Genomic DNA, 57,165 nt, shown 5'->3' on the forward strand with positions numbered 1-57,165 from the left:
TCGATCTGGGCCGGAACCAACGGCAAGCTCGACACGATCGAGGTCGGGGACGTGCTGCGGTTCGAGCGTGAGCTCCTGGACTACCTGCGTCGCAACACCTCGGTGCTCGACACTCTGCGCGAGACCAACGTCCTCGATGACGACACGGTTGCAGAGCTGGCGAAGCAGACGGACGCCTTCATCCTGGAGTTCCAGGGCGGCAAGGGCCACGCCATCGGCGCCCCCGGCCAGGAGGAGCACGCTGCCGCCGAGGCGGAGGACGTCAACCAGGAGAAGATCGTCAAGGGTCGTCGCGCGTAATCGCGTGGGGAACTGATTCATGGGCGCTCAACTCAGGGTCTACAAGCAGAAGATCTCTTCTGCTCAGACGACCAAGAAGATCACGAAGGCGATGGAACTCATCGCGGCTTCGCGCATCCAGAAGGCGATGGCACGCGTCAAGGCGTCCAGCCCCTTCGCGCGGGCCGTGACGAGGGCCGTGTCGGCCGTCGCGACGCACTCGAACGTCGATCACCCGCTCACCCGCGAGCCCGAGAACATCCGCCGCTCCGCGGTCGTGATCTTCTCGTCCGACCGCGGTCTGGCTGGAGCCTTCAACTCGCAGATCCTCCGAGAGGGTCTCGAGGTGGCCGCGCTCCTGCGGGAGCAGGGCAAGGAGCCGGTGTTCTACCTGGTCGGTCGCAAGGCTGTCGGATACTTCCAGTTCCGTCGCATCGAAGCGGCCGCGGAGTGGACGGGTGACACCGACACGCCGTCCTTCCAGACCGCGGAGGAGATCTCGCAGAAGTTGCTGCACGACTTCAACCGCGGCGCGGACGAGGGTGGCGTCGACGAGATCCACCTCGTGTACAACCGGTTCGTCAGCATGATGACGCAGTCGCCGGAATCCGTGCGTCTGCTGCCGCTGGAGATCACGGAAGCCGACGACTCGGAAGCCGGTAGCACCGTCTACCCGCTCTACGAGTTCGAGCCGGATGCCGAGACCGTTCTCGACGCGATCCTGCCGGTGTACATCCAGAGCCGAGTCTTCAACGCTCTTCTGCAGTCGTCTGCCGCCAAGCAGGCCGCGACCCAGAAGGCGATGAAGTCGGCCAGCGACAACGCCGACAAGCTCATCACCGATTACACCCGTCTGCGCAACAACGCGCGCCAGGCGGAGATCACGCAGCAGATCGCAGAGATCGTCGGCGGCGCCGATGCTCTCTCGTCGAGCAAATAGACCATCAGGAAAGAGACGAAAATGACCCTCATCGCTCCGGCTGACCAGCCGGCGACCGCGGTCGTCGGGCGCGTCGCACGCGTCAACGGTCCGGTTGTCGACATCGAGTTCCCGCACGACTCGATCCCCGACATCTACAACGCGCTGAAGACCACGATCACGATCGGCGACGAGTCGGTCGAGATCACGCTCGAGGTCGCCCAGCACCTCGGCGACGACCTCGTCCGCGCCATCGCCCTCAAGCCCACCGACGGCATCGTCCGCGGTCAGGAGGTGCGCGACACCGGCGAGGCCATCTCGGTCCCCGTCGGCGACGTCACCAAGGGCAAGGTCTTCAACGTCATCGGCGAGGTGCTCAACCTCGAGCCTGGCGAGACCATCGAGGTGACCGAGCGCTGGCCCATCCACCGCAAGGCGCCGAACTTCGACCAGCTCGAGTCGAAGACGACGATGTTCGAGACCGGCATCAAGTCGATCGACCTCCTGACCCCCTACGTGCTGGGTGGAAAGATCGGTCTCTTCGGTGGCGCGGGTGTCGGCAAGACTGTCCTCATCCAGGAGATGATCCAGCGCGTCGCGCAGGACCACGGTGGCGTGTCGGTGTTCGCCGGTGTCGGCGAGCGCACCCGTGAGGGCAACGACCTCATCCACGAGATGGAGGAGGCGGGTGTCTTCGACAAGACCGCTCTCGTCTTCGGCCAGATGGACGAGCCGCCGGGGACGCGTCTGCGCGTCGCACTCTCGGCGCTGACCATGGCGGAGTACTTCCGCGATGTGCAGAAGCAGGACGTGCTGCTCTTCATCGACAACATCTTCCGCTTCACGCAGGCCGGTTCCGAGGTGTCGACCCTGCTGGGCCGCATGCCTTCGGCCGTGGGCTACCAGCCGAACCTCGCGGATGAGATGGGCCTCCTGCAGGAGCGCATCACCTCGACGCGTGGCCATTCGATCACCTCGCTGCAGGCGATCTACGTGCCGGCCGACGACTACACCGACCCCGCTCCGGCCACCACCTTCGCGCACCTCGACGCGACGACCGAGCTCTCCCGTGAGATCGCGTCGAAGGGTCTGTACCCGGCCATCGACCCGCTGACCTCGACGTCGCGCATCATGGACCCCCGCTACTTGGGCGAGGACCACTACCGCGTCGCCACCACGGTCAAGCAGATCCTCCAGAAGAACAAGGAGCTGCAGGAGATCATCGCCATCCTCGGTGTCGACGAGCTCTCCGAGGAAGACAAGATCGTCGTGTCGCGTGCACGTCGTATCCAGCAGTTCCTCTCGCAGAACACCTACATGGCCAAGAAGTTCACGGGTGTCGAGGGTTCGACCGTGCCGCTGAAGGACACGATCGAGTCGTTCGACGCGATCACCCGCGGTGACTTCGACCACGTGGCCGAGCAGGCCTTCTTCAACGTCGGTGGCATCTCCGACGTCGAAGAGCAGTGGGCGAAGATCCAGAAGGAGAACGGCTGATCATGGCCCTGCACGTCAGCCTCGTCTCCGCGGACGCGGAGGTCTGGACGGGAGAGGCGAGCCTCGTGGTCGCAAAGACCGTCGAGGGCGAGATCGGCCTCATGTCCGGCCATGAGCCGGTTCTGGCGATCCTCGCCGAAGGCCAGGTCCGGATCACTCAGACCGATGGGTCGAAGGTGCTCGCCAACGCGCAGGACGGATTCCTCTCGATGGAGGGGAACGAACTGACGATCGTGGCAGGCAACGCCGCCCTCATCTCCTGATCAGCGATAACCACCGCGTCCGCCTCGGCACCGTCTTCGGTTCCGGGGCGGACGCGTCTGTGCCCGCGGAGGCATCATGAAGATCCTGCTCCCGCCCTCGGAGACCAAGCGCCCGGGTGGCGTTCCCACGCCGATCGATCTCGCAGGCCTCGCCCTCGCCGGCTTGTACGACAAGCGTCGGACGACGGCTGAGGCCCTGGTCGACCTCTCCCGAGACACCGCGACCGCCCAGCGCATCCTGAAGCTCAGCGACAAGCAGGTCGGCGACATCGCGGCCAACCGGGAGTTGCTCGTGGCGCCCACGATGCCCGCAGTCGATCGCTACACGGGGGTTCTGTACGACGCGCTGGACGCGAGCTCGCTGTCCGGCGTGGCGCGTCGCTGGCTGGCATCACACGTGTGGATCCATTCCGCGCCGTTCGGTCCGGTCGGCGCTCTGGACGGCATCCCCGCGTATCGGCTGGCCGCGGGCACGCCTCTGCCCGGCATCCCGCCGCTGCGGCGTCACTGGGGTGAGGCGACGAGCGCGGCGATCGCCGCGGAGGAACCCGACTTCGTGCTGGATCTGCGCAGCGAGGCATACGTCGCGCTCGGACCGGTGCCCGCCGGGGTCGAGTCCGCATACGTGCGAGTCGTGACCGAGCACGGCAAGGCGCTCAATCACTTCAACAAGAAATCGAAGGGGATGCTCGTGCGCGCCCTCGCCGAGGATCGCCCTCGCATCCGTTCGATGCGCACGCTCCGCACATGGGCCGAGGCGCGCGGAGTCGTACTGCGCGACGCGTCGGAGACAGGGACCCTGGAGCTCGTCGTCGCGGAATGACGCCCGAGGACACGGTGGGTATTTCTCCCCGCGTGTGTCGTTGCCCGCAATATCGGCACACCGATATGGTGGGTGACGCGGCGCGGCCAGCGCCCCATCTGTCCCATTTCGGAGGGGATCATGTACGACGATTACTATTACGGGCCCGGTGCCGCTGCCTTCGTTGGCATCGTGGTGCTTGTGAGCTTCCTCATCGCGATCGTGGGTTACGTCCTCGTCGCCTTCTTCCTCATGAAGATCTTCGACAAAGCAGGTGTGCAAGGCAAGTGGCGGGCGTGGGTCCCCGTCTACAACTACATGGTCTTCGCGAAGCTCGGAGACATGTCGCCCTGGGTGGTCCTGATCGCCATTGGGCTCTCGCTCATCCCGTACCTCAACTTCCTCACCGGCATCGGTCTCGCGGTGGTGATGGCCCTCGCCGCCTGGCGCATCGGTCTCAAGCTTCAGAAGGACGCTGTCTGGGTGATCCTCTGGGTGCTGCTCGGCATCGTCTGGCTCGGCATCAACGCCTTCGACAAGTCGCGCTGGAACCCGAACATCGCCCCGGCTCCGTGGGCCGGCAACGGATTCTTCGCCGATCGCACGGGGTGGGACGGCGTTCCCACCCAGCCGAGCGCTGTCGCGGGTCCTGGCTTCGGGCAGCCGCAGCAGGGCTACGGGCAGCCGCAGCAGGGTTACGGGCAGCCGCAGCAGGGCTACGCGCCGCCGCAGCAGCCTGGCTACGGTCAGCCGCAGCAGCCCGGATACACGCAGCCGCAGCAGCCCGGCTACACCCCGCCCGCTCAGCCCGGCTACACGCCTCCCGCGGCTCCGTCGAACCCCGACGTGCCCCCGGCGCCGCCGTCTGCGCCGCCAGCCGCGCCCCAGGTTCCGCCGGCACCCCCGGCTGCGCCTCCCGCGCCGCCGACGAACCCCACACAACCGCCTGCCTGATTCGCACGGCTGTGAGCGAAGAGCCCTCGACCGACGTCGGGGGCTCTTCCCGTTCCCGGGTGGGAGTCAGGCCGGGCGAGACGCGATAGCGTTGATGGATGCTCACCTCGCCGCGCCGGGTCGGCGCTTTCGGACGTCTCGCGCCCCGACGGGCCCGACCCCGGAACACCGGGGGCAGGATCACCAGCCGGGTGGAGTCCACTACGATGTGTGAGTATCCAGGGGCCGCCCGATCTCTGGGCATTTCGGAGGCGACGAGTGGCTGAGACGACGACGAAGACGCACAGCGTCACGGTTTCGCGACACCCCCTGGTGGTGTCGTGGGCCGGCGTCACCGACGTCGGGCGCCGTCGCGAGACGAACCAGGATGCCTTCTTTGCGGAGTATCCGCTCTTCATCGTCGCCGACGGCATGGGCGGGCACGCCGGGGGAGAGATCGCGAGTCAGAGCACGGTCGCGCGTCTGGAGGCCATGGTCACAGCCGGGCCGGTGCAGCGCGACGAGATCCAACATGCGTTGGAGTTGGCGGTCGGCGACATCGCCGATCATCCGGAGGCGACCGACGAGGGCACAGGGACGACGCTGACCGGTCTCTTCCTCGAACTCGACGACGAGCAGCCGCGCTGGGTGGCGCTCAACATCGGCGACTCGCGCGTCTATCTTCTGCGGGAAGACCGTCTGGTCCAGGTGACCACCGACCATTCCGTCGTGCAGGAGCTCATCGCCGCAGGCAAGATCAGTCCTGAGGAGGCCGAGGGCCACCCCTACAGCAACGTCATCACGCGAGCCGTCGGCTCGAGTGAGCTGACCCCGCCGGACTACGTGACCCTCGATGTCCGCGTGGGTGATCGGTTCGTCATCTGCTCCGACGGCCTCACGAAAGAGCTCACGGATTACGGCATCCAGCACTTCCTCCGGGAGAACGCGGATGCCGCCGCCGCCGTCGACGCCATGCTCGCGGCCGCCCTCGAGAACGGGGGCCGCGACAACGTGACCCTTGTGGTCGTCCAGGTCGACGACGACTCCTCCTCCACGGAGTCCGCGACGGCCGAATAGCGGCTGACTCCCTGTGGACAGTGCATCTCAGCGCCGCTCAGGGTGTGCACTGAGCAGATGGACTCACTGCCCATCTCCCTCCCCGCTCCGCCTGCCGCGCCGCCCGCGCAGCCCATTCCGATTCTCGCGTCGCTGATCCCGGTCGCGGCCGGTGTCGTGCTCTGGCTCGTCACCGGGTCCGTGTACTCCCTCTGCTTCGCCGCTCTCGGGCCCCTGATGATCGGCGCCTCGCTCGTCGACGGTCGACGTTCGCGGCGCAAGGCCCAGGCGAGGGCTGACGCAGGGTGGGAGGAGCAGTGGGAGCGCGCGGAGGGAGAGCTCCTCGAGCGACATGCCGAAGAACGCGCCCGGCACTGGCATCTCGAGCCCGATGTCGCAGCCGCGCTGCTCACGCCTCCGCTGCGGGCGTCGACTGCGATCGACGCGTCGACCCTTGTCGTGGTGGGCACGGGCGTTCGAGCAAGCACCGTCCGCACGTCGGGTGACGACGGAGAGCGGGCGCGGGAGTTTCGTGGGCGCTGCGCCGTCGTGGAGGATGTGCCGGTTTCTGTGCCGATAGGCGGCGGGGTCGCTTTTCGCGGCGACCAGGTGAGCACGGCCGCCACGGTGCGCGCTCTGGTCGTACAACTCTGCCTGCGCTTCGGGGTCGCGCAGCTCGCCCTCGTCGGGAGCGGTCTCGATCGGATGGGGCTGACGGCGCTGCCGCACGGACGCTCCACCAGGCGGGGTGCCTTCCGGCTCGCGCTCGCCTGCGTCGCCGACCCCCCCGCCGGCGGCAGACGCGACCATCTGGATTCTCGACCGGGAACAGGCCGTGCCCGAGGGTGTCGACGCCGTGGTCGACATCTCGGGGGCGACCCGGGCGTCCGTGCGCACGGCTGTCGGTGTCGTCGAGATCGACGTCGAATGCATTTCGCGCGAGCAGACTGCGATCGTGTGCGCGACCATGAAGACCGACGACCGATCGGACGGTGACGTTCCTGACCACGCACTCTTCGCCGACCTGCCGCAGCGCCGCGGGGACGAGGCACTCCCGGCCGCTGTAGGCCGGGATGGTCGCGGCAGCCTGCTGCTCGACATCGTCGAGGACGGGCCTCATGCGATCGTCGCCGGGACGACCGGGGCGGGCAAGAGCGAGTTGCTCGTCACGTGGGTCTGCGCGATCGCCAGTCGACACGGCCCGGACGAGGTCGTCTTCGTCCTCGCGGACTTCAAGGGCGGCACAGCGTTCGACGGTCTGCGCGATCTCCCCCAGGTCGCGGCAGTGATCACCGATCTCGACGGCGAAGGGGCGGTGCGAGGCGTCACGAGTCTCACCGCCGAGTTGCGACGCCGCGAGTCGGTGCTCGCTGCGGCCGGTGCGCGCGACATCCGTGGTGTGAGCATGCCGCGGCTCGTCATCGTCGTCGACGAGTTCGCCGCACTGCTGCAGGAGCATCAGGATCTCGCCGGCGTGTTCGTCGACATCGCAGCTCGAGGGCGTGCGCTCGGCATGCACCTCATCCTGGGCACGCAGCGCGCCGCAGGCGTCATTCGCGATGCCCTCGCCGCGAACTGCCCACTGCGGATCAGCCTCCGCGTCGGCGACGCGTCCGACAGCCGGACGGTGATCGGCACGGAGGATGCCGCCGGGCTACCCGGAGGATCTGAGTCGCGCGGACTCGCCTTCGTCCGACGACCCGGCGACGACGCTCCTGTGGCGACGCGCATCGGTCTGACCACGGCTGAAGACGTCGCCAATATCTCGGAGGCCTGGGGGAGTGCGACGCGGGCTGTCAGCCCGTGGCTCCCGCCGCTGCCGCCCATGGTGACGCTCGAGATGGTCGCCGGTGACGCGCCGAGCGGTTCGATCATCGTGGGACTGGCGGACGATCCGGCCCGCCAGAGTCAGCCCCTCGAGGTGCTGCGTCCCGGTGCCGAGCGAGGAATCGCGTTGATCGGTCAGGGCGGCTCGGGGCGCACGACCGCGCTGAGAGCCCTCGCCCACCAGCATCCGGGCGCCGTGTGGATACCGTCCGAGCCGGAAGCGGGGTGGGATGCCCTGGTCGGACTCGTCGATCATCCGACGCGTCGACCGTCCTTGATCTTGTGCGACGACATCGACGCGCAGCTCGCGGCGATGCCTGCCGAGTATGCCGCCGCCACGCTGCAGCTCTGGGAGCGCCTGCTGCGCGGCGATCGCGCCCCGACCGTGGTGATGAGCGCTACGCGGTGGGCCGGCGCTGCGGTGCGTGTGCTCGAGCTGCTGCCGCGGCGGGCGGTGCTGCAGCTCCCCAGCAGGGTGGAGCACATCGCGGCTGACGGCGGGGTGTCCGCCTACTCGCGCGAGCTGCCCCCCGGGCGCGCGAGGGTGAGTGGCCGCGAGGTTCAACTCGTGTGGGTGCCCGAACAGAAGCTCCGCTCGTCCTCGGCGCGCCGCTCGATACGGCCCTCTCACGACTGGACGCCGACGCATTCGTCGACCGCGGTGGTCACGGCCGGTGCCGCAGCGCTCGTGGACACACTGCAGCAGGCCTACCCGAGCTGCCTGGTGACCCGCATCGGTGATGTCCGCAACCACTCCGAGTCCTCCCTGCAGTGGATCGTGGTCGACGAGCCGGAGGCATGGCAGCGTGAGCGGCTGCTCTGGCAGAGGATGCGCGAGGGGGGCGAAGTGCTCGTGCGGGCGGAGAACGCGACCGAGATGAGGCACCTCGTCGGCATCCGCGACCTCCCGCCGTACGCGCGGACACACGCCGGGAGGCTGTGGTCGGTGGTGGGAGCCGAGAGGCCGCGGCGTGTGGCGATCAGTGCGCTCTGCTCGGAAGCCGCCGGATGAGGGGAACTGTCAGATGAGCGGAGGTGCCGGATGTCGACGCAGTCAGATGCGGGGCGACACGCGGATGGACCCGACGTCCGCGCCGCCTCCGAGAACACTCAGCGACAGAGCCGCGGTGAGCGTGGTCAGGTCGGCGTCGGTCAGCGCCCCCGCACGCTGCAGCAGAGTCGCAGCGACGAGCGTCGACGCCCGGGGCGATCCATCCAGCATCTTCAGGGCGACAGTGGTGTTGTCCGGCGCCACCATGACCATGACGCCCTCCGCGCCGCCCTTGGTGAAGACGCCGAGGGTCTCGATGGCGAGGGTGTCGGGGCGGCCGGGGCCCTCGATGGTCCAGGGGTGCTCTCGGACCGCGCGGACCAGCGCGCCCGCGACTCGATGCAACGCGAAGGGCGAGCGATCCGATGCACTGCCGATGCGGTGTATCGCGCGGGCCAGACCGGTGAGGGTGAGAGCATGCACGGGGGCGCCGCACCCGTCGATCGATGTATGGGCGATCTTCTCGCCGGAGAGCCGCTCGACGGTCTCACGGATGTGCACCTGCAGCGGGTGTGTGGGCTCGAGGTACCCCTTCGTCGGCCACCCCGTGGCGACGCAAGCCCGCAGCATCGCGGCGTGCTTGCCGGAGCAGTTCATGCGGATCCGCGCCTGCTGATCGTGCTCGCGCACCATCGCATCCCGCGTCGCGGTGTCGGTCGGCCAGGCGGCGGGGCACTCGAGGTCGTCCTCCGTGAGGCCACCCTCGGTCAGGATGTCCCGGACCACTCCCGCGTGGCGGTCGGTGCCGACGTGGCTCGCTGTCGACAGTGCGAGCTGTTCGCCCTCCAGGGGTGCCCCCGCGGTGATGCAGGCGACGGCCTGCAGCGGCTTCAGGCTCGATCGAGGGAGGACGAGAGCGTCCGCGTCGCCGTACCGAGCGACGACCTCACCGTCGGGCGAGAGGACCACCGCGGCACCGGCATGCCGGGACTCGATGAACCCGCTGCGCTCGACGACGGCTAGTTCCACGGAATCCTGAACGGTGAGAGTCTCGGGCACCACTCAAGGATATCGTCGCGGCATCGTCCCTCCTGCCATCCGACCACCCTGCAATCCGGCCGTTCGGGGATACGGGGTTCTGGCCAGTGGGCAGGGTCGGTGTCTGCGGCTGCTGGCAGACTGAGGGCATGGCAGAACGATCCGTGGCTCTCGGCGAGCACCGCTACGCACTCACCTCGACGTGGACCGGCAACACCGGCGCGGGGACGAGCGGGTACCGGGACTACCGACGTGATGTGACACTCGAGGTCGACGGCAAACCCGAGATCCTCGCGTCGGCCGATAAGCCGTTCCGGGGCGACACCTCGCGGTGGAACCCGGAGGACCTCCTTCTCGCCTCGCTCTCCGAATGCCACCTGCTGTCGTACCTCCACGCGTGCGTCACCGCGGGAGTCGTCGTGTTGTCCTACCGCGACACAGCCTCGGGCCTCATGCGCGAGAACGGCGCAGGCGGCGGCGCGTTCGTCGAGGTGATGCTGCGCCCCGAGGTCGTCGTCGCCGATGCGTCGATGGTCCATGCCGCCGAGCGTGCGCACGCGCAGGCGAACGAGTGGTGCTTCATCGCCAACTCGATGAACTTCCCGGTGCGGCACGAGGCCACGGTCACGGCGCAGGCGTCCTGACCGGCCACGCAGGCGTCGAGACCGATCGCACGGGCATCAACGGCGCTCGTGGGGGAGTACCTGCTTGATCTTCTCGATCGTGTTCTGAGCCGGAGCCTCGTTGTAGGCGCCGGCGAGTTCCTGGCCCGAGAGCGCATGGATCGCCGCCATGATCTCGTCCGTCGCGAGCCGACGAGCGCGTCCGCTGGTTGCCGGGCCATGCGGCGAGAGGTCGAGCGGCGCGCCGAAACGCACCGTGATCCGTTCGGAGAGCGTTGGCAGCTTTGCGCCGACGGGCATCACCTTGTCCGTGCCGATCAACCCGACGGGGACGACGGGAGCGCCGGTCTGCAGGGCGAGGAACGCGACTCCGGTCCGGCCTTTGTAGAGCCTGCCGTCCGTGGATCTGGTGCCCTCGGGGTACAGGGCGACCGCAAGCCCCTCGTCGAGCAGCTGGCGTTGCAGATCGAGCGCGTCGAGAGCGGCCTGACCCGCACCGCGGCGCACGGGAATCGCGCCGATCGACTCGAAGAACGTCTTGCTCAGCCATCCCTTCGCGCCGGTGCCCTCGAAATAGCTCGACTTCGCGAGGAAGTGCACGGGTCGGGGAGCTGCGACGGGGATCGCGATCGAGTCGATGAACGACAGGTGGTTGCTGGCGAAGATGACGGCACCGCTACGGGGAACGTTCTCGCGACCCTCGATGCGAGGACGGTAGACGACCCGCGCGAGCGGAGTGATCAGGCTGCGGCCGAGAGAGTAGGCGAAACCGGCGTGGCGGGGTTGCTCGGACTCCGCGGGCGAGGAATCGGGCTCGACGGACTGCTCTGACGTCATCAGAGCAGGTTACCTCCGCATCCATGCCCCGGCGGGAATGGAGGGCGCGACGCGCGTCTCCCAGCGCGGACAAAGGGCCATGGGGCATGATGAGGTGTCCCGCCCGCGATCCCGAGGTCTCACTGTGCGCAAGCGTCCGCTCATCGTCCTGTCCACCGTCGCCGCGGCGACCCTGCTCCTCGCGGGTTGCGCAGGCGGTGCGGAACCTGACGCCACTGCCGACCCGACGTCCGCTCCGGACGCCTCGTGCCTCGCGGATCTCCCCTCCGGCGCCGGCTCGGATGCCGTCACGGTCGAGGGATCGGGAGCCGACGCGAAGGTCACGGTTCCCTCCGGCACGGAGTTCACCGAGGCCGAGCGCACCGTGATCTCCGAGGGCGATGGCGATGAGGTGCACCCCGGCGACCTCGTGTCGCTGCGGTACCAGCTCGTCGACGCCACGACCAACGAGGTGCTCAGCACCTCCGAGCGCGGTCCCGACGGCGTGCTCGGAACCCTTCTCGCGGTGCAGCAGCCGCAGCAGATGGTCGACCCGACGCAGTCGACGGTTTTCACCGTCGCGGCCGAGTGCCTGCCGGTCGGCTCCAGCGCGGTGCTGACGCTGCCGGCGGCCCAGGAGGGGTCGAACCCCAGCGTCCTCTTCGTCGAGACGATCGAGGAACTCCCGACTGTCGCAACGGGCAGCGACCAGGAGCCCACCGAGGGATTCCCGGCCGTCGAACTCGACGACTCCGGCGCACCGACGATCACTCTGCCCGATGCGGACGCGCCCACCGAGACCGAGGTCGCGGTGCTCAAGAAGGGCGACGGCGCCGTCGTCGGCGAGGGTGACCTCGTCACCGTCCAGTACCGCGGTGTGAAGTGGTCGGACGGCACCGAGTTCGACTCGAGCTGGAGCCGCGACGCCGCACCCGCGCAGTTCCCGACCACCGGCGTCGTCACCGGCTTCAAGCTGGCGCTCGAGGGACAGACGGTCGGTTCGCAGGTCGTGGTGACGATGCCCCCGAAGGACGGCTACGGCGCATCCGAGGGCAATGCCCTGCAGAACGAGACGCTCACGTTCGTCGTCGACATCCTCGCGACCACGCCGCTCGAGCAGGTTCAGTAACCCGGGCCCGATCGACGCGGTGCCATAGGCTGGCCCCATGCGTCGCATCATCGTCCTCGGATCAACCGGTTCCATCGGCACGCAGGCGCTCGACGTCATCCGCGCCAACCCGCGGCGGTTCGAACTCGTCGGTCTGGCGGCGGGATCCAACGCCGAGCTGATGGGTGAGCAGGCCGCGAGCTTCCAGGTCGAGGACACCGCTCTCGGCGCTGCGGAGGCCGAACAGCTCGTCCGCGATGTCGAGGCCGATGTGGTCCTCAATGCGATCACAGGGTCGATCGGTCTCGGCTCCACGCTCGCGGCGCTCGAGGCCGGTCGCACGCTGGCGCTCGCGAACAAGGAGTCGCTGATCGTGGGCGGCGAGCTCGTGCTCGCCGCCGCCGCACGCGATCAGATCGTGCCGGTCGACTCCGAGCACTCTGCGATCGCCCAGGCCCTCCGCAGCGGCACGCACGACGAGGTACGGCGGCTGGTCGTCACCGCATCCGGGGGCCCGTTCCGCGGGCGTTCGCACGCGGAGATGGCGGACGTCACCCCGCAGGAGGCCCTGGCGCACCCCACGTGGGACATGGGCCGGATGGTGACGACGAACTCCGCGACCCTCGTGAACAAGGGCCTCGAGGTCATCGAGGCTCATCTGCTCTTCGACATCGCGTACGACGACATCGAAGTCGTCGTGCATCCGCAGTCGGTCGTGCACTCAATGGTCGAGTTCATCGACGGATCGACCATCGCGCAGGCTTCGCCCCCCGACATGCGGCTGCCCATCTCCCTCGGTCTCGATTGGCCGAGTCGGGTCGGAGGCGTCGGTCGGCCGATCGACTGGTCGGCGGCGACGTCATGGACGTTCGAACCGCTCGACGACGCTGCGTTCCCCGCGGTGGATCTCGCCAAGGCCGTCGGGCGAGCCGGCGCGACCTTCCCCGCCGTCTACAACGCAGCCAACGAGCAGGCCGTCACCGCGTTCCACGAAGGCCGTCTGACGTTCCTCGGTATCGTCGACACGATCTCCCGGGTCGTCGATGCGCACGAGCCGCCGCCGTCGCTCACCGTGGAATCGCTCGCGGAGGCCGAATCGTGGGCTCGACGCATGGCCGACGCACAGATCGCGCGCCACTGACCGGCGGGCATCCCCGCAGGTTCAATCCTCTGCGGGGTACGGGACCGGCCACGCCGAATCCGGCACGGGCCACCCCGCCGCTTTGAGGGCGCGTCGCGCGAGCTCGCGGGCGGAGTACGGGGTGCGGACGCCGCGGATGTCGCGGTAGTCCTGGTGGCCCGGGCCCGCCCAGAGGATTGCGTCGCCCTCGCCGACCATCGCCACTGCCGCTTCGATGGCTCGCTCCGGCGGGGAGAACTCGTGGATCTCGGCATCCGGCCGCGCGGTCCTCGCCCCGGCGACGAGCGTGGACCTGATCGAATCCGGGTCTTCGAAGCGGGGGTGGTGATCCGTCACGACGAGGATGTCGCTGCCTTCGACAGCCGTCCTGGCCATGTCGTAGCGCTTGCTCGCATCACGGTCGCCGTCGGCGCCGAACAGCATCAGGACCCTGCCCGGCGTGACGCGGCGAACGGCGGCGAGCGTCTTCTCGAACGCGTCAGGCGAGTGCCCGAAGTCGACGAAGACGGCCGGCCCGCGGTCGCCGGAGACGAGTTGCGTGCGCCCTGGTAGATGAGCGCTGATACCGCCGTCGCGGCCGAGGGCGGCGACGATCCGATCCCATTCGTACCCGCCCTCGAGCAGCATGACGATCGCCAGGGCGGCATTCGCTGCCATGTGGGGTCCGATGACCGGCACCGTCGTGGTGAGTGTGCCGGCAGGACCCGTCATCGTGAACGTGGTGCCGGAGGCGCGTTCGTCGTCGACGGACACGACCCAGTCGGCTCGGGCGGACGCTGCGGGATCCGCGGCGATGGCCGGCGTCCCGACGGTGACGACAGGGATCTCCGCGCGCTCGACGACCGTGGCGCCCGACAGCGAGTCGACGCACACGACACCGCGCACGGCGCGATCGGGACGGAAGAGCGGCAGCTTCGCCTCGAAGTACTCCTCCATGTCGGCGTAGTCGTCGAGATGGTCGTGGCTGAGGTTGGTGAACCCGGCGACGTCGAAGCGGATGCCGTCGACGCGGTGCCGTGAGAGCGCCTGGGCGCTGACCTCGACGGCGACGGCCTCGACGCGGCGTTCGCGCATCAGCGCGAGCAGGGCGTGCATCTCGGAGGCTTCGGGCGTCGTGAGGCGCGAGACGATGACCTCGCCGGCGATGTGCCGCTCGGCGGTCGACGACAGCCCCGTCACCACGCCGAGCTGGTCGAGGATGCCCTCCAGCAGATGGGAGACGCTCGTCTTGCCGTTGGTGCCCGTCGTCCCGAAGAGGAGGGGGAGCGGGTCGCCGGCACCCGTGCCGTAGACCCATGCACTCAGATCTCCGAGAATCCCGCGCGGGTCGGCGACCACGAGCACCGGGAGTCCGGTGGATGCCGCAACCTCGGCACCGCCTGCATCGGTGATGATCGCGACGGCGCCCTTCTCCGCGGCGGTCGCGGCGAACTCGGCACCGTGGCGGTTCACGCCCTGGATGGCGACGAAGGCTTCGCCGGGGCGGAGGTCGGCCGTGGCCAGTGTGATCCCCGTGAGGGACACGCCCTCGGCATCACCGTGCACCTCCTCGGCGAAGCGGGAGGCAAGTGCGGACAGCTCGCGCCGGGGCGGATTCGCGGGGCGGAGCACGGGAGGCAGGCTCGGTTGTTGTTCAATCGACATGTCGCCTCCATGATCTCACGCCTCGATCGCCCTGCCCGGATGCGGCACGGCTCGCAGGCTGCGGGGTGCGTCCCCTCCCGGATGCTCCGGGAGGGGACGCACCCGCGGATCAGGCCTTGCGGCGGTAGGCAAGCACCGCGACCACGAGGGCGGCGAGTCCTGCCACGAGCCCGGCCGAGCCCAGGACGACAGCGGTGGGGTCGGATGCCGCGACGGTGCCGCTGTCGGCATCCGCTTCGGCGTTCTGCTCATCGGCCGCGTGCTCGGAGTGCTCGCCGTCTGCGGCCGTGACCTGCACGACCGGCGCTGGAGCATCGAGGCTGTGCGAGTCCTCGCCGTCCTCCGCCAGCTGGGTCCACTCCGTGCTCCCCGTCTCGCACGTCTGCACGACCGGGAAGGCGAGGGTCTCGGGTGTGTCCTCGTCGAGGCCCACGCCGATGGTCACCGCCCCGCGGAGACCGTTGGGGACCGGGGTGACCGCCGTGTACGTCACGGCGCTGACAAGGCCGTCGTCGCCCCGTTCGACGTCGATGGTCCAGTCGCTGTCGATGGTCGGCGCGACCGATGCCAGGCCTTCGGGCATCGTGATGCGCAGAGACGTCGTCGGTGAATCGTCGCACCCGTGCGAGAACGCGAAGGTGAGCACGCCGTGGTCTCCCGCCACGAGTTCGTCGGGGCTGACGGTGACGTGCGCGCTGGCCATCGCCGGCACGGCGAGGGCGAGGATCGCGCCGGCCGCCACGCCGGCGGCGACGGTCGTGCGCCGCGCACGTCGGGGCGAGCGGGCGGCGGGGGAGGAAGGGGTGAAGAAAGAACGCATGGTGATACTCCTGATTGCTCGTGTGCGGGGCGCGACGAAGGCGCGACGACCCGCGGGAAAGGACACCTCGACGAGGAGGCGATGCGGCGATCAGGTGTGCTGGGGCGGTCCGCGGCGGGAGACCGGGAGAGGAAGAAGGTCGTCGAGCGCGACGGGTGCGAGCGATAAGGGTGCCGCGGGGCGCCGGTGCGATGCGGGTGCGGGGGTGACGTCTCGACGGAGACGCGCGAGCATCCAGGCCGCGATCAGACGGATCGCGGACTCGCCGTGCCACAGCACCGCCGTGGTGCCGACGGCCGCGAGCACGTGTGCTGCGAGCATCGCGAGGTCAGGTGCGGCGGCGGGGGTGGCGGGGCCCAGCGATCCCAGGTCGAGGTGATGCGTGTGTCCGAGCACCGGCGCGCCGGCGGTCGGCGCGCCCAGCGCCTGGAACACCGCATGGAAGGCGACCTGGCTCACCAGAACGGTGGCGGCGACGCGCGTCCGTGAGTGACGGATGCCGATCAGGCCAGCCGCGACCGGTACGAGCAGGACGGCGACGGCGAGGATGAGGAGCGGATGCGGTGCGGCACCCCCGGCCACGGTGTGCGAGACGGCGGCGAGCAGGGTGGCCACCGCCGATGCCGAAGCCGCGCGCAGAAGTCGCAGCTGGCGGGTGGTCACGGATCAACCCTAGCCGCCCGCGGAACCCACGCCGTTCGGGGCGGCGGAGGGGATGTCGGCGGATTCGTAGGCGGCGGGCAGTAGCGTGGGGGAGTGGAAGCACTGCTCTATCTGGCCGGCATCGTGTTCATGCTGATCGGCCTCGGGCTCTCGATCGGCCTGCATGAGATCGGACACCTCGTTCCGGCGAAGCTGTTCGGCGTGCGCGTCGGCCAGTACATGATCGGTTTCGGCCCGCGCATCTGGTCGAAGCGGATCGGTGAGACGGAGTACGGCTTCAAGCTTCTCCCGCTCGGCGGATTCATCTCGATGTCGGGCATGTACCCGGCATCCACAACCGCCGGACCTGCGAGGGGGATCTTCCGCTCACTCGTGCAGGATGCGCGCTCGGCCAACGACGAGACCATCGCCGAGGGCGCGGAGGACCGCGTGTTCTACCGCCTGCCGGTGTGGAAGCGGGTGATCGTCATGCTGGGCGGGCCGCTCATGAACCTCGTTCTCGCGGTGATCATCTTCACCGTGCTCGTCGCGGGCATCGGCGTGCAGCAGGGCACCACGACGATCGCCTCCGTGAACGAATGCGTCCTCCCCGCCGGTTCCACTGCGACGAAGTGCGCGCCGAGCGATCCGGCGAGCCCCGCCGCCGAGGCGGGCATCGAGCCGGGTGACGTCCTCGTCTCGATCGACGGACGCCCGGTGTCGACCTTCGCCGAGGCGACGGCGATCGTGCAGGCGGCTCCGGGTGAGACCCTCGAGCTCGTCGTCCGCCGTGACGGCGAGGACCAGACGCTGAGCATCACACCCGTCGAGGCGGAGCGGACGCTCACCGACGCGAGCGGACAGCCGCTCCTCGACGGCGATGGACAGCCGGTCGTGAAGGAGGTCGGCTTCGTCGGCATGGGCGCGCAGATGGGATTCGTGCAGCAGCCCCTCATCGCCGGTCCCGAGATGGCCGGCGACACGGCGGCTCGGGTCGGCTCGCTGATGCTCACGCTCCCGGTGAGGCTGTGGGACGTCGGCGTCTCACTCGTCACGGGCGGCGAACGCGACCCCAACGGTCCGCTGAGCGTGGTCGGGGTCGGCCGCATCGCCGGCGAGGTCGCGGCGACGGACGCGCCCATCCTGAACCGGTTCTCCGTGCTCCTCGGTCTGCTCGGCACCCTGAACGTGGCGCTCTTCGTGTTCAACCTGATCCCGCTGCTCCCGCTCGACGGCGGTCACATCGTCGTGGCGCTGTGGGACGGCATCCGTCGGGCCTGGGCCCGGCTCTTCCGTCGCCCGCCCCCGGCTCCCGTCGACGCGACGCGGCTGGTGCCGCTCACCGTGGTCGTCGCCGTCCTGCTGATCGCGATGGGCGCGCTGCTGGTCGTGGCCGACCTCTTCAACCCCGTCAAGCTCCTCGGCGGCTGATCCTGCGCCGAGGTCCGCTCAGTCGAGGGCGTGCTCGACGAGGCGGTGCAGCGTGCGGATGCCGTCGCGCGACAGGATCGACTCCAGGTGCCCCTGCACCGACGCGAAGCCCGAGCCGCGGAGTGCGTAGACATCACCGCTCTCCGGATCCGCTGAGACATCGGCATCCGCGACCAAGGTCGTGCCCGGCCGCACTCGCGCCGTGAAGGTGTTGTAGAAGCCGATCGACGCGTCCTCGCCGAACACGGGCACCGACTTCTGCAATCCCTGGTGCGGCGCAGACAGCGGGGCGAGGTCGATCCCCAGCCGATCGGCGAGGATCTGGTGGCTCAGGCACACGGCCAGGAGCGGCTTACGCGCGTCGAGGCGGCGGGCGACGATCTCGCGCATCCGCGCGATGCGGGGGCTCGTGTCATCGCGGGGATCACCCGGACCGGGGCCGGCCACGACCAGGTCCGCCGAGTCCACTTCAGCATCCATCACTGCGCTCCACGGAGCGATGGCCACGTCCAACCCGAGGTGGCGGAGCTGGTGGGCGAGCATCGTGGTGAACCGGTCTTCCGCGTCGACGACCAGCGCGGTGCGCCCGGTGAACGGACCGGTGAAGTCCTCGCCCTGCGGGTTCATCCAGAAGTCGGCGAGTCGGGCGTTGCGCGATGAGAGCAGCGCGGCGATGGTCGGGTCGTCGGCGAGTGCGCGCCGTGCACCGGGCTCGTCCGCGTCCTCCCGTGCCTCGGCGGCTGCGTCGCGATCGATCGCCCCGATGGCGCCGAGCACGCCGGCGGCCTTGCCGTGGGTCTCCGAGACCTCCCCATGCGGATCGGAATGGCGGACCAGCGTCGCGCCGACGGGCACGCTCAGGGCGCCGTCCTGCACGTACACGGTGCGGATGAGGATGGGGGCGTCGAGGTCATGACCGCCGTCAGCATTCGGAGTGAACAGCGCAGCGACCCCCGAGTAGTAACCGCGCGGCTTCGCCTCGTGCCGACGGATCACGGCGCAGGCGTTCTGCATCGGCGATCCGGTCACGGTCGGCGCGAACATGGTCTCGCGCAGGATGTCGCGCGGGTCGAGGCGGCTCGCCCCCCGCAGCATGTACTCGGTGTGGGTGAGCCGCGACATCTCCTTGAGGTGCGGGCCCGTGATGCGGCCGCCGTCCGAGCAGACGGCGCTCATCATCTTGAGTTCCTCGTCGACGACCATGAACAGCTCCTCCGTCTCCTTCGTGGAGGAGAGGAAGTCGGAGAGCGTCTCGCGCGTCGCCCCGCCCGCAGGGTGACGGAAGGTGCCGGATATCGGGTTCATGGTGACCACGCCCTCGCGCGCGACCACGTGGGCCTCCGGGCTCGCTCCGACCGCGATGCGGCCGGGGGTCACCACGGCGAAGGTCCAGTATGCGCCGCGTTCGTGGGCGAGCAGCGCGCGGAACCAGGTCAGCGCGGCGGTGCGGTCGTCGACGTCGATCTCTGCGGTGTAGTCGCGACGGATGACGAAGTTGGCGCCCTCGCCACGGCCGATCTCCTCGGCGATCACGGTCGCGACGATCTCGGCGTAGCGCTCGTCGCTGATATCGAACCCGCCGTCGCGCAGCGGCACCGCCTCGTTCGGCAGGGCAGCCAACAGCTCGGCGGTGGCGAGGTGCACGTGCTCGTCGACGACGATGCAGCGTAGCGGCGCCCCGTCGTCCTGCGCCACGAAGCCGCGCTCCCGCACCTGTCGATAGGGGACCAGGGCGAAGACCTCGCGGGGGGCGCCGTCGATCGTGAGGGGGATGTCGGCGAGCAGATCGACGTCGACGACCTGCCCGGTGAGCAGCTCGACGGTGTCGGCGCCGTCGCGCGCGATCAGCACGAACGACGCGTCCGGGTCGGCGGTGAGCTCGGCGAGGCGGGTGAGGGTCATCGGGGTCTCCTGTGCGTGGCTCCGGCTCGGCTCAACGAAAAGACCGCCCCGGAGGCGGTCTGGATTCGTGGGAACGCGAACACACCGCCTAGGAGGCGGGCCACCAGGTGACGTTCGCGAGCATAGGGGCGAAACTACCACACCGGTGCCGCGTGATCGGGCGGATGACGGCCGTGCGGCATCCAGCCCTCGTGCATCCAGGCGGCGTAGGCTGAGACCGTGCCAGCAGTCAATCTCGGGATGCCGAAGGTCCCTGAAGTCCTCGCCCCTCGCCGCAAGTCGCGCCAGATCAAGGTGGGCAAGGTGCTCGTCGGCGGCGACGCCCCCGTGAGCGTCCAGTCGATGACCACGACGAAGACCACCGACATCAACGGAACCCTGCAGCAGATCGCCGAGCTCACGGCGTCCGGATGCGAGATCGTGCGCGTCGCCGTGCCGTCGCAAGACGACGCCGACGTGCTGCACATCATCGCGAAGAAGAGCCAGATCCCGGTCATCGCCGACATCCACTTCCAGCCGAAGTACGTCTTCCAGGCGATCGATGCCGGCTGCGCCGCCGTGCGGGTGAACCCCGGCAACATCCGCAAGTTCGACGATCAGGTGGGGGCGATCGCCAAGGCGGCGAAGGCCGCGGGCGTCTCGCTGCGCATCGGCGTCAACGCCGGCTCGCTCGACGCGCGACTCCTGCAGAAGTACGGCAAGGCCACCCCGGAAGCCCTCGTCGAGAGCGCCGTGTGGGAGGCCTCACTGTTCGAGGAGCACGACTTCCACGACTTCAAGATCTCGGTCAAGCACAACGACCCGATCGTCATGGTGAAGGCGTACCGCCAGCTCGCCGAGCGGGGGGATTGGCCGCTGCATCTCGGCGTCACCGAGGCGGGTCCGGCCTTCCAGGGCACCATCAAGAGCGCCACGGCGTTCGGCATCCTGCTGGGCGAGGGTATCGGCGACACGATCCGCGTCTCGCTGTCGGCGCCGCCCGCTGAAGAGGTCAAGGTCGGCCACCAGATCCTGCAGTCGCTGAACCTGCGCGAGCGCAAGCTCGAGATCGTGTCGTGCCCGTCGTGCGGCCGCGCCCAGGTCGATGTGTACACGCTGGCCGAAGACGTGACCGAGGGACTCAAGGACATGACCGTCCCGCTGCGCGTCGCGGTGATGGGTTGTGTCGTGAACGGTCCCGGCGAGGCCCGCGAGGCCGACCTCGGTGTCGCGTCGGGCAACGGCAAGGGCCAGATCTTTGTCAAGGGCGAGGTCATCAAGACCGTGCCGGAGGCGGACATCGTCGCGACGCTCATCGAGGAGGCCAACCGGATCGCCGCAGAGATGGGCCCCGAGGCACCGCTCGGCACCGCGCAGGTCGTCACTGCCTGACATGTCCTCTACCATCGTCTCGTTCGCCGACGGCTCTGTGCGCGGCGGCGGCGTCGTCACCCGCGTCGAGTCCTCGGAGGACGGGCATGTCGTCGTGGTCGACGCGACCCCCTTCCACCCGGTCGATCACACCTGGCCGGACCAGCCGGGCGACTCCGGCGCGATCCTCGCCGGTGATCAGCGAGCCGACGTCGTCGAAGCGGTGATGGCCGCGGTCAGCGACGACGGCGTATTCGCGGTCGGTGCCGACATCCCTGTGAAGCGGGGCGTCGAGGGCTGGACGTGGCTCGTCGCACACATGCTCGAAAGCGAAGCGCCGGCGTGGCTCGTTCCCGGCGCAGAGGTCGAGCTCGTCGTCGACGAGGCGCGTCGTGCGGCGCTGAGCCGCGGACACACCGCTTGCCACCTCGCGTCGCTCGCGCTCGATCTCGCACTGGTCGACCTCTGGCGGAAGGACCCGGGTGCCGACGCACTCGGGAACCCGGACTTCGAGGGCCGGGCGAATCAGACCAGCCGCATCCGCGAGGACGGCTCCGTCGACGAGTACCGCCTCGGCAAGAGCCTGCGTCGTGCCGGTTTCGACACCGAGACCTTCGCGGCGACCCTCGTCGAGCGCGAGTCGCAGATCAACTCGCAGCTCGCTTCCTGGGTGGCATCAGGTGCCACCAGTCGCATCGATACCGAGGGCGACACGATCGTCGATCGACGCCGCTGGCATTGCGAGCTGCCCGACGGGGAGGCCGTGATCCTGTGCGGCGGCACGCACGCGGCATCCCTCTCCGAGTTCTCGTCGATCTCGGTGGCGCTGGATCTGACAGACCCGCAGCTGCTCGTCATGACGACCACCGTCACCGCCGCCTGAGTCTCAGCGCACGAACCCGTCCTGCACGCGGCCACCAGCTCGTTCGAGCTCTTCATCGACGCGCGTGGCGAAGAGGTCGAGATCGTCGGCGAGCAGGGGAGCGCTCAGACGCTCCGCACGGATCGCGTCAAGCGCGCGCAGTCGGCGGGGCAGCCACTTGCCTGTCGCGATCCATCGTCCCGACGTCAACAGCATGAGCTCGGCCGTCCGCTCGAAGAGAATCGAGGCTTCCACCCTCCGCTCCAGCGGGTCTTCGGAGTCGCGCAGGTCGTCGAGCACATCGGTGATGACGTATCGACGGAACCGCGACTCGCCCTCTGTCAGGTTCGGCCCGGCGGCGATGATCCGAGCCCAGTGCGCGCGCAGTTCGTCGAGACCACGGTCTCGCCGGATCGCGACGCCCTCCAGCAGCATGTGCACGATGACGGGGCGATGCTGAGCGATCCCGCGTCCGGCCCAGTCCTCGAAACCGCCGGCGGTGTAGGCGAACACCTCGAAGATCTCTCCATCGACGACATGCGTAGATGCCTCGCTCGTGGCACGACCGTCGAAGAGATCCTCCCCGAGGAGGAGCAGGTCGATGTCGCTCGACGTCGTTCGGTCTCCACGAGCAGTGCTGCCCGCCACGATCGCGGTCGAGGCGCTCGGGAAGCGCTCGGCGATGAAGCGCTCAGCGGCGACGAGGTGGTCCATCTGCCGGCCCTCCGTCAGACCGCGAACTCGACGGAGCCGGTCGCGATGTCGGCGCTGACCACGCGGAGCCGCACGGTGGCCCCGGCCGCCGTGCCCGGTGGAATCGGCGCGGACGCCGTGACAGCCGGGTCCGAGATCTGCACTGTGCCGCGCTCGCCACGCGCCTCCACAACCGTCGCATCGATCGTCGTGCCGATGAGCGGGGTGAGCAGTGCGGCCTCGACGCAGTTCACCGTCAGCGAGTCGAGCTTCGATGCACGCTGCCCCGACTCCTGCAGGAGCCCCGGGATGTCCGGCAACGACTCCCGGACCCACGCCGGGACCTCCGTTCCCTCCGATACCGCCAGACAGATGGCGAGCGACCAGCGGTCGACCAGCCGACGCAACGGCGCGGTGACGTGCGCGTAGGGGGCCGCGATCGCGGCCTGCTCGGTCTCGGCGGGCAGTGTGCCGTCGAACGTCACGTAGCCCGCACCCCGGAAGAGCGAGGCTGCCGCTTGGAGGACGGGCAGCGTCAGCGGGTCCTCGCGATCCAGATCGCGCAGGTAGTCGCCGTACCGCCCGGTGGTCCAGGGTCGCCCGAGCGCCTCTGTCTGCAGGCGGAAGGCCGCGAACGCCTGCTCGTCGGGCTGCGGCATCGTGCGCAGCACGCCGACCTTCGCGTCGAGCATGAGGGATGCCGCAGCCATCCCCGTCATGAGAGAGAGCTGCGCGTTCCACTCCTCGACGGGGAGCGGATGCCGGCGCTCGATGGCGTATCCGCCGTCGGCCGTGCGGACGACCTCCTCGTCGGGAAGGTTGAGGCTGGCGCCCCCTCGCAGTCGCTCCTGTTCGATGCGCAGCGCGCCGATCTCGGGCAGAAGCGCGGCGGGTCCGTCCTCGCCGCGATCGATGGAGGCCTGCGTCGTCGCGTAGTCGAGCTGCACGCGCGAGCGGATGAGCGCGCGCTCGAGGCGGAACCGCTCGACGAGTCCCGCCGCGTCGAGATCGAATGTCCACACGAGTGCCGGACGGTCCACGTCGGGGAGGAGCGACGCGGCATCCTCGCTGAGGACGCGCGGATGCAGGGGGATCGACCCGTCCGCGGCATACAGGGTCTGGCCGCGGCGTCGCGCCTCTTCGTCGACCGCGCCACCTGGCTTGACGAAACCGGGGACATCGGCGATCGCGTAACGCACGGTGTACCCGCCGTCGCGACGTTCGAGATGGAACGCCTGGTCGAGATCGCGCGAACCCTCGGGGTCGAGAGTCGCGAAAGGGACGTCGCGCAGGTCGAGTGCCGGCGTCGGCGCGGTCGACGCCTCAGCCTCGGCGACGACCTCCTCGGGGAACTCTCCGGGAGCGTCGAGCGATTCCCGCAGCGCCGCCAGCGCCGAGGCGAGCTCGGTCTGCGCGGCGGAGGGGGCGATATGAGAGCGGCGCTGAGGCATGCCCCCACCCTAGGCGGAGGGTGCGACAAGCGATCCGCGGCACGATCGCGTCGCATCGGCCCCGGCCGACGCCAGGCGCGTTAGCGTGGGTGACATGACCACTGCTGACAAGGCCAAGACCCTCATCGGACTCTACGAAGCCCCGGAGATCCTCCGCGTCGTGAACGTGTGGGACGTCGTCTCCGCGCGCGCCGTCGCCGCCCTGCCCGAGACCAAGGCGATCGCGACCGCCGGCCACGGCGTCGCCGCCTCCTTCGGCTTCGAGGACGGCACCACTCCGCGCGACGTGATGATCGACATGGTCGGGCGCATCGCGGCATCCGTCTCCCTCCCCGTCACCGCCGACCTCGACGACGGCTACGAGGACGCGGGGGAGACCACCCGCCTCGCGATCCAGGCCGGCATCGTCGGCGCGAACGTCGAGGATCGCCTCAAGCCGTTCGACGAGTCCGTCGCCGTCGTCGAGTCCATCGTCAAGGCCGCGGAGGCCGAGGGCGTGCCGTTCGCACTCAACGCCCGCACGGATGCGTTCGTGCGCGCGGGGCACCGTCCGGTCGCCGAGAGTGTGGCCGACGCCATCCAGCGCGGACGCGCATTCATCGACGCCGGAGCCACGGCGGTCTTCATCCCCGGCATGCTCGATGCGGCCGTCACGCGTCAGCTCGTCGAGGGCATCGGTGAAGGCAAGGTCAGCGTCATCGGTCTGCCCGGCGCGCTCGCCGCATCCGAGTACGAGAAGCTCGGTGTCACCCGCATCTCCTACGGTCCCCTGCCGCAGCGCGTGGCTCTGACCGCGGTGCAGGAGCTCGCTGCGAGCCTCTACGCCGGCGGCGTGATCCCGCAGGGGCTCCCCGCGCTCAACTGAGCGTCGCGAGACGAGTGGCCGTCGGTCACTAGACTTGGCCCGTGGTCACTCGTCTCTCCAACTTCTTCCTCCGCACGCTCCGCGAAGACCCTGCCGAGGCAGAGGTCACCAGCCACAAGCTGCTCATCCGCGCCGGATACATCCGCCGCGCAGCTCCCGGAGTGTTCACGTGGCTGCCGCTCGGCCTCAAGGTGAAGGCTCGGATCGAGGCGATCGTCCGCGAGGAGATGGGCAATGCGGGCGCCCAGGAGGTGCACTTCCCCGCGCTTCTGCCCCGCGAGCCGTACGAGCTCTCCGGCCGCTGGGAGTCCTATGGCGACGGCATCTTCCGTCTCCAGGACCGGAAGGGTGCCGACTACCTCCTCGCCCCGACGCACGAGGAGATGTTCACGCTGCTCGTGAAGGACCTGTACTCGTCGTACAAGGACCTTCCGCTCACGATCTACCAGATCCAGGACAAGTACCGCGACGAGGCGCGTCCTCGCGCCGGACTGCTCCGCGGTCGCGAGTTCACGATGAAGGACGCCTACTCCTTCGACTCTTCGGATGCCGGGCTCGACGTCAGCTATCAGGCGCAACGCGACGCCTATGAGCGCATCTTCCAGCGCCTCGGTCTCGAGTACGTGATCGTGAACGCGGACAACGGGCTGATGGGCGGTGCGCGAAGCGAGGAGTTCCTGCACCCGACTCCCGTCGGCGAGGACACGTTCGTGCGCAGCGCGGGCGGTTTCGCGGCCAACGTGGAAGCCTTCTCCACGGCGGTGGCCGAGGCGATCCCGTTCGACTCCGACGGTGCACCCGTCATCTTCGACTCGCCGAACACCCCGACGATCGAGACGCTCGTCGCGCACGCGAACGCGCACCTCGACGGCGACTACACCGCGGCGGACACGCTCAAGAACGTGGTGCTCGCGCTCACCCACCTCGACGGCACGCGCGAACTCGTCGTGGTCGGCATCCCCGGCGATCGCGAGGTCGACGAGAAGCGCGCCGAGGTCGCGTTCGCTCCGGCCGATGTCGAGACGGCCACGGCCGACGATTTCGAGAACAACCCGCTGCTCGTCAAGGGCTACATCGGACCCTGGTCCGAGACCGGCGCCCTGCTGGGCGAGGAGTCCGCCAGCGGCATCCGCTACCTCGTCGACCCCCGCGTGAGCGAGGGCACGAGCTGGATCACCGGTGCGAACATCGACCAGAAGCACGCGCACTCGGTGATCGCCGGTCGCGACTTCGAGGCCGACGGCATCGTCGAGATCGCCAATGTGCGCGCGGGCGACCCCGCACCAGACGGTTCGGGCCCCGTCGAGCTCGCACGAGGCATGGAGATCGGCCACGTCTTCCAGCTGGGGCGCTTCTTCGCCGAGACACTGGGCCTCAAGGTGCTCGACGAGAACGGCAAGCTCGTCACGGTCACCATGGGGTCGTACGGCATCGGCGTCACCCGCATCCTCGCGATCATCGCCGAGCTGAACAACGACGAGAAGGGTCTCATCTGGCCGGCTTCCGTCGCTCCGTTCGATGTGCAGGTCGTCGCCGCCGGGCGGGACCAGGTCGCGTTCGACGTCGCCGCCGACATCTCGGCGCAGCTCGAGTCCGCCGGCCTCGACGTGCTCTTCGACGACCGTCCCAAGGTCTCGCCCGGGGTGAAGTTCGGCGACGCCGAGCTCGTCGGCGTCCCGAAGATCGTGATCGTGGGTCGCGGTGCGGCCGACGGCCAGGTGGAACTCTGGGACCGGCGCACGGGCGATCGCGACACGGTATCGGTCTCCGACGCGGTGAGCAGCCTCACGACGCGTTGAGAGCGATGCGATGAGCGACGACGCGCTTCCCGACGGCCTGGCCGCCGAGATCAACACCCTCCTCGATGAGGCCGGCGTGCTGACCGACCGACGGCTCGTGATGCGGATGATGCGCACGGCGATCCAGCTGGGCGAGGATGACACCGAGCGGCTCGACCTCAAGATCGCCTCGGCCGCGCTCGCGGAGATGCGCGACGCGTTCCGTCTCTTCGCGCCCTATCGCGGTGTTCCGAAGGTGACCGTCTTCGGCTCCGCCCGCACCCTGCAGGACGATCCGCTCTATCTGCAGGCCCGCGACGTCGCCGCGTCGCTCGCGTCGGACGGATGGATGGTCGTGACCGGGGCGGGCCCAGGCATCATGCAGGCGGCAGCGGAGGGCGCCGGCCCGGCGCTGTCGCTCGGCGTCTCGATCCGGCTGCCGTTCGAGGAGAAGGCGAACAGCCTCGTCGCCGGTAGCGATCACGTCGTCGCGATGAAGTACTTCTTCACTCGCAAACTGATGCTCATCAAGGAATCGAGCGGGTTCATCTGCCTTCCGGGTGGCTTCGGCACGCTCGACGAGATGTTCGAGCTGCTCACTCTGCAGCAGACCGGCAAGGCCGAACCGACCCCGATCGTGCTGCTGGACGAACAGGGCGGCACGTTCTGGGGTGGACTGCAGAGGTTCGTGCACGAACACCTCGCGCCCACCGGCGTGATCTCGCCCGGCGACTTCGACCGCGTGGTGGTCACGGACTCCGTCGATGCCGCCGTGGCGGAGATCGCCGGCTTCTGGCGGAACTACGACTCGATGCGGTGGGTTGGTGACACGCTCATCCTCCGCCTGCGGGCGGAGCCGACCGACGCCGAGCTCGACGAACTCAACGACCGCTTCGCCGGGATGCTGACGGGCGGCCGGATCGAACGGACGCCTCCGCGCTCGCCCGAGGTGACGGACGACGACGTGCTGCAGCTGCCGCGCCTCGCGCTGCACCTCGATCAGCGCCAGGTCGGGAACCTGTTCCGACTCATCGGAGCGATCAACTCCCTGGCGACTGCTCCCGCGCTCTGATCCGTTCCGCGAAGCCCGCGAGGTCCACCGCGGTCCCGAGGATCCGCTCGGCCGCACGGCGTCCGGAGTAGAACGCCGCACCGACGGTCGCCGGCTCGTCACCCCAGGTCGCTTCGCCGGCGAAGTGCAGCACGTCGCCGACCGGACCGGCCAGTTCGTCGTGATCCCGGTGCGAGGACCCCACCGCGAGATGCGAGTACGACCCGACGGAGAAGGGATCCTGCCCCCAGCGGGTGATCCATCGGGCCGTCGGATCGGCGGCCTGCGGATACAGCCGGCGCAGGGCGCCGAGCGCGTCGGCGACGATCTCGTCGTCAGGGAGGTCCTGCATGCGCCGACCGAACGGTCCGGCGGCGAAGGTGAGCAGCGTGGGGATGCCGCTGACGGCCGAGACGTCGTACCAGGAGTGCCAGTGCTCGCCGACCTCGCCCAGCGCGCGCAGCACGTAGCTGTCGTCGCCCCAGAACTTCGCGGGGAACTGCAGGAAGATCTTGTTGAAGACACCCATGCCGAGGCGGTCGATGGGACCGGCGATCTCGTCGGGCAGGGGAGGGGCGAACGCGATCGTGCCCGCCTTCAGCACTCCGAGGGGCACGGTGACGATGACCGTGCGTGCCTCGTACTCCTCGCCGTCGGCGGTCGCCACCACGGCTGTGTCGGCAGTGCGGGAGACCCGGGTGACGGTCGTGTCGAGCCGTACGTCGAGGCCTGCGGCGATGCGGCGGGGGAGCTCGTCGTACCCACGGGGGAAGATCACCTCGTCGCCGTCGATCGCATCCTCGTCGAGACCGTGCGCGTCGAGATCGCCGATCCAGGCGCCGCACTGCTCCTCGACACGATGCCGGAAGAACTCGCGAACCTCGTCGATGCGCTGAGGGGAGAAGCCGGAGCGGTCGAGCGCACGCTCCGTGACGTCGAGGTACGTGTCGCCCGTAGCGGAGGCCGCGATCTCCTCCGTCAGCAGCCGGTCGGCCAGCTCGACATCGTGGATCCACCGTGCGGAGGCTTCGGCATCCATCGGCGTGCCGTCGTCGGCGAAGTTCTCGATCGGGCGGCCGCCGACCTGGAAGCTCCCCACCGTGTACTCGAGGGTCGGGATGTCGAGGGCCTGCACGAGGTCCCAGAGAGCGGAGTCGTCGATGCCGTGGACCCAGGATGCGCCGAGGTCGACGGGGAACCCTGCCGAGCGATCGGTGTTCATCCGGCCGCCGACCCGATCGCGTCCCTCGAGCACGAGCACGCTGCGCCCCGCGTCGACGAGCATGCGGGCCGCGGTCACGCCGGACATGCCGGCGCCGATCACGATGGTGTCGTACGTGCTCACTGATCCTCCTGCGCATCGTGAACCGCTCGGTCGCGGTCGCCGCCGTGGCATGGGGCGGTGGGGTCAGGGTATCGTGGTACGGATGTCGCGCGTGCGAACCGGCGCGACGAGAGCTGAATAGGGAGTCGTCATGGATATCGAACTGAGCCTGCTGCGTGGGATCGAGAAGGAGAAGGCGATCCCGTTCGACGAACTCGTCGCGATCATCGAACAGGCCATCCTGACCGCCTACGCCAAGCACGTCTCGGCCGACGGCGCGACGCCCGAGGGCGTGCGCGTCGAACTCGACCGCCGCACCGGCCATGTCGCCGTGCTGCAGGTCGTCAAGGACGACGAGGGTGCGGTCATCGGCGAAGAGGAGGCCACCCCCGACGACTTCGGCCGCATCGCCGCCTTCGCCGCCAAGCAGGTCATCAGCCAGCGCCTGCGCGACATCGCCGACGATGTCGTGCTGGGAGACTTCAAGGACAAGGAAGGCGACATCGTCGCCGGCGTGATCCAGCAGGGACCGAACCCGCGCATGATCCACGTCGACCTCGGCTCGGTCGAGGCGATCCTGCCGCCCGAGGAGCAGGTCCCCGGTGAGGAGTACACCCACGGCTCCCGTCTGCGCGTCTACGTCACGAGTGTCGCGAAGGGGCTCAAGGGGCCGCAGATCACGGTGTCGCGCACCCACCCCGGCCTCGTCCGCAAGCTCTTCGCACTCGAGGTGCCCGAGATCGCGGCGGGCCTGGTCGAGATCGTCTCGCTCGCCCGCGAGGCCGGACACCGCACGAAGATCGCGGTCACGGCGAACGACCCGTCCATCAACGCGAAGGGCGCCTGCATCGGCGAGATGGGCCGCCGTGTGCGTGCGGTCACCGAGGAGCTGGCCGGCGAGAAGATCGACATCGTCGACTACAACCCCGAGCTCGCCGCCTTCGTGGCGAACGCGCTGTCGCCCGCCAAGGTGACGAGTTCCTTCATCCTCGACGCGGGCACGAAGGCCGTGCGGGCGCTCGTCCCCGACTACCAGCTGTCGCTCGCGATCGGCAAGGAGGGGCAGAACGCCCGCCTGGCCGCGAAGCTCACCGGCGCGAAGATCGACATCCAGCCGGACAGCGTCCTGGATTGACCCCGTCCGCACGCCCGACTCGCGCCGGTGGCGCGATCAGGGCGGGAACACAGGTGTAAGATGGAACCCGTACGAACGTGCGTCGGTTGCCGCACGCGTGCTCCCCGCTCCGCCCTTCTCAGGGTGGTGTCCCAGAACGACACCCTCGTCATCGATGAGCGTGCCGTGCTGCCGGGGCGAGGCGCGTGGCTGCATCCGACGCAGGAATGCATGGATGCCGCTGTGCGGCGACGTGCTTTCGGACGAGCACTACGCGTGTCCGGTCAACTGGACACGCAGACCATCGAGAAACAAAGGCTGAACAGCTATGGAAACAAAGTGAACGGCTCGAAATGAGACCCGTCCGCGACTAGTGGTCTGCCCTGTCTGGGCAGACCGACCCCAGACAGGAGAATTGTGGCTGGTAAACCACGCGTACATGAGATCGCCGCTGAATTCGGCGTCGACAGCAAGGTCGCACTTGCGAAGCTCAAGGAACTCGGGGAGTTCGTCAAGAGCCCCTCTTCGACCATCGAACCGCCGGTGGCGCGCAAGCTGCGCGCGGCGATCGAGGCCGACCCCTCGCTGAAGTCCTCGGGAGAGGCTGCCCCGGCCGCCAAGCCCGCGGCGAAGCCGGCTGCGGCGAAGTCCTCCGCGCCGACCCCCGGCCCGAAGCCCGGCCCCAAGCCGGCTCCGGCCCCCGAAGCGCCCGTCGCCGCTGCTCCCGCAGCTCCGGCCGAGGCTCCTGCGGCGACCCCGGCGGCAAAGCCCGGTCCCGCGGCTCCGAAGCCCTCGGACGGCGCGCCCAAGCCCGGCGCCGACAGCGCGCCCAAGCCCGGTGCACCTCGCCCCGGCAACAACCCGTTCGCGTCCAACCAGGGCATGGGCCAGCGCCCGACCGGGCCTCGTCCCGGCAACAACCCCTTCGCCTCGGCGCAGGGCATGGGTCAGCGACCGACGCCCGGCAACATCCCTCGTCCGCAGGCTCCGCGTCCCGGGGCTCCTCGTCCCGGCGCGCCGCGTCCCGGTTCGCCGCGTCCCGGCGCCCCTCGCGGCGGTCAGGGCGGTCGTCCCGGTGCTCCGTTCCAGCAGCGTCCGGGTGGTCCCGGTCGTCCCGGTGGTGCGGGTGGCCCCGGTGGCCCCGGTGCACGTCCCGGTGGTGGCGGCTTCGCCGGTCGCCCCGGTGGCGGTGGTGGTCGCGGTCGCGGCCCCGGCGGCGGTACCGCAGGTGCCTTCGGCAAGGGCGGCGGCAAGAGCAAGCAGCGCAAGTCGCGGCGGGCGAAGCGGCAGGAATTCGAGATGCGGAGCGCCCCGGTCGTCGGTGGCGTCAACGTCACCCGCGGTAACGGGGAGATCATCCGCATGCGCCGCGGTGCGTCCATCGCGGACTTCGCCGACAAGATCGAGACGCTGACCGGCTACACGGTCCAGCCCGGCACGCTCGTGACGATCCTCTTCAACCTCGGCGAGATGGCCACGGCCACCGAGTCGCTGGACGAGGCGACGTTCGAGGTGCTCGGCGAGGAGCTCGGCTACAAGATCCAGATGGTCTCGCCCGAGGATGAGGACAAGGAGCTCCTCGAGGGCTTCGGTCTCGACCTCGAGGCCGAGCTGGAGGCGGAGAGCGAGGACGACCTCGAGATCCGTCCCCCGGTCGTCACCGTCATGGGTCACGTCGACCACGGTAAGACGCGACTGCTCGACGCGATCCGTCAGACCAACGTCATCGAGGGCGAGGCCGGCGGCATCACCCAGCACATCGGTGCCTACCAGGTGTGGACCGAGCACGAGGACATCGAGCGGGCGATCACCTTCATCGACACCCCCGGTCACGAGGCGTTCACCGCCATGCGTGCTCGTGGTGCCCAGGTGACCGACCTCGCGATCCTCGTGGTCGCTGCCGACGACGGCATCATGCCGCAGACGGTCGAGGCGCTCAACCACGCTCAGGCGGCCAACGTGCCGATCGTGGTCGCGGTGAACAAGGTCGACAAGCCCGAGGCCAACCCGGCCAAGGTGCGTCAGCAGCTCACCGAGTACGGCCTGGTCGCCGAGGAGTACGGCGGCGACGTCATGTTCGTCGACGTCTCGGCTCGCGCCGGCACCGGCATCCAGGAACTCCTCGATGCCGTGCTGCTCACCGCTGACGCGGGTCTCGACCTGACCGCCAACCCGAACAAGGCCGCTCGCGGTGTCGCCATCGAGGCGAAGCTCGACAAGGGTCGCGGTTCGGTCGCCACGGTGCTCATCCAGTCCGGAACGCTCCGCGTCGGCGACGCCATCGTGGCGGGCACCGCCTACGGCCGCGTCCGTGCGATGGCCGACGAGAACGGCGAGCAGGTCCTCGAGGCCTTCCCGTCGCGTCCGGTGCAGGTGCAGGGTCTCAACTCCGTGCCCCGCGCAGGAGACGTCTTCATCGTCACCGAGGAAGACCGCATGGCCCGCCAGATCGCCGAGAAGCGTGAAGCAGTCGAGCGCAACGCGCAGCTGGCCAAGGCCCGCAAGCGCATCTCGCTCGAGGACTTCACCCGCGCACTCGAAGAGGGCAAGGTCGAGTCGCTCAACCTCATCATCAAGGGCGACGTGTCCGGTGCCGTCGAGGCGCTGGAGGAGTCGCTCCTCAAGATCGAGGTCGACGACTCCGTGCAGCTGCGGATCATCCACCGCGGCGTCGGTGCCATCACCGAGTCGGATGTGAACCTTGCGACGATCGACAACGCGATCATCGTGGGCTTCAACGTCCGCCCCGACACGAAGGCGCGCGAGCGTGCTCAGCGCGAGGGCGTGGACATCCGCTTCTACTCGGTCATCTACAACGCGATCGACGAGATCGAGAGCTCGCTCAAGGGCATGCTCAAGCCGGAGTACGAAGAGGTCCAGTCGGGCGTCGCTGAGATCCGCGAGGTGTTCCGCTCCTCGAAGTTCGGCAACATCGCCGGTGTCATCGTGCGCTCGGGAACGATCACGCGCAACGCCAAGGCGCGCGTCATCCGCGACGGCGTCGTGCTGGCCGATGGTCTCGCCATCGAGTCGCTGCGTCGCTTCAAGGACGACGTCACCGAGGTTCGTACGGACTACGAGGCCGGTATCGGCCTCGGCAAGTACAACGACATCCAGATCGGCGACGAGATCGAGACCACCGAGTTGGTCGAGAAGCCTCGCGGCTGATCGGGTTCGATATCTTCGGGCGAGGGTGCGTCACGCGCCCTCGCCCGAAGACTTCCCAAGAGGAGAAGGAACACATGGCTGGTGAACGACAGGCCCGACTCGCGGATCGCATCCGCGTCATCCTCGCCGAGCGTCTCGAGAAGGGGCTGCGCGACCCGCGCCTCGGCTTCGTGACGATCACCGACGTACGCGTGAGCGGCGATCTGCAGCACGCCTCGGTCTTCTACACCGTGCTGGGCACGGAGGAGGAGCGCGTCTCGAGCGGCGCGGCGCTGACCTCTGCGACGGGCATGCTGCGCAGCGAGGTCGGCAAGCAGCTCAGCACGCGCCTCGTGCCGACGCTGGAGTTCATCCCCGACGCGCTCCCCGAGAACGCGGACCACATCTCCGCCCTGCTGCGCGAGGCGCAGGAGCGGGACGCCGAGGTCGCCAAGCTCGCTTCGTCGGCATCGCACGCGGGTGACGCCGACCCCTACGTTCGCGAGGATGACGACACGCGTTCGTGATGTATCGGCATCTCGCTTGAGGGCGGATGACCGGTTGCTACCGTCGGCTGTGACGAGCAGAAGCTCGTACGGACCGGGGGGACGAAAGCGGTGCGGAGTGCGCGCAGCAGACCGGAGGCCGAGGCCTCAGGCATCATCATCGTGCTGGAGGATCTGCTCTCGGCCGGGGTGGGATGCGCACCGCACGTCGCCGCCGAGCTGTTCGATCGGCTCGGCGGAGACGGTATCGCCGTCACGCAGACAGTCCTTCTGCTCGAGCCAGCGCAACGACGCGGTCTGAGCCCCCTGCCCGGTGTGCTGCCGCTGGTCCCCGCGCTCGAGTCGGACTTCGTCGACGTGCAGCTCGACCTCCGAGAACGCGAGGAGGCCGTGTGCGCGGTGCTGGATGCCGACGCGCCCTTCGGCGTCGACCACCGCGCCCCTGGCGCTGATCGGGTCGACGACCACCGCACCGGGATGGACGGCCGCTCGACAGGCGGTGGTGCGGGAGGCTCAGACGCCCGGGCGGCGACATGGGTGCTCGCGACGAGCACGCCGGATCAGATCGCGTCAGCCCATCGGGCTCTCAGCGCGCACCACGACGGACTGGGCGAGAGGACGGAAGCCGCCTGGCATCGGGTCTGCGGTGTCGACGACCCAGGCGACGCCGCGATCGCCGAGGTGCTCCGTGCGGCACGGACCCGACGCAGCGCGCGGGACTCGCGTCGAGGACTGCGATTCGCCGGCGCGGCGGCCGCTCATGCGACGGGGAGCGCCCGGCGCGAGGCGTTTCTCGCAGCGGGTATCGCCGCGATGGGATCGGGGTACGCCGCGGAGGCCGTCGCCTGGCTGGGGGGACTCTTCGATTCCGGGCCGGAGGACGCCGGGCTGCCGGGGCTCGCCGCACTGCTCGTAGCGGAGACCCACCTTCGCGGGGCGGTTCCCGAGCTCGACGCCGCATCGTTCCGGCCCGGTTCACCCGACCCCGCGGCGTGGTATGCCTACGCGCGCGCTGCGGCCCTCGCCGCAGCCCTGTCGGCCGAGCGCGGCGAGCGCGCTGCGGCTCGTGAATGGCTCGCGGCGCTCCGGTTCGCGACCGCGAAAGCAGGTGCGGAGCGCGAGCTCAGGGATCCGGTCGTGTCTCTGACGTGGTTGCTGCTCGGCGAGAGCGAACCGGACGACGTTCTCGGGACCGGGTTGCTCACGGGGGTCGTCCCCGGAGCGCTCCGCGCAGCGGCGGAAGGCGACATCGACGCAGGGCTCCGATTGCTCGCAGCAGGCGACTATCACTCATCGACGCAGCCCGACCCGTTCGTCGAGGGCTTCGAGCACAGTCCGCTGGTCGACGCGTACCGCGCCGTCGCGGAGGCACTTCTCCTGCTGTGGCGGGGCGACGTGGGCGCCGCGAGAGACCACCTCCATCGAGCGGCGCTCGACCTGCCGGTGGCGCTGCCGTTCGCCGGGCTGGGGGTCGTGCTCTCACGGCGGTTGGACATCGCCGTCCTGGGTAGGCCGGGTCCGGTCGCCCGATCGCTGACGGTGTCGCTGCCGGCTCCTCCCAGGATCGACCAGCTCATCGACCGCGCACTGGAGGCGCACCTCGATGGCCGGGCGGATGAGGCGGCATCCCTCGTGCGCCTCTGGATCGATCGCGGCGCCCCGCAGCCGGTCATCGGCGTGCCGGGGCTGGACGAGATCACCATCGTGGGCATGGACGGCGACAGCGTCCCGCCGCACAGCGTCGAGACGCCCGACATGGCTCTCGGGCGTCTTCTCCGGATGCGGGCGTCGACGAGTCCTCAGAACATCTGGCTGGACGAGATGTCGCAGATGGAAGAGGCAGCGCGTAGCATCCGGTCGCCCTTCGAGCGCGGCCGGGTCTCTGCCGCCTTCGGTCTGCGCGCGATCATCCATGACGACAACCGCGCGGGCAGACGCCATCTGCGCACGGCCCTGGCGCTGTTCGAAGAGTCCGGCGCGCGGGCATGGGCGACCCATGCCGCAGAGCGCCTGAGGCTCCTCGACCGCGCTGCGGATCGGGACGACGAGCTGGGAGACGCGGTCGCGGCGATCCGCAGACGGTGGGAGCCCATCCTCACCCGCCGCGAACTCGAGATCGCGATGGCGGCCGTCGGCGGCTCGTCGAATCGTGAGATCGCCGCATCGTTCACCGTATCCGTGCGGACGGTCGAGGTGCATCTGGGGAGGGTGTTCGCCAAGCTTGGGGTGCGGAGCCGCGTGGAGCTCATGCTGCTCGCGCTCCGAAGCGCCCGGCACGGGTGACTGCGGTCGTCAGCGCGGGAGAGAGAGGATCTCGCCGTCAGCCTCGGCGAGACCGTCTGCGATGAGGGAGTCGATCGCGCGGTCGCGCTGCCGGGCGTCGGGCCAGTCGATCAGGAGCGCGGCGAGGGGAACCCCCTCGGGTGCCGCGTTGCGCAGGGCTCGGAGAACCGTGCCGCGCGCCTGCCTGTCCGACCCCTCGAACGTCGCCTGACGTCGGCGCGTGTCGCCGGTGTCCGGTCTGCCGGCGGCGACCCACGCACACGACGCGAGAAGGGGGCACTGCTCGCAGCGGGGATTCCTCGCGACGCACACCGTCGCGCCGAGTTCCATCGCCGCGGCGTTGAACACCGCGGCGTCGTCGTCCGCCGCGGGCAGCAGCGCATCCATCGCTCCAAGGTCTCGTCGAGACGGCGGACCGGGGTGCGCCTGCCCGAGAACAGCGCGGGCGATCACCCGTCGCGTGTTCGTGTCGACGACCGGGTGGCGGTCTCCATATGCGAACACCGACACGGCGCGCGCGGTGTAGTCGCCGATTCCGGAGAGTGCCAGGAGCGCGTCGATGTCGCGCGGAACGACTCCACCGTGGCGCTCGGTGATCTCGATCGCCGCGCGATGCAGCCAGAGCGCCCTGCGCGGGTAGCCCAGATTCGCCCACTGCCGGACGACCTCCGCCGGGCTCGCTCCGGCGAGCGCCCGCGGCGTCGGCCATCTCGCGAGCCAGGCCTCGAGGTGCGGGATGACTCTCGTCACCGGCGTCTGCTGCAGCATGAACTCGCTCACCAGGGTGCCCCACGCGCCGAAGTCCTCGCGGAAGGCGGCGCTCCGCCAGGGGAGGTCGCGGGCCGACCGCCGGTACCACGCGAGCAGTGGCTGCGCGTCCATCGAGAGGGAGCGCGGGGACGAGTGCACCTCGACAGCCTAGATCACCCGTGCGTCGCATCCCCGAGCGCTCAGCAGACCCGGGTGCGTCCCGATCTCCGCGCGCTCCCGGCGTGCTCCGAGATGTCCGACCTCGAGCGGCTCGCATCGTAGGCTGGGAGGATGGTCTCGCCCGGCATCCTCCTCGTCGACAAGCCATCGGGGCTGACCAGCCACGATGTGGTCGCCCGCGTCCGTCGAGCCTTCGGGACGCGGAAGGTCGGCCACGCGGGCACGCTGGACCCGATGGCGACCGGGCTCCTCGTGATCGGCGTCGAAGGCGCGACCAGACTGCTCACCTACATCGTCGGGGCCGACAAGACCTACGAGGCCACCATCCGGCTGGGGGCGACGACGACGACGGACGACGCGGAGGGCGACGTGCTCACCCGGGCCGATGCCGCCCTCGTGGACTCTCTGACGGATGAGCGGGTGCGGGACGGCATCGCCGCTCTGACCGGGACCATCTCGCAGGTGCCGAGCTCGGTGTCGGCGATCAAGGTCGACGGGCGCCGCGCGTACGACCGCGTCCGTGCGGGAGAGGAAGTGGTGCTGGCTGCCCGCCAGGTCACCGTCTCCCGTTTCGACGAGATCGCCCGACGCGCAGGCGACGGGTTCCTGGATCTCGATGTGATCGTCGACTGCTCGTCCGGCACGTACATCCGCTCGCTCGCTCGCGATCTCGGAGCGTCCCTCGGCGTCGGCGGGCACCTCACGGCGCTGCGCCGCACGCGGGTGGGTGACTTCGACGTCTCCGACGCCGTGACCGTCGACGGACTCGCCGACGCGATCCCGCTGAGCCCGGCCGAGGCAGCGGCGCGGGTGCTGACTCCCCTGTCGGTGTCGGCCGACGAGGCTCGCGACCTCCGTCACGGCAAGCGCCTCAGCGGGCAGGCGTCGCGCCTCGCGGGGGCGATCGCGGCCGCGATCGACGCCGACGGGGTGCTCGTCGGCGTCGTCGGCAAGCGCGGTGCCGACCTCAAGAGCGAGATGAACATGCCCGAGGCGTCGCGATGATCCTGTGGCTGACTCTCGTGCAGATCGCCGCGGCCGCCGCAGCCGGACTCTTCTGCATCGCGCTCGGCCTTGCCGGCCGGCGCCCCAGCGACTACTCCGTCGGTAGCCTTGCGCTGGTCGAGCTGCTGCTGGTGGTGCAGGTCGTCGTCGCGATCGCTGCTCCCTTCGCCGGCAATCCACCGTCAGGTGATCTGCTCGAGTACTGGGTGTACCTCGTCTCAGCCGTGCTGCTGCCCATCGGGGCGGTGCTCTGGGCCCTTATGGAGCGCAGCCGCTGGAGCACGGTCATCCTCGGCGTCGCCGCCGTGGCCGTCGCGATCATGGTGTGGCGCATGCACGTGATCTGGACGATCCAGGTCGCCTGAGCCCCACCGCGCGCGCATCCGCCCGCGGGGGACCGCGCCTAGAATGGAGAGAGCCATGAGCACCTCCGTTCCCTCTTCCCGCATGACCGGCATCGGTCGCGTCCTCGTGATCGTCTACGCCGTGATGGCGCTCGCCGCGACCGGGCGCAGCTTCGTGCAGATCGTCCGCCAGTTCGACGACGCGCCTTTGGCGTACTCGCTCTCGGCTCTCGCCGCGGGCGTGTATGTGCTCGCCACTCTCGCCTTGATCTTCGCCCGCCGCCCCGGGTGGTACACGGTCGCGTGGGTGGCCATCGTGTTCGAACTCACGGGCGTTCTCGTCGTCGGAGCCCTCAGCATCTTCCTGCCCGACCTGTTCCCGCATGACACCGTGTGGTCGATGTTCGGGCGCGGATACCTCTTCATCCCGCTCGTCCTGCCCGTCTTCGGCATCTGGTGGCTGCGCACGCACCGTCCCGCCACGGCTGCATCGGAGCGAGCATCGACGGGGGCGGTCGCGTGATCGTCTTCCGCGATCCTCGAGAGGTGCCGCGGGACTTCGGCCCCTCGGCCGTCGCCATCGGCAAGTTCGACGGGGTGCACGCCGGGCACCGGGCTGTCATCCGCAGACTCAAGGAGGCCGCCGCCGCATCCGGCGTCGCTGCGGTCGCCGTGACCTTCGACCGCAACCCGCTCGCCGTTCTGCGGCCGGACCGCTGCCCCGAGAACGTGGTGACGGTGGACCGCAAGCTGGAGCTCCTGTCTGAGCTCGACCTTGACGCGACGCTCGTGCTGACGTTCGACGAGGAACTCGCCGCGCGCAGCGCCGAGGACTTCGTCACCGACATCCTCGTCGACGCGCTGCACGTGTCGACCGTGCTGGTCGGGGAGGACTTCCGCTTCGGTCACGGTGGAGCAGGCACACCCGCGCTGCTGCGCGAACTGGCACCGCAGCACGGCTTCTCCGTCGAGGTCGTCGACGACGTCTACCTCGACGGCTCTGACCGGCGGGTGTCGTCGACCTGGATCCGCGAACTCCTCATCGCAGGCGACGTGCGCACCGCGGCGCGCGTCCTCGATCGCAGCGTCGACGTCAGGGGAGAGGTCGTCCACGGCCTCAAGCGCGGCCGTGAGCTGGGCTACCCGACAGCGAACCTGTCGGCGACCGTCGACTCGTTCGTCCCCGCCGACGGTGTCTATGCGGGCTGGCTCGTCGACCACGACACCGGCGTCCGCCACCGCGCGGCGATCTCGGTGGGCACCAATCCGACCTTCGACGATGTGCTGCAGCGTCAGGTCGAGGCGCATGTGATCGGAGAGACCGACCTCGACCTCTACGGTCACGACGTGACGGTCGAATTCGTGGAGCGCTTGCGAGGCATGGTCGCCTTCGAGGGCATCGAGAAGCTCAAGGAGCAGATGGCAGGCGACGTCGTGGAGGCCGAGCGAGTCCTCGGCCCCGCCGTCGACTGACGGCCGAGCGAGGGCTTCCGCGTGGCGCGCACAGCGCACCCGGCGCACCATGGCATAGACTGAGGGTGGTCGTCATCGATCCGCACTCTTCAGCAGTGCATCGATCTCGATCGGGAACACTGTTCGTACGGTCCTGGCTCACGCCACACGCGGACATCGAGAACGGCCGCCACATCATGGCGATGCTGCGGCCTTCACGCTCAGGAGGAGCATGCCGACTACGGCAACCGCCGCCCCGCGGCGCAAGAAGACATCCCGACGCGACGATGAGGCACCCCTCATCCCGATCCTCGCGCGCAAGGTGCGCGAGATCGAGGCGAAGTCGCAGCGAGGCAAGCTGGGCCCGACGAACCGGGTGAAGTTCCAGGTCATCGCGTTCCTGGTGCGCGAGGAGCGCTCCCGTGTCAAAGCCGACGGCGAGATCACCGATGCGGCTCGGGCAGAGCTGCTGAAGCGTCTCGACGGCGTGGCGACGATCCTCGCCAAGACCGCCGCGCGAGACACCTCGCTCATCCAGCTGCTCGAAGCCGACCAGGCGACGTCTCCCGTCGCGAAGCGCATGCGGCGCGACTGGCTCCTCGAGTCCGGCGCCGAGCTCGCTCCCGAAGAGCTCATCATCGCTGACATCGCGCCGATCCAGGTCCCCGTCGTATCCGCGGCGATCGCCGAGCGGCAGGTCACTCCACCGTCCGTGGAGGCTCGTCAGCTCGCCAATCCCTTCCTCGCTCCCGACCTGACTCCGCACGCGACCACGACCCCCCGACGCCGTCTCGACGGCTGGGAGCTGATGGGGCCGCTCTACAAGGCCTTCGAAACAGGTGCGGGCGGGTCAGCGGCCAGCATGGAGCTCCCGCCAGCACCCGAGTTCGACCACATCTCGCCCAAGGGTCTCGAAGTGATGGTGCACCAGTCGCGCTTCCTCGAAGCCGTCAAGGCGGGGCACCGCAGCTTCCTGCTCGCCGACGAACCGGGGCTCGGCAAGACCGCGCAGTCCGTGCTCGCGGCATCCGTCGCCGGCGCATATCCGCTGCTCGTCGTCGTCCCGAACGTCGTGAAGATGAACTGGGCGCGCGAGGTCGAGAGGTGGACGCCGCAGCGTCGCGCCACGGTGATCCAGGGCGACGGCGATGACATCGACGCGTTCGCCGACGTGTTCATCGTCAACTACGAGATCCTCGACCGGCATATGTCGTGGCTCGCCTCGATCGGGCTCCGCGGCATGGTGGTCGACGAGGCGCACTTCATCAAGAACCTGTCCTCCCAGCGATCGCAGAACGTCCTCTCGCTCGCGTCGCGCGTGCGGGAGCGGACGCCTGGCGGCGATCCGCTCATGCTCGCCCTCACCGGCACCCCGCTCATCAACGATGTCGAGGACTTCGACGCCATCTGGCGGTTCCTGGGTTGGACGACGGGGGAGAAGCCCGGCCCCGAGCTCATGGAGAAGCTCGACGCCACCGGCTTCACGCCCGCCGACAAGGCGTTCTACCCCGAGGCGCGCGACGCGGTCATCTCGATGGGAATCGTCCGCCGCAAGAAGAAGGACGTCGCGGCCGACCTGCCGGACAAGCTCGTCGCCGACCTCCCCGTGCAGCTCGACGACGAATTCGGTCGCAGCATCCGCCAGGCCGAGCGCGAGCTGGGAGCGCGTCTCGCCGCTCGCTACCGTCGCATCATCGAGGCCCGGGGAGACCGCGGTCTGGCCCCCGGCGAGATCGACGACGACATCGTGCGTCTCGTCGCGCAGAACGAACTCGAGGAGTCGAAGGCCGCAGGCACAGGCGGCGACAACGTCTTCACGATGGTCCGCCGGATCGGGCAGGCCAAGGCTCAGCTCGCCGCGGACTACGCCGCACAGCTGCAGCGGTCGGTCGGCAAGGTCGTCTTCTTCGCGAAGCACATCGACGTGATGGACCAGGCGGAAGCGCACTTCGCCGCCGCCGGCATCCGTTCGGTGTCGATCCGCGGAGACCAGACCACGACGACTCGTCAGCAGGCCATCGACGACTTCAACGGCGACCCCGAGGTCGGCATCGCCGTCTGCTCGCTGACAGCCGCCGGCGTCGGTCTGAATCTGCAGGCCGCGTCCAACGTCGTGCTCGCGGAGTTGTCGTGGACGGCTGCCGAGCAGACGCAGGCGATCGACCGCGTGCACCGCATCGGCCAGGGGGAGCCCGTCACCGCGTGGCGGATCATCGCCGCCCACACGGTCGACACCAAGATCGCCGAGCTCATCGACCAGAAGCAGGGTCTCGCGGCGCGAGCGCTCGATGGCGAGGCGACCGACGAGGTCGCGGCAGAGCCCGTACAGCTCGGCGCTCTCATGCATCTGCTGCGACAGGCGCTCGGCGGAGCCTGATCCTCCCCGGAGATCGGCGTCAAGAAACGTGATTCTTGACGCCGATTTCCTCGTCGTAGGCGGCTTTACGGATACATCTCGCGAATCGTCTCGATCCGCCGGCAAGATCGCCGTTTTTCGGCGGCCGGAATGGCGCGGCATCGCTCCATGCCGCTAGTGTCGATCGCAGGCAACGTCGCCTTTTCCCCCTTCCCCGAACCGTCTGAGGCAAGCATGAAGATCGGCATCCTGACGAGCGGCGGCGACTGCCCCGGACTCAACGCGGTCATCCGCGGCATCGTGCTCAAGGGCACCACGACCTATGACCTGGAGTTCGTCGGCATCCGCGACGGATGGCGTGGCGTGGTCGACGGCGACTTCTTCCCCCTCACGCGCCACGAGGTGAAGGGACTGTCGAAGGTCGGCGGCACGATCCTCGGTACCAGCCGCACCAACCCCTACGAGGGCGTGCGCGGGGGCGCCGAGAACATCGCCAAGACGCTCTACGGACACAAGATCGACGGCATCATCGCGATCGGTGGGGAGGGCACGCTCGCAGCGGCGGACCGCCTCGCGAAGGACGGCATCAACGTCATCGGCGTGCCGAAGACGATCGACAACGACCTGCGCGCCACCGACTACTCGTTCGGCTTCGACACGGCGGTCAACATCGCCACCGACGCGATGGACAGGCTCCGCACGACCGGTGACTCGCACCAGCGGTGCATGGTCGCCGAGGTCATGGGGCGTCACGTCGGCTGGATCGCGCTGCACGCCGGCATGGCGGCGGGCGCCCACGCCATCCTGATCCCCGAGGTCCCGCAGACGCTCGAGGAGATCACCGCATTGGTGACCAGTGCTCACGACCGAGGACGCGCTCCGCTCGTCGTCGTATCGGAGGGTTTCAAGCTGCAGGGCATGGACGAGGCCTACAGCGACAAGGGTCTCGACGCCTTCAATCGCCCGCGGCTCGGCGGCATCGGCGACAGGCTCGCCCCGGAGATCGAGCGCATCACCGGCATCGAGACTCGGGCGACGATCCTCGGGCACATCCAGCGCGGCGGGTCGCCGTCGGCCTTCGACCGCGTGCTCGCGACGCGTCTCGGACTCCACGCCGCCGACGCGATCGTCGAGGGCGCCTGGGGGCAGATGGTCGCGATGCAGGGCACCGACATCGTGCGCGTCCCGTTCGCCGAGGCGCTCGGAGAGCTCAACTCGGTTCCGCGCAGCCGGTACGACGAGGCCGCGGCGCTCTTCGGTTGATCTGAGGTCAGGAGCATGTCCTGAAATCAGGAGGCCGCGGCGCTCTTCGGTTGAGCGGAGATCAGGAGCATGTCCTGAGATCAGGACGATGCAGCGCCGATGCTCCTGATCCCGGGCGAACCCCCTGTTCTCAGGCACGACGCGCCACGAGGTGAAGCCCCTGAGCCATCGCCATGAGGACGATCTCGGCCACCGCCTCCGGATGGAAGAGGACCTGCACGTAGTCGAAGCGGAGGACGGTGTAACCGCGCAGGCGCAGCCGCGCGTCCGCCTCGATGTCGCGGCGCCGGTCGGCAGCTGAGCTGTGGTGTGCGAAGCCGTCGAGCTGTGTGACCAGGCAGTCGCCGATCAGTCCGTCGACGGGATGACCGTCGATCCGGACCTGCTGCCTGACCCGGACGCCGTGCCGACGCATCAGGTCGACGAAGTGCGTCTCGAGCCCGGAGTCCGACAGGCTCGACGCGACGGATGCCAGCGCTTCGGCCTGCGTGCTGCGCCACTGGACACGGGAGAGGACCGCAGGGTCAGCAAGGCCTTGTCGTAGCGCGGATTCCCAGATGGCCAGTGCGTCGACGCGCTCCTGGCAGCGAGCCACGTGCCGCAGCACCGTCACCAGCGGGTCGACGAGCGCGCCTCGGCGTCGGCACCGGACCGTGCGACCAGTGCACACGAAGGCCGGCGTCGTCGAACCGCGCCGCGGTCGGGGCGACGGAGATGTGCACGACGGCGTCGTCGGTCGCCGGCACCCAGAGGCCCATGCGTCGTGCGGCGCTCACACACGTCAGACGACCGCCCACTCCGATGGCGGACAGGACCGCGGGGTCCGCGTCCGCGAGCGCTATCCAGGATCGGCGGCGTCGCAGCATCCGTCCCGAGCGGACGGCCGTCGCGATCTCCGGCTTGCGAAACCCAGCCGCATACAGGTCGGAGGTATGGGCGGCGCCGCCGCGCGCTCGGATCCAGGTCGCCAGTCGCATCCGTCCACAGTGCGCCAGCGGACCGCGGAGAGGATGCCGCACACCCGCGGCCTCCGCGAAATCGCTGGAAACTCGGCGGAACCCTCCTGCGGTGCAGGACCGATCCGACGCGCCTGAGATCAGGAGGATGCAGCGAGATCAGGAGTTCTCACGCCGGAAAGTCCTGATCTCGGGGCATCCTCCTGATCTCGGACCACGGGAGGGCGCGGGCAGCGACAGCGGGGACGAGGAGGCCGTCAGGCGAGGCCGACCGTGTCGAGGATCCAGGCCAGCTCGAAGGCGCGCTCCTTCCAGGAGTTGTAGCGCCCGCTGACGCCGCCGTGCCCCGCGACCATCTCGCACTTGAGCAGCACGTCGCGCGCTCCGGCCGCTCTCAGCGCCGCCACCCACTTCGCCGGCTCGACGTACGCGACGCGGGAGTCGTTCAGCGACGTGACAGCCAGGATGCGAGGGTAGGTCGAACCGTCGCGGATGTTCTCGTACGGCGAGTACGACTTCATGTACGCGTAGACATCGGCGTCGTGCAGGGGGTCGCCCCACTCGTCCCATTCGATGACCGTGAGGGGGAGTGACGGGTCGAGGATGGTCGTCAGTGCGTCGACGAACGGTACGGCGGCGAGCACACCGGCGAACAGCTCGGGCGCGAGGTTCGTGATCGCCCCCATGAGGAGTCCGCCCGCACTGCCGCCCTCGGCGACGAGCAGCTCCGGCTTCGTGACGCCGTCGGCGACGAGCTGCTCGGCGCACGCCACGAAGTCCGTGAAGGTGTTGCGCTTGTGCAGCAGCTTGCCGTCTTCGTACCACTGCCGGCCCATCTCGCCGCCGCCGCGCACGTGAGCGACGGCGAAGACGATGCCGCGGTCGAGTTCCGACAGCCGTGCGACCGAGAAGCCGGGATCGATGGAGTGCTCGTACGAGCCGTACCCGTACAGGTGCACCGGTCGGGGAGACGCCCCCGGCTCGCCGAACGAGCGCTTCCAGACGAGGGAGATCGGCACCTGGGTGCCATCGGATGCCGTGGCCCAAGCGCGCCGCTGATCGTAGTCGTGCGGGTCGTATCCGCCGAGGACCGCGACCTGCTTGCGCAGCACCAGCTCGCGCGTGGCGAGGTCGAGCTCGTAGACGGTGCCGGGGGTCACGAACGACGTGTAGCCGAGCCGCAGGAAGGGCGAGTGCCACTCGGGATTGCCGCTCACGCCCGCGGAGTACAGCGGCTCGTCGAACGTGACGTCTTCGATCTCAGCGGAGGAGTAGTCGAGCAGACCGACGCGCTCCAGCCCTTCGCTGCGGTATTCGACGGTCGCGAAGTCGCGGAAGGCGTCCATGCCGAGCAGACGTCGTCCCGGCTCGTGCGGCACCACTATGCGACGGTCGCCCTGAGGGTCGTCGGCGTCGACCGAGACGAGCTCGAAGTCCAGGGCGTCGTCGTTGTGCAGGATGTACAGGCGGTCGGCGCCGTCGACGACGGCGTGCTCGAGCGAGTACTCGACGCCCTCCCGGCGCGGCCAGACGAGTCGGGGCGCGGCGGTGAGATCGCCGTCGAGGTCGACGAGGTGCTCCTCGCTGGTGATGCTCGAGCCGACGGCGATGACGAGGTAGCGCCGGCTGCGGGTGATCCCCGCGCCCAGCCAGAACTTCTCGTCGGGTTCGTGGAAGAGCTGGACGTCGTCGGCGAGGGGGGTGCCGAGACGGTGCAGCCAGAGCGTGTCGGGGCGCCAGGCGTCGTCGCGGGTCGTGTAGACGACGCCCGTGCCATCCGGGGTCAAGAACGCGCTCCCCGTGTTCGGGATCTCGTCGGGCAGCATCTCGCCGGTGCGGAGGTCGCGCACGTGCACGGTGTACAGCTCGTCACCCTCGAAGTCGGTCGACCACAGCAGCAGCGTCGCATCGTCCGAGGTGTCGAACGCGCCGAGGGAGAAGAACTCGTGCCCCTCGGCCTCGACGTTGCCGTCCAGCAGGACCTCCTCGCCCGTCACCGGGACGCCGGGCTCGAGCACCGGGGGAGTCCAGTCGTCGGCGGCTGCCGCGGTGCGGCAGTGGATGCCGTACTGGGCGCCTTCTTCGCTGCGGCTGTAGTACCACCAGTCACCGCGGCGGGTGGGCACGGAGAGGTCGGTCTCCTGCACGCGGCCCTTGATCTCCTGGAACAGTGTGTCGCGCAGGTCGGACAGATGGGCGAGCTCCCGCTGGGTGTGCTCGTTCTCGCTCTCGAGGTGGGTCAGGACCTCGGCGGAGTCCTTGTCTCGCAGCCACTCGTACGGATCGTCGAACGTGTCGCCGTGATGCGTGCGGAGGGTGGAACGACGGGCGGCGATCGGAGCATCAGTCACCCTCTCCACGCTAGTCCAGGTCGAGTTGACCGGCACCCGAGTGGGTGGGAGGATCTACCGGGGCCGGTTAACGGAAGTCAAACCCACGGTGAACTCTTCGTTCATCACGTCGATCCCGTCGACACTCCCTCTTCCCGACGACCGAAAGAGAACGGTGGAAACCGCAGTCCTCATCGTCGTGCTGGTGATCGCGCTGGCACTCTTCTTCGACTTCACCAACGGGTTCCACGACACCGCCAACGCGATGGCGACGCCTATCGCGACCGGTGCGCTGAAGCCCAAGACCGCCGTCCTGCTCGCCGCCGTGCTGAACCTGGTCGGCGCGTTCCTGTCGACCGAGGTCTCCAAGACCGTGTCGCACGGCATCATCCGCGAAGACAGCATGCAGGGAGAGCTCTTCCTGCCCATGATCTTCGCCGGGCTCATCGGCGCGATCACCTGGAACATGCTGACGTGGCTGCTCGGGCTGCCGTCGAGCTCGTCGCACGCGCTGTTCGGAGGACTCATCGGCGCCACGCTCGTGGGCGTCGGTGTGGCCGGCATCGACTTCGGCATGGTCCTGTCGAAGATCATCCTCCCGGCCCTCATCGCGCCGATCACCGCCGGGATCATCGCATTCGCGGCGACGAAGATCGCGTACTCGATCACGCGCCGGTACGACGGCAAGCCGGACGGACGAGACGGCTTCCGCTGGGGGCAGATCTTCACCTCGTCGCTGGTCGCCCTCGCCCATGGCACGAACGACGCCCAGAAGACCATGGGTGTCATCACCCTGGCGCTCATCGCCGTCGGCTGGCAGAACAGCGAGCAGGCAGACCCGCACCTGTGGGTCATCATCGCGTGCGCGGTGACGATCGCGCTAGGCACGTACCTCGGAGGATGGCGGATCATCCGCACCCTCGGCAAGGGGCTCACCGAGGTCAAGCCGGCGCAGGGATTCTCGGCCGAGAGCTCGACCGCGGCGACGATCCTCGCCTCGAGCGCCTTCGGCTTCGCGCTGTCGACCACGCAGGTGGCCTCCGGCTCGGTGATCGGGTCGGGTCTCGGCCGCCGCGGTTCCACCGTGCGGTGGCGGACCGCGGGTCGCATCGCCATCGGCTGGCTGCTCACCCTCCCCGCCGCCGGAGCGGTCGGCGCCTTCGCCGCGCTGCTCGTGAACTGGCTGGGCAACTGGGGTATCGCGATCGACGCGGTCCTCGCGCTTGCCGTCATCATCGGTCTCTTCCTGCGCTCGCGACGCGACGCCGTGACGTCGGCCAACGCGATGAGCGATGTGGCCGAGTCCGGTCTCGCGGTCGAGGTCTCCGACACGCCGCCTCCCACGCGCCGGCAGCAGCGCATCGCGCAGGCGAAGGCCGAGGCGAAGGCCCGTGCGGACGCACGCGAGAAGGCCAAGGCCAAGTCGAAGGCTGAGGCCAAGGCGAAAGCGAACGCGAAGGCCGAGGCCAAGGGCAAGCACCATGCGGAGGAGCCCTCGGCGCAGGCGCAGGCGCCGGTGACCGCGGAGAGATCCGACGGGACGACGGGGGAGGAGCCGCGATGAGCGTCGACATCGACTGGAGTGCGTTCCTGCAGGTCTTCGTGGCGGCGCTGCTCGGCGCGTGCGCGGTCGTCACCTTCTATGCGCTCGGTCTCCGGCTGCTCGTCCGCAGCGGACACGCGCCCGTGGTGAGCCCGGCGGAGTTCACCGACGCGATCACCGTCGTCACAGAGAAGGAGCTCAAGCGGGCGGCGAAGCAGGCAGCGAAGGCGGCACGCAAGAGCCCGCTCACCGACGGGCAGAAGCGCATCGCCCTGATCGGAGCCTACGGGTGCTTCGCCCTGTGCGCGGCGGCAGTCGTCGTCGGCATCCTCATCATCGTCGTCGGACACTGACGTCACAGGCCCTGCCCGCGTCGGGGCGGTCAGCGCAGGAGTCCGGCGACGAGGTCGTCGATGATGTCGTCGGTCGGTGTCTCCGGATCGATCGGCGTCGTGAGGCGATCGAGCAGCAGGCCGTCGATCGCGTAGTGGAAGAGCGCGATCTCGCGCCGCCCGCCCGGGAGTCCAGCGGCGGCGTTGAAGGCCACGTCTCCCTCGAATCCGGCGCGCTGCCACGCGCCGAGGACCGCAGCGAGCTCGGGCCTCCGGCTGCTCTCCAGTCGAAGCTCGAACAGCGCGAGAGTGACGTCGCGATCCTCGCTCAGCCGCCGCACGATGTCGCGCAGGTAATCGGCGAACAGCGCGGGACTGGGGGCGTCGGACGCACGACGGCCGAGGTCGTCGACGGTGGGCGCCAGGCGCTCGCCGATGCGCTCGACGAGCCCTTCGATCAGAGCCTCGCGGCTGCGGAAGTAGTTCGATGTCGTGCCGACCGGGGTTCCGGCCTCCTGATCGACAGCCCGATGGGTGAGCCCTCGCGAGCCCTCGGCGGCGAGGAGGCGCAGGCCGGCATCCGCGATCGCTCGTCGTCTGGTCTCGTTCTTCGCCATGGGAGCACTCTACCGACATCACTACAGGTGAAGTGGCTCGATACCCGCCGTCGTGTCGTCCCCTCGGCCTAGGCTGAGGGCATGTCTGCGCCCCCCGAGAGCGAGTACGTCTTCGGCCGGCATCGCCCGGCCTCGCATGTCATCGTCCACGTCAGCGATCCGCACTTCCTCGCGGGCGGGCGTCTCCTCGGCGGGCGGTACGACGTCGAGGCGAACTTCGCGCACACGCTCGAGGCCATCACGGCCGTGCATCCGCACCCTTCGGCCATCGTGATCACCGGAGACCTCGCCGACCTGGGAGAACCCGAGGCGTACCGCCGGCTCAGGGCCGCCGTCGAGCCCGTCGCTGCGGCCCTCGACACGGTGGTCGTCTGGGTCGCGGGTAACCACGACGAGCGGCCGGCGCTGCGCGAGGCGCTGCTCGACCTGGCACCCACGCAGGAACCGGTGACCGGCGTATGGGACCTCGACGGTCTCCGGCTGATCGCGCTCGACTCCACCGTGCCCGGCTGGCACCACGGCGACCTCGACGACGCGCAGCTGGAGTGGCTGGCCGAGATCCTCCGCGAACCCGCCCCGCACGGCACACTGCTCGCGATGCACCATCCGCCGCTGCCCAGCCACCTGCCGCTGTTCGACATCCTGGAACTCCGGCGCCAGGACGAGCTCGCGGCGGTGATCCGCGGCACCGATGTGCGCGGTATCCTCACCGGTCATCTGCACTACTCGTCGCACGGCATGTTCGCCGGTGTACCGGTGAGCGTCGCGTCGGCGACCTGCTACACGATGAACGTCGCGCGACCCGCTCCCGAGGTGAACGGCATGGATGCCGCGCAGGCCTTCCAACTCGTGCACGTGCGACCGGACACCATCACGCACACGGTGGTGCCGGTGACCGATGCCACGACCGGCGACTACTTCTCGGAGGCGTGGCTGGAGGAGATGGCGGCGCTCACCCCCGAGCAGCGTCTCGAGGCGTTCTCCCGCAAGCGCTGACCCGCCGTCGTATCCCTGGCGGCGTATGCGTGCGGGCGTAGACTGGCAGCATCCCCCGCTTCCTCACTCGCCACTACCCACAAGGATGTGACATGGCTTCTGCCGCGCCTGCTCTGACCCGCACCGAGACCGATTCTCTGGGAAGCATGGAGATCCCCGTCGACGCGTACTGGGGGATCCACACGGCCCGCGCCGACGCGAACTTCCCGATCACGAAGCGACCGATCTCGGTGTACCCCGACCTCGTCGTGGCTCTCGCCATGGTGAAGCAGGCCAGTGCGCGGGCGAACCGCGAGATCGGAGTGCTCGACCCCGAGCGCGCCGAGCTGATCGACCGGGCGGCGCAGCGCGTGATCGACGGCGAGTTCCATGACCAGTTCACGGTCGGCGTGATCCAGGGCGGCGCCGGCACGTCGACGAACATGAACGCGAACGAGGTCATCACGAACATCGCGCTCGAGATGGCCGGCCGTGAGAAGGGCGACTACGCGTTCCTCTCGCCCATCGACCACACGAACCGCAGCCAGTCGACCAACGACGTCTACCCGACCGCGGTGAAGATCGGCCTCTCGCTCACGTTGCGGTCGCTGCTCGAGGAGCTCGACCTGCTCCGGATCTCGTTCCTGCACAAGTCGCACGAATTCCACGATGTGCTCAAGGTCGGTCGTACGCAGCTGCAGGATGCCGTTCCGATGACGCTCGGCCAGGAGTTCCACGGCTTCGCGAGCACTCTCGGCTACGACCACACCCGCCTGACCGAGAACGCCTCGCTCATGTTCGAGATCAACATGGGCGCCACGGCCATCGGCACCGGCATCACGACCCACGTCGATTACGCGCCGGCCGTGCTCAAGCACCTGCGAGAGATCACCGAGCTCGACCTCGTGACCGCGGGTGACCTCGTCGAGGCGACGAGCGACACCGGCTCGTTCATGTCGTTCTCGTCGACGCTCAAGCGCAACGCGATGAAGCTGTCGAAGATCTGCAACGACCTCCGTCTGCTCTCCTCGGGTCCGCAGGCCGGCCTCGGGGAGATCAATCTCCCCGCCATGCAGGCCGGCTCCAGCATCATGCCCGGCAAGGTCAACCCGGTCATCCCCGAGGTCGTGAACCAGGTCGCGTTCGCCGTGGCCGGCGCCGACATGACCGTGACGATGGCCGCGGAGGCGGGGCAGCTGCAGCTCAACGCCTTCGAACCGGTGATCGCGCATTCGATCTTCCAGTCCATCACCTGGATGCGGCAGGCCATGTGGACGCTGCGCGTCAACTGCGTCGACGGCATCACCGCGAACCGGGACCGACTCGGTGCGATGGTCGGCGCGTCGGTGGGCGTGATCACCGCGCTCACGCCGTTCATCGGCTACGCGGCGGCCGCCGCGCTCGCGAAGACCGCACTGCTCACGAACCGCAACGTCGCTGACCTCGTCGTCGAGGCGGGCCTCATGTCGCGTGACGAGGTGACCAAGCAGCTCTCTCCCGCGCGCCTCTCGGGGCTCGAGGCCGTGACCGCAGCCATTCCGGTGATCACGCCCGAGGACCTCATCGAGATCTGATCGACGCAGACGACGGCCCCGGTGTCCTCACCGGGGCCGTCGTCGTGTGTCGTTCCGGCGCGAGTCAGTCGATGACCCGGCAGTGCGTGGTGAGCTCGCCGAGTCCGTCGATGCCGACGGTCACGGTGGAACGGTCGCGCAGGAAGATCTGCGGGTCGCGCGAGTAGCCGGCGCCGCCGGGGCTGCCGGTCGAGATGAGGGTGCCTGGCAGCAGAGTGAGCGACTGCGACAGGTGGGCGATGAGCTTCGCTACCGAGCGCACCATCTGGCCGGTGCTGGCGTCCTGCACCGTCGCGCCGTCGACGACCGCCCAGATATGCAGGTCCTGGGGATCGTCCACCTCGTCGGCGGTGACGGCGAAGGGTCCGGTCGGGGTGAAGCCGTCGAACGACTTGCAGCGCGACCACTGCGCCTCGGAGAACTGGATGTTGCGGGCCGTGATGTCGTTGACGACCGTATAGCCCCAGACGTGGGAGAGGGCGTCCTCTTCGGCGACGTTCTTCGCGGGGGTGCCGATGAGAACGCCGAGCTCGGCCTCGTAGTCGACAGCCTCGCTGAGAGACAGCGGCCACGACGTCGTCTGCTCGTGGCCGGTGAGCGAGTTCGGCCACAGGGTGAAGACGGTGGGGGCGGTGTCGGTCTTGAGCCCGAGCTCGCTCGAGTGCGCCGCGTAGTTCAGTCCGACGGCGAGCACGGCCGGGGGAGCGATGACGGCAGAGTCGAACTCCCAGTCGCCGAGCGGATGCCGCGGTGCCTCGCCCCGCGCGAGGGAGGCGGACAGGGCCTCGAGCGTGGAAGCTCCACCCTCGATCAACTGCTGCAGGGTCGCCGGCGGGTCCGGAAGGAGGTCAGAGACGAGGATGGCGTCCGAACCGTCCACGACCGCCAGAGAGGCGGCGGAGGAGTCGGCACGACGCAGATGAGCGAACCGCATGCCTCTACGCTATCCGGTGGCGCGCGTCCGGCGCTGGAGGAAGTCGCCAGACCGGGCCGCGATTGATTGTTACCAATATGCTGTGGGCATGAGTTCCGGAGGACCGTCCAACCCGTCGCCGTACACCCCGCCGCCCGCGTCGCAGCAGCCTCCGGCTCCGCAGGGGTACCCGCAGCAGCAGCCTCCGGCTCCGGGGTATCAGCAGCAGCCTGCTCCGCAGGGTTACCCGCAGCAGTACGGTGCCCAGCAATACGCGCAGTCGAACTATGCCCCGCCGGCGTTCGGGCAGCGCCCGGCCTATGCCTCGGTGCTGGCCCAGCCCACGCCCTACTCGCCGCCCGCCCCGGTCGCGCCCTCTCCGGCGCAGGGACTGCCGGCGCTGCCGACCCGTCGTCGGGTCAGCGGCGTCGCCCTCGGCATCCTGTTCGGGTTCCTCGGTCTACTCCTGCTGGGGCTGATCGCCTACTTCGGACTGTTCCTCGGCCCGATCGCCTCGGTCATCGGTCTCATCCTCGCCCTCGTACCGCTCGCCATCGTGTTCCTCGTCGTGCGGATGATCGATCGCTGGGAGCCTGAGCCCAAGACCCTGGTGTTCTTCGCGATCGCGTGGGGAGCCGTCGCCGCGGTCGGGCTGACCCTCCTGGTCGACCTCGGGCTCGCATTCCTGATGGGACAGCGCGGCGAGGTCGCGAGCGCGGTGATCCAGGCCCCGATCGTCGAGGAGCTCTGGAAGGGCGTGGGCGTCTTCATCATCTTCCTGATCGCGCGGCGGTCCTTCGACGGCCCGGTCGACGGCGTCGTCTACGGCGCTCTCGTCGGCGCCGGGTTCGCGTTCACCGAGAACATCCAGTACTTCGCGATCAGCCTGATCGAGGGCGGCGGCGGCCAGCTCACCGTCACGTTCATCCTGCGGGCGATCATGTCGCCATTCGCACACGCGATGTTCACGTCCCTGACCGGCCTGGCGATCGGGCTCGCGGCCAGGAAGCACGCGTCGGCCGGCGCAGCGCTCGGGTTCGGACTGCTGGGGATGCTCGGCGCCATGTTCCTGCACGGGCTCTGGAACGGCTCGTCGTTCGCCAACTTCTTCCTGCTGTACTTCGTGCTGCAGGTGCCGCTGTTCGTCGGCTTCATCTTCGGGATCGTCGCGCTGCGACGCGAGGAGGCCCGACTCACGAAAGCGCGCCTCGGCGACTACGCCGCAGCCGGATGGTTCACCCCGGAAGAGGTGGTGATGCTCGCGACGCCGGCGGGGCGCAGGACGGGCCTGCAGTGGGCGGCACAGCTGCGCGGCGACCGACGCCCGCTCATGCGCGATTTCATCAAGGACGCCACCACGCTCGCCGCCGTCAGGCAGCGCGCGATCACCGGGCGCGACCCCATGGCGTCCAGCGACGAGCAGGCCCTGCTGGTGCGCACGCGCGCAGCGAGAGCCGCGCTGCTGGCCTACTGATCGGACGCTCTCCGGACAGACTCAACGCCCGGTGCTGCGGCGATGCCTGCATGTCTCCCGGGCGTTGAGTTGGCCTACAGACAGGGTGCACCCGGCATCCGCGGGTGTCAAGAGGTTCTCTCGGAGAGCGGGCTGACGTGTTCGCTGTGAGCAGGTGCCGCCACGTTGACCCTCGTGCGCGGCCTCGGGTTGGATGGAACACATGACTGATCGCACAAAGCCTGAGTTCGACGCCCCCACCGGACCTGCTCCCTCGGAGCTCGTGATCCGCGACATCATCGAAGGCGACGGCGCCGAGGCGAAGCCCGGCGACACCGTGACCGTCCACTACGCCGGCGTGGAGTACGAGTCCGGCGAGGAGTTCGACTCCTCCTGGGGTCGTGGCGAGACCATCCAGTTCCCGCTCCGCGGCCTGATCCAGGGCTGGCAGGACGGCATCCCCGGTATGAAGGTGGGCGGACGACGCGAGCTCACCATCCCGCCGCACCTCGCGTACGGACCGGCCGGCGGCGGACACTTCCTGTCCGGCAAGAGCCTGATCTTCATCATCGATCTCGTCGCAGTCGGCTGATCCGATTTCGACCGCCGAAGGCGTCGCCCCGCTCGGGGCGGCGCCTTTCGCCGTTCCGGATCGTCCTCGTCATTCGGGAATACATGCAACTGCATGTAAGTTGTCTCACGTGATGCCGCGCGAGCGGTCCACGATCACGGTCGCAGATGCGACTGACGTCTTCAGAGGAGCACCACATGACCATCGACATCCCCGGCTACCGTCCCGGCACCTACGTCCTCGACCCCGCTCACAGCGAGGTCACGTTCAGCGTCCGCCACATGATGATCTCGAAGGTGCGCGGCACCTTCGGTGTGAAGAGCGCCACGCTCGTCGCCCCCGAGAACCCTCTCGAGACCACGGTCGAGGCGAGCGTCGACGTCACGTCCGTCGACACGAAGGACGAGGGTCGCGACCAGCACCTGCGCTCGGGCGACTTCTTCGACACCGAGAACTTCCCGACCATGGACTTCGTCTCCACCGGCGCTCGCGCCGAGAACGGCGACCTGTTCGTCGACGGCGACCTCACCATCCGCGGCATCACGAAGCCCGTCACCTTCGAGGTCGACTTCGGCGGCTTCGGCTCCGACCCGTGGGGCAACTACAAGGCCGGCGCATCGGCCAAGGCCGTCATCAACCGCGAGGACTTCGGCCTGACCTGGAACGCCGCGCTCGAGACCGGCGGCGTCCTCGTGGGCAAGGACGTCACGATCAACCTCGATCTGCAGGCCGCTCTGCAGCAGGACTGATCGCAGCTCCCGAGGACCCCGCACCCGCTCAGGGCGCGGGGTTCTCTGCGTCCCCGCTCAGGGTGCGGGGTTCTCTGCGTCGTAGCCGTGGAAGCGCCGGTTCCGGCCGGCGAGGATCGCCACGAGCGCGACCACGAGGAATCCGCCCAGCAGCGGCGGGAACCACAGCGTCGTGAGCGATGCGAGCACACCGGCGTACAGGGCGCCGAGGCGCGGACCGCCGGCGACCACGACGATGAACACGCCCTGCAGTCGTCCGCGCATCGCGTCGGGAACGGCCGCCTGCATCATCGTGTTGCGGTAGATCGAGCTGACGTTGTCGGACGCCCCCGAGAGCGCCAGCGCCACGCAGGCCGCCACGATGAGCGCGATCGCCGGGACGCTCTCTGAGGCGCTGCCGGTCACGGCGCCGATGAGCAGCACGACACCGAACAGAAGGATCGCGGCTCCGTACACCTCGACCGCGCGTGCGATTCCGCGGCCGTGCCAGCGGTACTGCACGACCCTGCCGGAGAAGAGGCTCGATGCGAACGTGCCGACGGCGACGGATGCCGTGAGGATGCCCGTCGTCACCGCTCCGCCGCCGAGGATCACGGTGCCGAGAGCCGGGAAGAGTGCGAGTGGCTGGCCGAAGGTCATGGCGATGATGTCGACGACGTATTGCATGCGGATGTTGCTCGCGCGACGCAGGAACCGCCATCCGTCCACGAGGGAGGCGAGCCCCGGGCGCACGACCTCGCCTTCGGGGCGGAGGGCGGGAAGAGTCCACAGTCCGAGGAACATCGACAGCATCAGCACGACGTCGATCGTGTAGGTCCAGCCGTATCCGGTGAGGGCGACCAGCAGCCCGGCGAGGGCCGGCCCCGCCATCACCGTCAGGCCGAACGCGACGCCGTTGAGAGCGGATGCCGCGGCCAGCTGTTCACGAGGGATCAGGCGGGGCACGATCGCGGTGCGCGTCGCCATGCCGACCGAGTTCGCGGCCGAGTTGACGATGCTGAGCACGTACAGCCACCAGATCGTCTCCGCGCCGGTCCAGGTGAGGGCGGCGAGGAGCGCCGTGGAGAGGAACGTGACGGTGGCGGCGATCAGTGCGACCCGTCGTCGATCGAACGCATCGGCGAGCATGCCGCCGTAGAGACCCGCGAGCACCATGGGCACGAGGCCGGCGACCGCGATCATCGACACCGCGAACGTGCTGCCGGTGAGCTCGAACACATGCAGCATGACCGTGACGATCGTGAGCTGCCCGCCGATCCCTGCGAGCGAGGATCCGATCCACATGCGGGCGAACGCCGGACTCACCTTCAGCGGACTGAGGTCGATCAGATGCCCGCGAGCCCCGCTCACTCCGTGTGCCTGTCGTGCATCCTTCGAGCGTATCCGCTGCGGGGGAGGTGGTCGGGGCGGTGGTCGCTCCCGAGCCTGCGCGCCTGGTAGACTCTTCAGGTTGCCGTTCGATCGGCCGCGGATAAAGAGAGCTCACGCATCAGGCGTCGGGCGCCGCGCAACAAGCAGAGAGGGGATCGAATCTATGGCACTGGAAGCAGACGTCAAGAAGGCGATCATCGAAGAGTACGCGACGCACCCCGGTGACACCGGATCCCCCGAGGTGCAGGCCGCGATGCTGACGCAGCGCATCAAGG

Annotated in this window: 51 protein-coding genes (2 of these 51 running past the window's edge); 36 read left to right on the plus strand and 15 right to left on the minus strand. The window is 69.1% G+C overall.

What is annotated here, in order from left to right; translation table 11 throughout:
• The 8 genes from atpA to FSY98_RS14420 all read left to right on the plus strand — a co-directional run.
• Positions 1-300: the end of a F0F1 ATP synthase subunit alpha gene (gene atpA / locus FSY98_RS14385; protein ID WP_144877321.1), read on the plus strand. It extends 1,341 nt beyond the left edge of the window; the window shows 300 of its 1,641 coding nt (coding positions 1,342-1,641); its start codon lies off the left edge, out of view; its stop codon occupies positions 298-300.
• Between the two features lie 19 nt (positions 301-319).
• Complete coding sequence (locus FSY98_RS14390; protein ID WP_144877322.1) at positions 320-1,219, plus strand: F0F1 ATP synthase subunit gamma; 900 nt, start codon at positions 320-322, stop codon at positions 1,217-1,219.
• A 21-nt stretch (positions 1,220-1,240) separates the two neighbouring features.
• Complete coding sequence (gene atpD / locus FSY98_RS14395; protein ID WP_144877323.1) at positions 1,241-2,695, plus strand: F0F1 ATP synthase subunit beta; 1,455 nt, start codon at positions 1,241-1,243, stop codon at positions 2,693-2,695.
• 2 nt (positions 2,696-2,697) lie between these two features.
• Entirely contained in the window at positions 2,698-2,958 is a 261-nt protein-coding gene (locus tag FSY98_RS14400; protein WP_144877324.1) for a F0F1 ATP synthase subunit epsilon, read from the plus strand.
• Positions 2,959-3,034: 76 nt separating this feature from the next.
• A complete protein-coding gene (locus FSY98_RS14405) occupies positions 3,035-3,781 on the plus strand; it encodes a YaaA family protein (protein ID WP_144877325.1) in 747 nt (248 codons plus the stop codon).
• A 120-nt stretch (positions 3,782-3,901) separates the two neighbouring features.
• Entirely contained in the window at positions 3,902-4,714 is an 813-nt protein-coding gene (locus FSY98_RS16790; RefSeq protein ID WP_186307700.1) for a DUF5684 domain-containing protein, read from the plus strand.
• Positions 4,715-4,972: 258 nt separating this feature from the next.
• Positions 4,973-5,770 carry a PP2C family serine/threonine-protein phosphatase gene (locus FSY98_RS14415; RefSeq protein WP_144877326.1) on the plus strand — a complete coding sequence of 266 codons (798 nt, stop codon included), beginning with the start codon at positions 4,973-4,975 and terminating at the stop codon, positions 5,768-5,770.
• A gap of 814 nt (positions 5,771-6,584) precedes the next feature.
• The gene (locus FSY98_RS14420; protein ID WP_144877327.1) at positions 6,585-8,588 is read left to right on the plus strand and encodes an FtsK/SpoIIIE domain-containing protein; all 2,004 of its coding nucleotides are present in this window, start codon (positions 6,585-6,587) and stop codon (positions 8,586-8,588) included.
• A gap of 42 nt (positions 8,589-8,630) precedes the next feature.
• Here the strand turns inward: FSY98_RS14420 and FSY98_RS14425 are convergent, their stop codons facing one another.
• Positions 8,631-9,626 (minus strand): asparaginase, encoded by a 996-nt coding sequence (locus FSY98_RS14425; protein ID WP_144877328.1) that lies wholly within the window; start codon positions 9,624-9,626, stop codon positions 8,631-8,633.
• A gap of 128 nt (positions 9,627-9,754) precedes the next feature.
• On the opposite strand from FSY98_RS14425, the gene FSY98_RS14430 reads away from it, so the two are divergent.
• The gene (locus FSY98_RS14430; RefSeq protein WP_144877329.1) at positions 9,755-10,249 is read left to right on the plus strand and encodes an OsmC family protein; all 495 of its coding nucleotides are present in this window, start codon (positions 9,755-9,757) and stop codon (positions 10,247-10,249) included.
• Between the two features lie 36 nt (positions 10,250-10,285).
• On the opposite strand, the gene FSY98_RS14435 is transcribed toward FSY98_RS14430, so the two are convergent.
• Positions 10,286-11,065: a 1-acyl-sn-glycerol-3-phosphate acyltransferase gene (locus tag FSY98_RS14435; protein WP_144877330.1), complete on the minus strand. Its 780-nt coding sequence runs from the start codon at positions 11,063-11,065 to the stop codon at positions 10,286-10,288.
• Between the two features lie 124 nt (positions 11,066-11,189).
• Here FSY98_RS14435 and FSY98_RS14440 point away from each other — a divergent pair, with 124 nt between their 5' ends.
• On the plus strand, positions 11,190-12,173 hold the full coding sequence (locus tag FSY98_RS14440) for an FKBP-type peptidyl-prolyl cis-trans isomerase (protein ID WP_144877331.1): 984 nt from the start codon (positions 11,190-11,192) through the stop codon (positions 12,171-12,173).
• Between the two features lie 37 nt (positions 12,174-12,210).
• Positions 12,211-13,293, plus strand: a complete 1,083-nt coding sequence (gene dxr / locus FSY98_RS14445; RefSeq protein ID WP_144877332.1) for a 1-deoxy-D-xylulose-5-phosphate reductoisomerase — start codon at positions 12,211-12,213, stop codon at positions 13,291-13,293.
• 21 nt (positions 13,294-13,314) lie between these two features.
• Here the strand turns inward: dxr and FSY98_RS14450 are convergent, their stop codons facing one another.
• From FSY98_RS14450 to FSY98_RS14460, 3 genes are all read right to left on the minus strand, one after another.
• On the minus strand, positions 13,315-14,937 hold the full coding sequence (locus tag FSY98_RS14450; RefSeq protein ID WP_186307701.1) for a Mur ligase family protein: 1,623 nt from the start codon (positions 14,935-14,937) through the stop codon (positions 13,315-13,317).
• 109 nt (positions 14,938-15,046) lie between these two features.
• The gene (locus FSY98_RS14455; RefSeq protein WP_144877334.1) at positions 15,047-15,757 is read right to left on the minus strand and encodes a YcnI family protein; all 711 of its coding nucleotides are present in this window, start codon (positions 15,755-15,757) and stop codon (positions 15,047-15,049) included.
• Between the two features lie 90 nt (positions 15,758-15,847).
• Positions 15,848-16,420, minus strand: coding sequence for a hypothetical protein (locus tag FSY98_RS14460; RefSeq protein WP_144877335.1), 573 nt, complete (start codon positions 16,418-16,420; stop codon positions 15,848-15,850).
• A 93-nt stretch (positions 16,421-16,513) separates the two neighbouring features.
• On the opposite strand from FSY98_RS14460, the gene FSY98_RS14465 reads away from it, so the two are divergent.
• The gene (locus FSY98_RS14465) at positions 16,514-17,830 is read left to right on the plus strand and encodes an RIP metalloprotease (RefSeq protein WP_144877336.1); all 1,317 of its coding nucleotides are present in this window, start codon (positions 16,514-16,516) and stop codon (positions 17,828-17,830) included.
• Positions 17,831-17,848: 18 nt separating this feature from the next.
• Here FSY98_RS14465 and FSY98_RS14470 read toward each other — a convergent pair whose 3' ends face one another.
• Positions 17,849-19,732, minus strand: a complete 1,884-nt coding sequence (locus FSY98_RS14470; protein ID WP_144877337.1) for an anthranilate synthase family protein — start codon at positions 19,730-19,732, stop codon at positions 17,849-17,851.
• A gap of 240 nt (positions 19,733-19,972) precedes the next feature.
• On the opposite strand from FSY98_RS14470, the gene ispG reads away from it, so the two are divergent.
• Positions 19,973-21,103, plus strand: coding sequence for a flavodoxin-dependent (E)-4-hydroxy-3-methylbut-2-enyl-diphosphate synthase (gene ispG, locus FSY98_RS14475; protein ID WP_144877758.1), 1,131 nt, complete (start codon positions 19,973-19,975; stop codon positions 21,101-21,103).
• Between the two features lies 1 nt (position 21,104).
• Positions 21,105-21,965: a hypothetical protein gene (locus tag FSY98_RS14480; RefSeq protein WP_144877338.1), complete on the plus strand. Its 861-nt coding sequence runs from the start codon at positions 21,105-21,107 to the stop codon at positions 21,963-21,965.
• A gap of 3 nt (positions 21,966-21,968) precedes the next feature.
• On the opposite strand, the gene FSY98_RS14485 is transcribed toward FSY98_RS14480, so the two are convergent.
• On the minus strand, positions 21,969-22,658 hold the full coding sequence (locus FSY98_RS14485; protein WP_144877339.1) for a nucleotidyltransferase domain-containing protein: 690 nt from the start codon (positions 22,656-22,658) through the stop codon (positions 21,969-21,971).
• Between the two features lie 14 nt (positions 22,659-22,672).
• Complete coding sequence (locus FSY98_RS14490; RefSeq protein ID WP_144877340.1) at positions 22,673-24,088, minus strand: RNB domain-containing ribonuclease; 1,416 nt, start codon at positions 24,086-24,088, stop codon at positions 22,673-22,675.
• Positions 24,089-24,182: 94 nt separating this feature from the next.
• Between FSY98_RS14490 and FSY98_RS14495 the strand changes: the two genes are divergently transcribed.
• From FSY98_RS14495 to FSY98_RS14505, 3 genes are read left to right on the plus strand one after another with little or no spacing between them, the layout of a single operon-like run.
• A complete protein-coding gene (locus FSY98_RS14495) occupies positions 24,183-24,953 on the plus strand; it encodes an isocitrate lyase/phosphoenolpyruvate mutase family protein (RefSeq protein WP_144877341.1) in 771 nt (256 codons plus the stop codon).
• A gap of 41 nt (positions 24,954-24,994) precedes the next feature.
• Positions 24,995-26,752, plus strand: coding sequence for a proline--tRNA ligase (locus tag FSY98_RS14500; RefSeq protein WP_144877342.1), 1,758 nt, complete (start codon positions 24,995-24,997; stop codon positions 26,750-26,752).
• Between the two features lie 10 nt (positions 26,753-26,762).
• A complete protein-coding gene (locus FSY98_RS14505) occupies positions 26,763-27,803 on the plus strand; it encodes a TIGR00730 family Rossman fold protein (protein ID WP_144877343.1) in 1,041 nt (346 codons plus the stop codon).
• Here FSY98_RS14505 and FSY98_RS14510 read toward each other — a convergent pair.
• On the minus strand, positions 27,772-29,127 hold the full coding sequence (locus FSY98_RS14510) for an FAD-dependent oxidoreductase (RefSeq protein ID WP_144877344.1): 1,356 nt from the start codon (positions 29,125-29,127) through the stop codon (positions 27,772-27,774). The two genes, FSY98_RS14505 and FSY98_RS14510, sit on opposite strands and share 32 nt — an antisense overlap.
• A 130-nt stretch (positions 29,128-29,257) precedes the next feature.
• On the opposite strand from FSY98_RS14510, the gene nusA reads away from it, so the two are divergent.
• The 5 genes from nusA to FSY98_RS14535 all read left to right on the plus strand — a co-directional run bounded on the left by nusA (position 29,258) and on the right by FSY98_RS14535 (position 36,156).
• Complete coding sequence (gene nusA / locus FSY98_RS14515; protein ID WP_144877345.1) at positions 29,258-30,241, plus strand: transcription termination factor NusA; 984 nt, start codon at positions 29,258-29,260, stop codon at positions 30,239-30,241.
• Between the two features lie 60 nt (positions 30,242-30,301).
• Entirely contained in the window at positions 30,302-30,577 is a 276-nt protein-coding gene (locus FSY98_RS14520) for a YlxR family protein (protein WP_144877346.1), read from the plus strand.
• A gap of 60 nt (positions 30,578-30,637) precedes the next feature.
• Positions 30,638-33,388, plus strand: a complete 2,751-nt coding sequence (infB, locus tag FSY98_RS14525; RefSeq protein ID WP_144877347.1) for a translation initiation factor IF-2 — start codon at positions 30,638-30,640, stop codon at positions 33,386-33,388.
• Positions 33,389-33,462: 74 nt separating this feature from the next.
• Positions 33,463-33,894, plus strand: a complete 432-nt coding sequence (rbfA, locus tag FSY98_RS14530; protein ID WP_144877348.1) for a 30S ribosome-binding factor RbfA — start codon at positions 33,463-33,465, stop codon at positions 33,892-33,894.
• Positions 33,895-33,984: 90 nt separating this feature from the next.
• Positions 33,985-36,156 (plus strand): helix-turn-helix transcriptional regulator, encoded by a 2,172-nt coding sequence (locus tag FSY98_RS14535; RefSeq protein WP_144877349.1) that lies wholly within the window; start codon positions 33,985-33,987, stop codon positions 36,154-36,156.
• Between the two features lie 9 nt (positions 36,157-36,165).
• Here the strand turns inward: FSY98_RS14535 and FSY98_RS14540 are convergent, their stop codons facing one another.
• The gene (locus FSY98_RS14540; protein WP_144877759.1) at positions 36,166-37,038 is read right to left on the minus strand and encodes an A/G-specific adenine glycosylase; all 873 of its coding nucleotides are present in this window, start codon (positions 37,036-37,038) and stop codon (positions 36,166-36,168) included.
• 159 nt (positions 37,039-37,197) lie between these two features.
• On the opposite strand from FSY98_RS14540, the gene truB reads away from it, so the two are divergent.
• From truB to FSY98_RS14570, 6 genes are all read left to right on the plus strand, one after another.
• Positions 37,198-38,091, plus strand: coding sequence for a tRNA pseudouridine(55) synthase TruB (gene truB, locus FSY98_RS14545; RefSeq protein ID WP_144877350.1), 894 nt, complete (start codon positions 37,198-37,200; stop codon positions 38,089-38,091).
• Positions 38,088-38,456, plus strand: coding sequence for a hypothetical protein (locus FSY98_RS14550; protein ID WP_144877351.1), 369 nt, complete (start codon positions 38,088-38,090; stop codon positions 38,454-38,456). Before truB ends, FSY98_RS14550 begins: the two co-directional genes overlap by 4 nt.
• An 82-nt stretch (positions 38,457-38,538) precedes the next feature.
• Positions 38,539-38,958, plus strand: a complete 420-nt coding sequence (locus FSY98_RS14555) for a hypothetical protein (RefSeq protein WP_186307723.1) — start codon at positions 38,539-38,541, stop codon at positions 38,956-38,958.
• Positions 38,955-39,908 (plus strand): bifunctional riboflavin kinase/FAD synthetase, encoded by a 954-nt coding sequence (locus FSY98_RS14560; protein ID WP_144877353.1) that lies wholly within the window; start codon positions 38,955-38,957, stop codon positions 39,906-39,908. Before FSY98_RS14555 ends, FSY98_RS14560 begins: the two co-directional genes overlap by 4 nt.
• A gap of 211 nt (positions 39,909-40,119) precedes the next feature.
• Entirely contained in the window at positions 40,120-42,264 is a 2,145-nt protein-coding gene (locus FSY98_RS14565; RefSeq protein WP_144877354.1) for a DEAD/DEAH box helicase, read from the plus strand.
• A gap of 213 nt (positions 42,265-42,477) precedes the next feature.
• A complete protein-coding gene (locus FSY98_RS14570) occupies positions 42,478-43,506 on the plus strand; it encodes an ATP-dependent 6-phosphofructokinase (RefSeq protein WP_144877355.1) in 1,029 nt (342 codons plus the stop codon).
• Between the two features lie 130 nt (positions 43,507-43,636).
• Here the strand turns inward: FSY98_RS14570 and FSY98_RS16960 are convergent, their stop codons facing one another.
• A complete protein-coding gene (locus FSY98_RS16960) occupies positions 43,637-44,101 on the minus strand; it encodes an endonuclease domain-containing protein (RefSeq protein WP_260857453.1) in 465 nt (154 codons plus the stop codon).
• 618 nt (positions 44,102-44,719) lie between these two features.
• Positions 44,720-46,813, minus strand: a complete 2,094-nt coding sequence (locus tag FSY98_RS14580; protein WP_144877356.1) for a S9 family peptidase — start codon at positions 46,811-46,813, stop codon at positions 44,720-44,722.
• 154 nt (positions 46,814-46,967) lie between these two features.
• Here FSY98_RS14580 and FSY98_RS14585 point away from each other — a divergent pair, with 154 nt between their 5' ends.
• Together FSY98_RS14585 and FSY98_RS14590 are read left to right on the plus strand one after the other, a co-directional pair.
• Positions 46,968-48,356 (plus strand): inorganic phosphate transporter, encoded by a 1,389-nt coding sequence (locus FSY98_RS14585; protein WP_144877357.1) that lies wholly within the window; start codon positions 46,968-46,970, stop codon positions 48,354-48,356.
• The gene (locus tag FSY98_RS14590) at positions 48,353-48,688 is read left to right on the plus strand and encodes a peptidase (protein ID WP_144877358.1); all 336 of its coding nucleotides are present in this window, start codon (positions 48,353-48,355) and stop codon (positions 48,686-48,688) included. Before FSY98_RS14585 ends, FSY98_RS14590 begins: the two co-directional genes overlap by 4 nt.
• A 29-nt stretch (positions 48,689-48,717) precedes the next feature.
• Here the strand turns inward: FSY98_RS14590 and FSY98_RS14595 are convergent, their stop codons facing one another.
• Positions 48,718-49,284 carry a TetR/AcrR family transcriptional regulator gene (locus FSY98_RS14595; protein ID WP_144877359.1) on the minus strand — a complete coding sequence of 189 codons (567 nt, stop codon included), beginning with the start codon at positions 49,282-49,284 and terminating at the stop codon, positions 48,718-48,720.
• Between the two features lie 81 nt (positions 49,285-49,365).
• On the opposite strand from FSY98_RS14595, the gene FSY98_RS14600 reads away from it, so the two are divergent.
• Both FSY98_RS14600 and FSY98_RS14605 read left to right on the plus strand, forming a co-directional pair.
• Entirely contained in the window at positions 49,366-50,280 is a 915-nt protein-coding gene (locus tag FSY98_RS14600) for a metallophosphoesterase (RefSeq protein WP_144877360.1), read from the plus strand.
• Between the two features lie 92 nt (positions 50,281-50,372).
• On the plus strand, positions 50,373-51,833 hold the full coding sequence (locus FSY98_RS14605; RefSeq protein ID WP_144877361.1) for an aspartate ammonia-lyase: 1,461 nt from the start codon (positions 50,373-50,375) through the stop codon (positions 51,831-51,833).
• A 64-nt stretch (positions 51,834-51,897) separates the two neighbouring features.
• Here FSY98_RS14605 and FSY98_RS14610 read toward each other — a convergent pair whose 3' ends face one another.
• Positions 51,898-52,767, minus strand: coding sequence for a fumarylacetoacetate hydrolase family protein (locus FSY98_RS14610; RefSeq protein ID WP_144877362.1), 870 nt, complete (start codon positions 52,765-52,767; stop codon positions 51,898-51,900).
• 88 nt (positions 52,768-52,855) lie between these two features.
• Between FSY98_RS14610 and FSY98_RS14615 the strand changes: the two genes are divergently transcribed.
• The 3 genes from FSY98_RS14615 (at position 52,856) to FSY98_RS14625 (ending at position 55,519) form a co-directional block, all read left to right on the plus strand.
• Positions 52,856-54,220, plus strand: coding sequence for a PrsW family intramembrane metalloprotease (locus FSY98_RS14615; protein ID WP_186307702.1), 1,365 nt, complete (start codon positions 52,856-52,858; stop codon positions 54,218-54,220).
• Between the two features lie 202 nt (positions 54,221-54,422).
• A complete protein-coding gene (locus FSY98_RS14620) occupies positions 54,423-54,791 on the plus strand; it encodes an FKBP-type peptidyl-prolyl cis-trans isomerase (protein ID WP_144877363.1) in 369 nt (122 codons plus the stop codon).
• A 176-nt stretch (positions 54,792-54,967) separates the two neighbouring features.
• The gene (locus tag FSY98_RS14625; RefSeq protein WP_144877364.1) at positions 54,968-55,519 is read left to right on the plus strand and encodes a YceI family protein; all 552 of its coding nucleotides are present in this window, start codon (positions 54,968-54,970) and stop codon (positions 55,517-55,519) included.
• Between the two features lie 57 nt (positions 55,520-55,576).
• Here FSY98_RS14625 and FSY98_RS14630 read toward each other — a convergent pair whose 3' ends face one another.
• Complete coding sequence (locus FSY98_RS14630) at positions 55,577-56,869, minus strand: MFS transporter (protein WP_144877365.1); 1,293 nt, start codon at positions 56,867-56,869, stop codon at positions 55,577-55,579.
• A gap of 184 nt (positions 56,870-57,053) precedes the next feature.
• Between FSY98_RS14630 and rpsO the strand changes: the two genes are divergently transcribed.
• On the plus strand, positions 57,054-57,165 hold the start of the coding sequence (gene rpsO, locus FSY98_RS14635) for a 30S ribosomal protein S15 (RefSeq protein ID WP_144877366.1). 158 nt of this gene lie beyond the right edge of the window; only the first 112 of its 270 coding nucleotides appear in the window; its start codon is at positions 57,054-57,056; the stop codon falls past the right edge of the window.

The organism is Microbacterium sp. 1.5R, from assembly GCF_007667425.1.
Lineage (GTDB): Bacteria > Actinomycetota > Actinomycetes > Actinomycetales > Microbacteriaceae > Microbacterium.

Excerpts from the sequence above, each read along its gene's own strand:
- FSY98_RS14450 (WP_186307701.1), bottom strand. The coding sequence starts at position 14,937 with ATGTCGATTGAACAACAACCGAGCCTGCCTCCCGTGCTCCGCCCCGCG.
- dxr (WP_144877332.1), top strand. The coding sequence starts at position 12,211 with ATGCGTCGCATCATCGTCCTCGGATCAACCGGTTCCATCGGCACGCAG.
- FSY98_RS14620 (WP_144877363.1), top strand. The coding sequence starts at position 54,423 with ATGACTGATCGCACAAAGCCTGAGTTCGACGCCCCCACCGGACCTGCT.
- FSY98_RS14430 (WP_144877329.1), top strand. The coding sequence starts at position 9,755 with ATGGCAGAACGATCCGTGGCTCTCGGCGAGCACCGCTACGCACTCACC.
- FSY98_RS14570 (WP_144877355.1), top strand. The coding sequence starts at position 42,478 with ATGAAGATCGGCATCCTGACGAGCGGCGGCGACTGCCCCGGACTCAAC.
- FSY98_RS14605 (WP_144877361.1), top strand. The coding sequence starts at position 50,373 with ATGGCTTCTGCCGCGCCTGCTCTGACCCGCACCGAGACCGATTCTCTG.
- FSY98_RS16790 (WP_186307700.1), top strand. The coding sequence starts at position 3,902 with ATGTACGACGATTACTATTACGGGCCCGGTGCCGCTGCCTTCGTTGGC.
- FSY98_RS14565 (WP_144877354.1), top strand. The coding sequence starts at position 40,120 with ATGCCGACTACGGCAACCGCCGCCCCGCGGCGCAAGAAGACATCCCGA.
- FSY98_RS14555 (WP_186307723.1), top strand. The coding sequence starts at position 38,539 with ATGACCGGCATCGGTCGCGTCCTCGTGATCGTCTACGCCGTGATGGCG.
- FSY98_RS14595 (WP_144877359.1), bottom strand. The coding sequence starts at position 49,284 with ATGGCGAAGAACGAGACCAGACGACGAGCGATCGCGGATGCCGGCCTG.
- FSY98_RS14625 (WP_144877364.1), top strand. The coding sequence starts at position 54,968 with ATGACCATCGACATCCCCGGCTACCGTCCCGGCACCTACGTCCTCGAC.
- atpD (WP_144877323.1), top strand. The coding sequence starts at position 1,241 with ATGACCCTCATCGCTCCGGCTGACCAGCCGGCGACCGCGGTCGTCGGG.
- FSY98_RS14455 (WP_144877334.1), bottom strand. The coding sequence starts at position 15,757 with ATGCGTTCTTTCTTCACCCCTTCCTCCCCCGCCGCCCGCTCGCCCCGA.
- FSY98_RS14490 (WP_144877340.1), bottom strand. The coding sequence starts at position 24,088 with ATGCCTCAGCGCCGCTCTCATATCGCCCCCTCCGCCGCGCAGACCGAG.
- ispG (WP_144877758.1), top strand. The coding sequence starts at position 19,973 with ATGCCGAAGGTCCCTGAAGTCCTCGCCCCTCGCCGCAAGTCGCGCCAG.
- FSY98_RS14540 (WP_144877759.1), bottom strand. The coding sequence starts at position 37,038 with ATGGACGCGCAGCCACTGCTCGCGTGGTACCGGCGGTCGGCCCGCGAC.
- FSY98_RS14610 (WP_144877362.1), bottom strand. The coding sequence starts at position 52,767 with ATGCGGTTCGCTCATCTGCGTCGTGCCGACTCCTCCGCCGCCTCTCTG.
- FSY98_RS14550 (WP_144877351.1), top strand. The coding sequence starts at position 38,088 with ATGATCCTGTGGCTGACTCTCGTGCAGATCGCCGCGGCCGCCGCAGCC.
- FSY98_RS14400 (WP_144877324.1), top strand. The coding sequence starts at position 2,698 with ATGGCCCTGCACGTCAGCCTCGTCTCCGCGGACGCGGAGGTCTGGACG.
- FSY98_RS14390 (WP_144877322.1), top strand. The coding sequence starts at position 320 with ATGGGCGCTCAACTCAGGGTCTACAAGCAGAAGATCTCTTCTGCTCAG.
- FSY98_RS14615 (WP_186307702.1), top strand. The coding sequence starts at position 52,856 with ATGAGTTCCGGAGGACCGTCCAACCCGTCGCCGTACACCCCGCCGCCC.
- FSY98_RS14505 (WP_144877343.1), top strand. The coding sequence starts at position 26,763 with ATGAGCGACGACGCGCTTCCCGACGGCCTGGCCGCCGAGATCAACACC.
- FSY98_RS14520 (WP_144877346.1), top strand. The coding sequence starts at position 30,302 with ATGGAACCCGTACGAACGTGCGTCGGTTGCCGCACGCGTGCTCCCCGC.
- FSY98_RS14590 (WP_144877358.1), top strand. The coding sequence starts at position 48,353 with ATGAGCGTCGACATCGACTGGAGTGCGTTCCTGCAGGTCTTCGTGGCG.
- FSY98_RS14470 (WP_144877337.1), bottom strand. The coding sequence starts at position 19,732 with ATGACCCTCACCCGCCTCGCCGAGCTCACCGCCGACCCGGACGCGTCG.
- FSY98_RS14480 (WP_144877338.1), top strand. The coding sequence starts at position 21,105 with ATGTCCTCTACCATCGTCTCGTTCGCCGACGGCTCTGTGCGCGGCGGC.
- FSY98_RS14485 (WP_144877339.1), bottom strand. The coding sequence starts at position 22,658 with ATGGACCACCTCGTCGCCGCTGAGCGCTTCATCGCCGAGCGCTTCCCG.
- truB (WP_144877350.1), top strand. The coding sequence starts at position 37,198 with ATGGTCTCGCCCGGCATCCTCCTCGTCGACAAGCCATCGGGGCTGACC.
- nusA (WP_144877345.1), top strand. The coding sequence starts at position 29,258 with ATGGATATCGAACTGAGCCTGCTGCGTGGGATCGAGAAGGAGAAGGCG.
- FSY98_RS14435 (WP_144877330.1), bottom strand. The coding sequence starts at position 11,065 with ATGACGTCAGAGCAGTCCGTCGAGCCCGATTCCTCGCCCGCGGAGTCC.
- FSY98_RS14495 (WP_144877341.1), top strand. The coding sequence starts at position 24,183 with ATGACCACTGCTGACAAGGCCAAGACCCTCATCGGACTCTACGAAGCC.
- rbfA (WP_144877348.1), top strand. The coding sequence starts at position 33,463 with ATGGCTGGTGAACGACAGGCCCGACTCGCGGATCGCATCCGCGTCATC.
- FSY98_RS14405 (WP_144877325.1), top strand. The coding sequence starts at position 3,035 with ATGAAGATCCTGCTCCCGCCCTCGGAGACCAAGCGCCCGGGTGGCGTT.
- FSY98_RS14600 (WP_144877360.1), top strand. The coding sequence starts at position 49,366 with ATGTCTGCGCCCCCCGAGAGCGAGTACGTCTTCGGCCGGCATCGCCCG.